49 protein-coding genes (1 of these 49 running past the window's edge) are annotated in these 57,281 nt (G+C 65.3%); 12 read left to right on the plus strand and 37 right to left on the minus strand.

Annotation, left to right across the window (positions count from 1 at the left end; genetic code table 11):
* Positions 1-242: 242 nt before the first annotated feature.
* Together M2375_RS12945 and M2375_RS12950 are read right to left on the minus strand one after the other, a co-directional pair.
* Positions 243-1,448: an MFS transporter gene (locus M2375_RS12945; protein ID WP_259167744.1), complete on the minus strand. Its 1,206-nt coding sequence runs from the start codon at positions 1,446-1,448 to the stop codon at positions 243-245.
* Positions 1,449-1,602: 154 nt separating this feature from the next.
* A complete protein-coding gene (locus M2375_RS12950) occupies positions 1,603-2,505 on the minus strand; it encodes a LysR family transcriptional regulator (protein ID WP_259167746.1) in 903 nt (300 codons plus the stop codon).
* 79 nt (positions 2,506-2,584) lie between these two features.
* Between M2375_RS12950 and M2375_RS12955 the strand changes: the two genes are divergently transcribed.
* Positions 2,585-3,424 carry an alpha/beta fold hydrolase gene (locus tag M2375_RS12955; protein ID WP_259167749.1) on the plus strand — a complete coding sequence of 280 codons (840 nt, stop codon included), beginning with the start codon at positions 2,585-2,587 and terminating at the stop codon, positions 3,422-3,424.
* 19 nt (positions 3,425-3,443) lie between these two features.
* Entirely contained in the window at positions 3,444-4,439 is a 996-nt protein-coding gene (locus M2375_RS12960; protein ID WP_259167750.1) for a tripartite tricarboxylate transporter substrate binding protein, read from the plus strand.
* A 20-nt stretch (positions 4,440-4,459) separates the two neighbouring features.
* Here the strand turns inward: M2375_RS12960 and M2375_RS12965 are convergent, their stop codons facing one another.
* From M2375_RS12965 to M2375_RS13000, 8 genes are all read right to left on the minus strand, one after another.
* A complete protein-coding gene (locus tag M2375_RS12965) occupies positions 4,460-5,209 on the minus strand; it encodes a 5'-methylthioadenosine/adenosylhomocysteine nucleosidase (protein WP_259167752.1) in 750 nt (249 codons plus the stop codon).
* 109 nt (positions 5,210-5,318) lie between these two features.
* Positions 5,319-7,007 carry an AMP-binding protein gene (locus M2375_RS12970; RefSeq protein WP_259167754.1) on the minus strand — a complete coding sequence of 563 codons (1,689 nt, stop codon included), beginning with the start codon at positions 7,005-7,007 and terminating at the stop codon, positions 5,319-5,321.
* Between the two features lie 186 nt (positions 7,008-7,193).
* On the minus strand, positions 7,194-8,036 hold the full coding sequence (locus M2375_RS12975) for a hypothetical protein (protein ID WP_259167756.1): 843 nt from the start codon (positions 8,034-8,036) through the stop codon (positions 7,194-7,196).
* A gap of 152 nt (positions 8,037-8,188) precedes the next feature.
* Positions 8,189-9,427, minus strand: coding sequence for a M48 family metallopeptidase (locus tag M2375_RS12980; RefSeq protein WP_259167758.1), 1,239 nt, complete (start codon positions 9,425-9,427; stop codon positions 8,189-8,191).
* A 103-nt stretch (positions 9,428-9,530) separates the two neighbouring features.
* Positions 9,531-10,931, minus strand: a complete 1,401-nt coding sequence (gorA, locus tag M2375_RS12985) for a glutathione-disulfide reductase (RefSeq protein ID WP_259167759.1) — start codon at positions 10,929-10,931, stop codon at positions 9,531-9,533.
* A 165-nt stretch (positions 10,932-11,096) separates the two neighbouring features.
* Complete coding sequence (gene fba, locus M2375_RS12990; protein WP_259167760.1) at positions 11,097-12,161, minus strand: class II fructose-bisphosphate aldolase; 1,065 nt, start codon at positions 12,159-12,161, stop codon at positions 11,097-11,099.
* A 112-nt stretch (positions 12,162-12,273) separates the two neighbouring features.
* Positions 12,274-13,626: a histidine kinase dimerization/phospho-acceptor domain-containing protein gene (locus tag M2375_RS12995; RefSeq protein WP_259167761.1), complete on the minus strand. Its 1,353-nt coding sequence runs from the start codon at positions 13,624-13,626 to the stop codon at positions 12,274-12,276.
* Positions 13,626-14,327 carry a response regulator transcription factor gene (locus M2375_RS13000; RefSeq protein WP_259167762.1) on the minus strand — a complete coding sequence of 234 codons (702 nt, stop codon included), beginning with the start codon at positions 14,325-14,327 and terminating at the stop codon, positions 13,626-13,628. The genes M2375_RS12995 and M2375_RS13000 overlap by 1 nt, the downstream gene beginning before the upstream one ends.
* A 99-nt stretch (positions 14,328-14,426) precedes the next feature.
* On the opposite strand from M2375_RS13000, the gene M2375_RS13005 reads away from it, so the two are divergent.
* On the plus strand, positions 14,427-15,140 hold the full coding sequence (locus M2375_RS13005; RefSeq protein ID WP_259167763.1) for a phosphatase PAP2 family protein: 714 nt from the start codon (positions 14,427-14,429) through the stop codon (positions 15,138-15,140).
* A 12-nt stretch (positions 15,141-15,152) separates the two neighbouring features.
* Here the strand turns inward: M2375_RS13005 and M2375_RS13010 are convergent, their stop codons facing one another.
* From M2375_RS13010 to M2375_RS13035, 6 genes are all read right to left on the minus strand, one after another.
* Positions 15,153-16,352 (minus strand): DUF1513 domain-containing protein, encoded by a 1,200-nt coding sequence (locus M2375_RS13010; RefSeq protein WP_259167764.1) that lies wholly within the window; start codon positions 16,350-16,352, stop codon positions 15,153-15,155.
* Positions 16,353-16,374: 22 nt separating this feature from the next.
* Positions 16,375-17,544, minus strand: coding sequence for an imelysin family protein (locus tag M2375_RS13015; RefSeq protein ID WP_259167765.1), 1,170 nt, complete (start codon positions 17,542-17,544; stop codon positions 16,375-16,377).
* Positions 17,541-19,091: a di-heme oxidoredictase family protein gene (locus tag M2375_RS13020; RefSeq protein ID WP_259167768.1), complete on the minus strand. Its 1,551-nt coding sequence runs from the start codon at positions 19,089-19,091 to the stop codon at positions 17,541-17,543. Before M2375_RS13020 ends, M2375_RS13015 begins: the two co-directional genes overlap by 4 nt.
* 20 nt (positions 19,092-19,111) lie before the next feature.
* A complete protein-coding gene (locus M2375_RS13025) occupies positions 19,112-20,242 on the minus strand; it encodes an imelysin family protein (protein WP_259168299.1) in 1,131 nt (376 codons plus the stop codon).
* Between the two features lie 420 nt (positions 20,243-20,662).
* Positions 20,663-22,108, minus strand: a complete 1,446-nt coding sequence (gene pyk / locus M2375_RS13030; RefSeq protein ID WP_259167770.1) for a pyruvate kinase — start codon at positions 22,106-22,108, stop codon at positions 20,663-20,665.
* Between the two features lie 217 nt (positions 22,109-22,325).
* Complete coding sequence (locus M2375_RS13035) at positions 22,326-23,768, minus strand: aminopeptidase P N-terminal domain-containing protein (protein WP_259168301.1); 1,443 nt, start codon at positions 23,766-23,768, stop codon at positions 22,326-22,328.
* A gap of 115 nt (positions 23,769-23,883) precedes the next feature.
* Here M2375_RS13035 and M2375_RS13040 point away from each other — a divergent pair, with 115 nt between their 5' ends.
* From M2375_RS13040 to mnmA, 3 genes are all read left to right on the plus strand, one after another.
* On the plus strand, positions 23,884-24,387 hold the full coding sequence (locus M2375_RS13040) for an NUDIX hydrolase (protein WP_259167773.1): 504 nt from the start codon (positions 23,884-23,886) through the stop codon (positions 24,385-24,387).
* A 188-nt stretch (positions 24,388-24,575) separates the two neighbouring features.
* Positions 24,576-27,044 (plus strand): penicillin acylase family protein, encoded by a 2,469-nt coding sequence (locus M2375_RS13045; RefSeq protein WP_259167776.1) that lies wholly within the window; start codon positions 24,576-24,578, stop codon positions 27,042-27,044.
* A gap of 84 nt (positions 27,045-27,128) precedes the next feature.
* On the plus strand, positions 27,129-28,256 hold the full coding sequence (gene mnmA / locus M2375_RS13050; RefSeq protein WP_259167778.1) for a tRNA 2-thiouridine(34) synthase MnmA: 1,128 nt from the start codon (positions 27,129-27,131) through the stop codon (positions 28,254-28,256).
* Between the two features lie 4 nt (positions 28,257-28,260).
* Here the strand turns inward: mnmA and M2375_RS13055 are convergent, their stop codons facing one another.
* From M2375_RS13055 to M2375_RS13080, 6 genes are all read right to left on the minus strand, one after another.
* On the minus strand, positions 28,261-29,601 hold the full coding sequence (locus M2375_RS13055; RefSeq protein WP_259167780.1) for a hypothetical protein: 1,341 nt from the start codon (positions 29,599-29,601) through the stop codon (positions 28,261-28,263).
* A gap of 136 nt (positions 29,602-29,737) precedes the next feature.
* The gene (locus M2375_RS13060; protein ID WP_259167781.1) at positions 29,738-31,252 is read right to left on the minus strand and encodes a rhomboid family intramembrane serine protease; all 1,515 of its coding nucleotides are present in this window, start codon (positions 31,250-31,252) and stop codon (positions 29,738-29,740) included.
* A gap of 42 nt (positions 31,253-31,294) precedes the next feature.
* The gene (locus tag M2375_RS13065; protein ID WP_259167783.1) at positions 31,295-31,774 is read right to left on the minus strand and encodes a YbaK/prolyl-tRNA synthetase associated domain-containing protein; all 480 of its coding nucleotides are present in this window, start codon (positions 31,772-31,774) and stop codon (positions 31,295-31,297) included.
* Positions 31,771-32,508 (minus strand): transporter substrate-binding domain-containing protein, encoded by a 738-nt coding sequence (locus tag M2375_RS13070; protein ID WP_259167785.1) that lies wholly within the window; start codon positions 32,506-32,508, stop codon positions 31,771-31,773. Before M2375_RS13070 ends, M2375_RS13065 begins: the two co-directional genes overlap by 4 nt.
* A gap of 122 nt (positions 32,509-32,630) precedes the next feature.
* On the minus strand, positions 32,631-33,236 hold the full coding sequence (gene ssb, locus M2375_RS13075) for a single-stranded DNA-binding protein (RefSeq protein ID WP_259167786.1): 606 nt from the start codon (positions 33,234-33,236) through the stop codon (positions 32,631-32,633).
* A gap of 191 nt (positions 33,237-33,427) precedes the next feature.
* Positions 33,428-34,627 (minus strand): MFS transporter, encoded by a 1,200-nt coding sequence (locus M2375_RS13080; protein WP_259168303.1) that lies wholly within the window; start codon positions 34,625-34,627, stop codon positions 33,428-33,430.
* Positions 34,628-34,979: 352 nt separating this feature from the next.
* Between M2375_RS13080 and uvrA the strand changes: the two genes are divergently transcribed.
* Together uvrA and M2375_RS13090 are read left to right on the plus strand one after the other, a co-directional pair.
* A complete protein-coding gene (uvrA, locus tag M2375_RS13085; protein WP_259167788.1) occupies positions 34,980-38,135 on the plus strand; it encodes an excinuclease ABC subunit UvrA in 3,156 nt (1,051 codons plus the stop codon).
* A gap of 44 nt (positions 38,136-38,179) precedes the next feature.
* On the plus strand, positions 38,180-38,641 hold the full coding sequence (locus M2375_RS13090) for a GNAT family N-acetyltransferase (protein ID WP_259167793.1): 462 nt from the start codon (positions 38,180-38,182) through the stop codon (positions 38,639-38,641).
* A 19-nt stretch (positions 38,642-38,660) separates the two neighbouring features.
* Here the strand turns inward: M2375_RS13090 and M2375_RS13095 are convergent, their stop codons facing one another.
* Positions 38,661-39,815, minus strand: coding sequence for a PQQ-dependent sugar dehydrogenase (locus tag M2375_RS13095; protein WP_259167795.1), 1,155 nt, complete (start codon positions 39,813-39,815; stop codon positions 38,661-38,663).
* Positions 39,816-39,857: 42 nt separating this feature from the next.
* On the opposite strand from M2375_RS13095, the gene M2375_RS13100 reads away from it, so the two are divergent.
* On the plus strand, positions 39,858-41,057 hold the full coding sequence (locus M2375_RS13100) for an FAD-binding oxidoreductase (RefSeq protein ID WP_259167799.1): 1,200 nt from the start codon (positions 39,858-39,860) through the stop codon (positions 41,055-41,057).
* Positions 41,058-41,150: 93 nt separating this feature from the next.
* A complete protein-coding gene (locus M2375_RS13105; protein WP_259167801.1) occupies positions 41,151-42,092 on the plus strand; it encodes an EamA family transporter in 942 nt (313 codons plus the stop codon).
* A gap of 39 nt (positions 42,093-42,131) precedes the next feature.
* On the opposite strand, the gene M2375_RS13110 is transcribed toward M2375_RS13105, so the two are convergent.
* The 11 genes from M2375_RS13110 to def form a co-directional block, all read right to left on the minus strand.
* Positions 42,132-43,127 carry a tripartite tricarboxylate transporter substrate binding protein gene (locus tag M2375_RS13110; protein WP_259167803.1) on the minus strand — a complete coding sequence of 332 codons (996 nt, stop codon included), beginning with the start codon at positions 43,125-43,127 and terminating at the stop codon, positions 42,132-42,134.
* 148 nt (positions 43,128-43,275) lie between these two features.
* On the minus strand, positions 43,276-44,097 hold the full coding sequence (gene pyrF / locus M2375_RS13115) for an orotidine-5'-phosphate decarboxylase (RefSeq protein WP_259167805.1): 822 nt from the start codon (positions 44,095-44,097) through the stop codon (positions 43,276-43,278).
* A gap of 265 nt (positions 44,098-44,362) precedes the next feature.
* Entirely contained in the window at positions 44,363-44,893 is a 531-nt protein-coding gene (locus M2375_RS13120) for a DUF2165 family protein (protein ID WP_259167808.1), read from the minus strand.
* A gap of 348 nt (positions 44,894-45,241) precedes the next feature.
* Positions 45,242-45,817: a FlgO family outer membrane protein gene (locus M2375_RS13125; protein ID WP_259168305.1), complete on the minus strand. Its 576-nt coding sequence runs from the start codon at positions 45,815-45,817 to the stop codon at positions 45,242-45,244.
* Entirely contained in the window at positions 45,817-46,455 is a 639-nt protein-coding gene (locus M2375_RS13130; protein WP_259167809.1) for a hypothetical protein, read from the minus strand. Before M2375_RS13130 ends, M2375_RS13125 begins: the two co-directional genes overlap by 1 nt.
* A 173-nt stretch (positions 46,456-46,628) precedes the next feature.
* On the minus strand, positions 46,629-47,822 hold the full coding sequence (locus M2375_RS13135; protein ID WP_259167810.1) for a phosphoglycerate kinase: 1,194 nt from the start codon (positions 47,820-47,822) through the stop codon (positions 46,629-46,631).
* A 136-nt stretch (positions 47,823-47,958) separates the two neighbouring features.
* On the minus strand, positions 47,959-48,303 hold the full coding sequence (locus tag M2375_RS13140; protein WP_259167813.1) for an AzlD domain-containing protein: 345 nt from the start codon (positions 48,301-48,303) through the stop codon (positions 47,959-47,961).
* Positions 48,300-49,124, minus strand: a complete 825-nt coding sequence (locus tag M2375_RS13145) for an AzlC family ABC transporter permease (RefSeq protein ID WP_259167814.1) — start codon at positions 49,122-49,124, stop codon at positions 48,300-48,302. The genes M2375_RS13140 and M2375_RS13145 overlap by 4 nt, the downstream gene beginning before the upstream one ends.
* Positions 49,121-50,104, minus strand: coding sequence for a methionyl-tRNA formyltransferase (gene fmt, locus M2375_RS13150; RefSeq protein ID WP_259167816.1), 984 nt, complete (start codon positions 50,102-50,104; stop codon positions 49,121-49,123). Before fmt ends, M2375_RS13145 begins: the two co-directional genes overlap by 4 nt.
* 53 nt (positions 50,105-50,157) lie before the next feature.
* Positions 50,158-50,682: a hypothetical protein gene (locus M2375_RS13155; RefSeq protein ID WP_259167817.1), complete on the minus strand. Its 525-nt coding sequence runs from the start codon at positions 50,680-50,682 to the stop codon at positions 50,158-50,160.
* A 1-nt stretch (position 50,683) separates the two neighbouring features.
* Positions 50,684-51,205 (minus strand): peptide deformylase, encoded by a 522-nt coding sequence (def, locus tag M2375_RS13160; RefSeq protein ID WP_259167818.1) that lies wholly within the window; start codon positions 51,203-51,205, stop codon positions 50,684-50,686.
* Between the two features lie 171 nt (positions 51,206-51,376).
* On the opposite strand from def, the gene M2375_RS13165 reads away from it, so the two are divergent.
* Positions 51,377-52,600 carry a LysM peptidoglycan-binding domain-containing protein gene (locus M2375_RS13165; protein ID WP_259167820.1) on the plus strand — a complete coding sequence of 408 codons (1,224 nt, stop codon included), beginning with the start codon at positions 51,377-51,379 and terminating at the stop codon, positions 52,598-52,600.
* A 29-nt stretch (positions 52,601-52,629) separates the two neighbouring features.
* Positions 52,630-53,796, plus strand: a complete 1,167-nt coding sequence (gene dprA / locus M2375_RS13170; protein WP_259167822.1) for a DNA-processing protein DprA — start codon at positions 52,630-52,632, stop codon at positions 53,794-53,796.
* Positions 53,797-53,808: 12 nt separating this feature from the next.
* Here the strand turns inward: dprA and M2375_RS13175 are convergent, their stop codons facing one another.
* The 3 genes in view from M2375_RS13175 to secD are tightly spaced (at most 29 nt apart) and all read right to left on the minus strand, a layout consistent with a single transcriptional unit that may run on beyond the window.
* A complete protein-coding gene (locus tag M2375_RS13175; RefSeq protein WP_259167824.1) occupies positions 53,809-56,172 on the minus strand; it encodes a DUF1631 domain-containing protein in 2,364 nt (787 codons plus the stop codon).
* A gap of 29 nt (positions 56,173-56,201) precedes the next feature.
* Positions 56,202-57,152, minus strand: a complete 951-nt coding sequence (secF, locus tag M2375_RS13180) for a protein translocase subunit SecF (RefSeq protein ID WP_259167826.1) — start codon at positions 57,150-57,152, stop codon at positions 56,202-56,204.
* Positions 57,153-57,163: 11 nt separating this feature from the next.
* Positions 57,164-57,281, minus strand: the 3' end of a protein-coding gene (gene secD, locus M2375_RS13185) for a protein translocase subunit SecD (RefSeq protein ID WP_259167829.1). The gene runs 1,778 nt beyond the window's last position; the window shows 118 of its 1,896 coding nt (coding positions 1,779-1,896); its start codon lies off the right edge, out of view; it ends in the stop codon at positions 57,164-57,166.

The following is a 57,281-nucleotide window of genomic DNA, read 5'->3' on the forward strand; positions in this document are numbered from 1 at the left end:
ATCCGGCAGGATTCCTCTGAGTTGCTGAAGCGTGGTAACTCCAGTTTCCCAGACCTGTCCGGTTGAACAACCTATTGAAACATCACACCTAGGGAATGCGACGGCGCGTCACCAAAAGCGCTGGAGGGGGCCAGGCGGGAGCGCAGGTATGGCCGCAGAAAAGCAGCTCCTCAACCTCGGGGCTTGGGAGTCTTCTGCTATCGAATCAGCTGCGAATCCGGGGCATTACCGCCGGTTACGAGTTAGACGGACCTTGGCCGCAGGCACCACAGGGCCGTGCCCGCGATGCTGGCGGCCAGCACCAGCACCCACAGTGCGCCCAGTTGCCAGCGCTCCAGCGCCAGGCCAAACAGAAAAGGTGCACTGGCCTGCGCCATGCGGGCCGGCACCATCAGCAGGCCCTGGCGCTGGCCATAGCCTTGTGCGCCAAACATGGCCAGCGGCAAGGTGCCGATGACCACGGTCATGATGCCGTTGCCCAGGCCAAAGGCCAGCGCATAGCCCCAGCCTGCCGAGGCACCGAACACCGCCAGGATCAAGGCCGCCAGCGGGTAGGCGATGACGGCAATGCGCGCCGACCACAGCGGATGCGCGCGGCGCAGAAAAGCGTAGTCCGCAATACGGCCCGCCACCTGTGCTGGCCCCACCAGCGCGGCGGCCGCCACCGCCGCAGCAGCCGTGGCGCCGCTGACGGCCAGCAGGCGCGGCAGGTGCGACATCATCGAGGTGCCGATGAACCAGACGGCTGCAAATGTCAGCGCCAGCAATGCCAGCGTGCCCATTTGTCCGCGCAAAGAAGCGGCCGGGGCTGGGGGCAAGTCGGCGCCCTGGGCGGGCAAGGGGGATGCAGGGGCCGTGCGGCTTGGCGCCTGCGGCAAGCTGGCATGCAGGGGCAGCAGCACCAGCAACTGCACGGCTGCCCAGACCAGGCAGGCCTCGCGCCAGCCCCAGCTGTGCAGCAGCCAGGTGGTCAGGGGCCAGCTCAAGGTGCTGGCAAAACCGCCAAACAAGGTGATGCCCACAATGCTGCCGCGCGCCGCCTTGCCATACAGGCGCACGGCAGTGGCAAAGGCTGCCTCGTACAGCCCCGCGCCCATCGCCAGCCCCAGCAGCAGCCAGACCGCAAACAGCTGGCCCTGCGTCTGCACGCGGGACAGCAGCACCAGGCCCAATGCAAACAGCAAGTTGGTGGCCATCAGCAGCGGGCGCCCGCCCCAGCGGTCAATGAGCCGCCCCGCGACGGGGCCGGTGAGCGCCATCACCAGCAAGGCCAGCGAAAATGCGGCAAAGATGCGCGATGACGGCAGGCCCAGGCTCTCGCCCATCGCGCCCGCCAAAATGGCCGGCAAGTAAAACGCCGATCCCCAGGACAGCATCTGCCCCAGGCCCAGTTTGCAGGTGGTCAGCACCTGCCTGGGAGCAAAGGCGTTGGGCGGGAAAAGGGGCATGGTCGGCATCGGGTCATCGCAGCAGCGCGCCATTGTGCCGGGTATGGCCGCCCCACACAGTCACTCTGGCGCCGCTCGCGCGACCCAGGCCGTCGGCAAAGCCGCGACGGGGCGGCCGATGCGGGGCGCGGTGAAAGGCTGGAGATGCGGCAACTTAACGGGGCGGCACTGCCTGCAGGGCCTGTGCATGGCGCAGCAGGCGCTCGCGCATATCCTGCGCGGCAGGGCTCAGCGATTGCCCGGCCAGCCGCAAAATACCCAGCCGGCGCATGCGCTGGGGCCCCACCAAGGGCACAAAGGCCAGGCGCTCTGCGAGCATGGCAGGCACCCCCAAGCGCGCCAGCACCGTCACCCCTACATTCGCCTCCAAAAGCGCCAGCATGGTCAGCATGGTGCTCACCTGCATCACCGGCTGCTGCAACCAGCGTGCTTGCTCAGGCCATGCGGCCAGCTGGTGGTGTGCGGTGGTACCTAGCAAGGGCAGGCCTTGCAGCGCCTCCCAGCGCAGGCGTTTGCGCGCCGCCAGCGGGTGGCTGCGGCTGCAGACCAGGCCGAACGGGTCATCCACCAGCGGATCGACAACGATTTCCGCCGTGCCCGAGACCGTGCTGCCCACACCAAAATCGACCTCGCCATCGAGCACCATGCGTTCGATGTTGCGCGAGTTGTCGTCCAGCAGCCGAACCGACACGCCCGGATAGTCCTGCTGGTAGCCCTGTACCAGCCGGGGCAGCCAGTTGCCAGCCACCGCTGCAATGGCCGCCACCGTCAGCGTGCCCCGGTCCTTGCGCACAAAGGCGGACACGGCGCTTGCCGTGCGGTCATGGTGCAGCACCAACTCGCGCAGATAGGGCAGGCACTGGCGGCCCAGCGGTGTCAGCAGTGAGCGCCGTCCCGGCTCCAGCAGCGCGCCACCCAGGCGCTCTTCCAGCGCCTGAATCGATTTGCTGATGGCCGGCTGGGTGCGAAACGCCTTGTCGGCAGCGGCATGAAAGCCGCCGTGTTCCGCCACCAACAGGAAGTGGCGCACCTGGGCAATGGGCAAATCGGTCAGCATGGCAGCTGATTCCTTTTACTTATCAAAAGATAAATATTATTCCCTATGTAGATCAGACCTGCCTGACTACGATGGCGCCATGCCTGAGACTGCCCTTTTGCCTGACGCCGACCCAGAGGCCTGGCCCCTGAGCCGCCCTGCGGCCCCGCTGGATTCCATCGACTGGGCCGCACTGCGCGGCCCGCTGGTGGTTGCCCTGCCTGGCGCTGGCTGCAGCCCTGCGGTGCTGGGCGCGGTGCGTGCACCGGGCTGGACGGTACAGCCGGTGGACTGGGCCCAGCCTCCGCACAGCCCCTACGCTTGCGATCCGCCTGCGGTGGCGCAGCGGCTGGCCGATGGTTTGCGCGCGCGCGTTCAGGACCGGCAGGCCGGCCCCGTGGTGCTGCTGGGCTACTCCGTCGGTGGCGTGCTGGCGCTGATGACGGCGCTGCAACCCCGCTTGCCGCTGGCAGGGGTGGTGACCGGCAATACCGGCGCCCACAGCCGCCGCCACGGAGACCCGGGCTTTCCCCAGCGCGTGCGGGAGGCATGGACCCCTGCCGCCCAGCAGGCGTTTCTGCAGGCCTGCTTCGCATCGCCGCCACCGCCAGCGCTGTGGCAGCAGCTGTGCGACTACCTCGCCAGCCTGCCGCCCGCCGCCCTGCTGCAAAGCCTTGAAGGGCTGCGCGCCGTGGATCTGAGCGCGCAGCTGCGGTCGCTGCCATGCCCCGTTCTGGTACTGCACGGCGAGCGCGACCAGCGCCGCAGCGTAGCCGATGCCAGGGAGCTGGCAGCCTGCATCGGGCATGCCCGCCTGCAGCTGCTGCCCGGCGGCCATACCCCGATGGTGGATTGCCCGCAGCAGTACCTGCAGGCCCTGCACCCTTTTCTGCACATGCTGCGCAGCACACCGCCCGCCCAGCCAGAACGCCCAGCTTAAAAACCCAGGAGACAAGACCATGCCTAGTTTCAACCCCTCCCGCCGCAGCCTGCTGCAAGGCATGGCCAGCCTGCCCTTGGCCTGCCTGCCGGTCGCCCGCGCCCTTGCCAGCACAGCCGCCTGGCCAGCGACCAAGCCCATCAGCATCATCGTGCCCTCCGCCTCCGGGGGCGCCGCCGATTTCATTGCCCGCACCTTCGCCCAGCATGTGCCGCGCACGCTGCCCGGGGCCACCGTGGTTGTGGACAACCGGCCCGGGGCGGCGGGCATCCTGGGCACACTGGCCGCCAAAAGCGCTGCCGCGGATGGCTACACCTTTCTGCTGACCAGCAATTCCACGCATGCCGCCAATGTCTCGCTCTACCGCAAGCTGCGCTATGACCCGCTCAAGGATTTTGTGCAAATCGGCATGTTTGGCCATTTCAGCTCCGTGCTGCTGGTGCGCGCCAACGCCCCCTTCAAAACCCTGCCCGAGCTGATAGCGGCTGCGCGCAGCCAACCTGGCAAGCTGAACTATGGCTACTACAGCTCATCGTCCCAGGTGCCCGCCGAGCTGCTGCGGGTGCTGGCCAAGCTGGACTTCCAGGGCGCCTCCTACAAGTCGGTCACCCAGATCCTGACCGATCTGATGGGGGGCCAGTTGGACTTTGTCTTTATCGATACCTTGTCTGCCGCGCCCGCGCTGCAAAATGACCGGCTGCGCCCCATCGCCGTATCCAGCCCACAACCACTGCCGGCACTGGCACAGGTGCCTGCGGCCCATACCGTGGTTCCGGGGCTCGAAGTGCAGGGTTGGTTTGGCCTGGCCGCCCCCGCAGGGACACCCGCCGTGGCCGTGGAGGGCATGGGCCGCGCCTTGCAGCAGGCCATGGCCGACAGCGCGGTTCAACAGGCATTTTCAGAACGCGGCTTTGAGAACCAGTGGCGCTCCGGGCCCGACCTGCAGCGCTTCATCCAGGACGACATCCGCCGCTGGGCCAAGTGGGTGGACATGGCCGGCATTGAGCGGCTGTAAAGCAGCTCGCGCGTGGGTGCCTAACGGGCTGCCAGCCAGTGCTGCACAATCGCCAGCGCATAACGGCTGGCCACCGTCTGGACAAAGGCCGGAAAGTCCAGATGCGCGCTGTCATCGGCCCGGTCCGAGATGCTGCGCATGGCGGCAAACGGCAGGCCGTGGTCAGCGCAGACCTGGGCGACGGCAGCACCTTCCATTTCCACCGCCAACGCATCCAGCCCGGCGGACTGCAAGCCGCTGCGCAAGGCCTGTACTTCGGCGGCACTGCTGACAAAGCGGTCGCCGCTGACGACCAGGCCCTGGTGCATCTGCGGCGCGGGCAAGCCCAGCTCAGCGGTCCAGGCCGCCGCGCCGCTGGCCAGGCACTGCTGCACGGCCTCGGCCAGTTGTGCGCTCAGGGCCACGTCGCAGTCAAAGCGTGCCCGGCCATAGCCCGGCACCTCGTAGCGCGGAAAAATCGGCGATGCATCCATGTCGTGCTGCGCATAGCTGCGGGCCACCACCACGTCGCCCACTTGTACGCCCTCGCCCAGGCCGCCGGCCACACCGGTAAAGACGATGGCCTCGGCGCCAAAGCGCTCGATCAAGCTCACCGCCGTGCTGGCTGCTGCCACCTTGCCAATGCCCGACAGCGCCAGCACCACCGCGTGGCCGTGCAGCTGGCCGCAGGTGTAGCGGCGGCCGGCATAGTCGGTGCTGCGGGCATCAGACAGCAAGCCGGCAATGCCGGCCTGCTCTTCGGGCAGGGCGCTGAGAATGGCGAGGGTCACGTCAGAATCCTAAACAAGAAAGCGGAGATTGTCGCTGCAATCTCCGCCCTCGGTGCTTTCGCTACGGTGTCGGCGGCAGCGCTGCTGCGGCGCAGTGCCGCTGCAGCGCTCAGGCTTTGGTCGTTTCGTCCCGCAGCTCGCGCCGCAGTATCTTGCCCACTGGTGTCTTGGGCAGGTTGTCGCGAAACTCGATGTACTTGGGCCGCTTGTAGCCGGTCAGGTGCTCGGCACAATGCGCGCGCAACTGCGCCTCGGTCACATCGGCCGACTTGCGCACCACCACCAGCTTGATGGCCTCGCCGGTCTTCTCGTCCGGCACCCCCACCACCGCGCATTCGGCCACGCCGGGGAAGGAGGCGGCCACGTCTTCCACCTCATTGGGATAGACGTTGAAGCCGCTGACCAGCACCATGTCCTTCTTGCGGTCGACGATGCGGAACATGCCATCGGGCTCCATGATGCCGATGTCGCCCGAGCGGAAGAACTGGTCCTCGGTCATGGACTTGGCGGTCTCGTCCGGGCGCTGCCAGTAGCCGGCCATCACCTGGGGCCCACGTATGCAGACTTCGCCGCGCTCGCCCTGCGCCACGGGCTCGCCGGCATCGTCCAAGATCGCCATGTCAGTGCCCGGCATCGGGTAGCCAATGGAGCCCGAGGCCTTCTGGCCTGTGCCCACAAAGTTGCAGCTGGCCACCGGGCTGGTCTCGGACAGGCCATAGCCTTCGACGATAGGCTGGCCGGTGCGCTGCAGCCAGCGCTCAGCCACCGAGGACTGCACGGCCGCGCCGCCCCCCACCACCACGCGCAGGTTTTTCCAGTTCACCTTGTCGAAATCGGGGTGGCTCATCAGCCCATTGAACAAGGTGTTGACCGCGGGCAAGGTGTGGAACTCGTACTTGCCCAGCTCGCCCAACACCGCCTTCATGTCGCGCGGATTGGGGATCAGCAGCACCTGGTGGCCCAGGCGCATGGACAGCAGAAAACAGACCGTGAACGCGAAGATATGGTAGAGCGGCAGCGCGCAGACGCACAGGGGCTGCTCGCCTTGCGGAATGGTTTTGAGCGCCGGCCCATACCAGGCCTGTACCTGCATCACATTGGCGCCCAGGTTGCGGTGCAGCAGCACGGCGCCCTTGGCCACGCCGGTGGTGCCGCCGGTGTATTGCAGCGCGGCCATGTCGTCTGGCCCGATCTCCACCGGCGAGAAGGCATGGCGCTCACCCTGGCGCAGCGCGTCCTGGTAGCGGATGCTGCGCTCCAGGCTGAAAGGCGGCACCAGCTTCTTGCTGTGGCGCACCACCCAGTTGACGATGCTGCCCTTGAGCAGGCCCAGGCAATCGCCCATGCTGCAGACGATGATCTTGTCGAGCTGGCGGTGCGCGGCGCAGTTCTGCACGGTGGCGCCAAAGTTCTCCAGCACGATCATCACCTTGGCACCACTGTCCTTGAGCTGGTGGTCCAGCTCCGAGGCGGTGTAGAGCGGGTTGACATTGACCACCACCAGCCCGGCGCGCAGCACGGCCGCCACGGCCACCGCATACTGCGGCACATTGGGCATCATCAGCGCCACGCGGTCGCCCTTGGTCAGCGGCAGGGTCTGCAGGTAGGCGGCCAGCGCCACGCTGTATTCATCGAGCTGGCGGTAGCTAAAGCGCGCGCCCATGTAGTGCAGCGCGGTGCGGTCGGCATACTGGATAAAGGCCTGGTTGAGCAGCTGCACCAAGGTGGGAATGCGCTCGGGGTCGATGTCCTCGGGAATCTCAGGGGGGTAGGCGGCCAGCCACGGGCGTTCGGTCATGCACAAGTCTCCTGTTGGCGCTTCTGCGGGTGCCAGCGCCCTCTGCGCCTGGCTCGCTGCTCGCCATGTTGTTAGATCGCGTTCTATTGTGCAAATTCTGCGCCGATTCCAAGTCTGGAAATACCCTTGCAAAAGACAAAAAAAGCCATGACCGAGGCCATGGCTGGGTATCAGCAGCAGAAACCGTCAGCGCCCTGCGGGCGCAGCCACAGCTGACGCCTTCTCTTCATCGGCCTTGGCGTTGGGTTTTTCCTTGCCAAACAGCACATCGGAATCGTCCTGCTTGGTCTCGTAATAGGGCTGCTGGTCAATCTCGTAGGGGAAGGGCGGCACCGTCAGCACCCCGTTGAAGTAGCCGGTGCTCTCGCGCATGGAGCGCGCCAGGTCTTGCGCCCAGCGATCCAGCGCGCGGCCGGCGGCCAGAAAATCAACGCTGCTGCGGATCGGCGGACGCACCAGGCGCTGGTCCACCAGCACCTGTGCTTCCACATAGCCGCCATTGCTGGTGGTGAACTGGTAGGACACATAGGCCACCGGGCGGGCAAAGTAGACGCCGGCTGCTTCCAGCCGGCCCGCCATCGCCGCATCGTTCTTGACCAGCCAATCGCTGCTGTTGGCCGTGCGCTTGATGCGCAGGCAGTCCACGCGGCCAATGTTGAGGCCCTGGGTGCGCTCGACGAGCACGCCCTTTTGCTTGGGGCAGTCCTGGGTCCAGACGGTGCTGCGGTTGTTCAGGTCATCTACGTTGGAGCGCAGCGACATCACGCCGACCAGCTCTCCCAGCTGGGTGCGCATCTGCCAGAGCTTGGCCTGCAGCGGCTTGTCCTGGGCCAGGTCCTGGGGCAGCACATCCAGCAGCTCGCTGTCCGTGCCCCAGTAGGTCCACTGCAGAGCGGCGTTTTGGTCCATGGACACCAGGGTGCGACCGACCGGCTCCACATGGGAGGGCAGCGGCGCGCAGGCGCTCAGTACCACGGCTGCGGCGGCACACCCCAGCCAGGACAGAGAACGGGCAGCAGAAAAAGACATAGACGGATCCTGAAAACAGTAGCGGCGGCCAACAGTACAGCGCGTGGCCTGTGCCACCGCCAAGCCCTGCATCATAGCAAGGCCCTTGCGGATTCTGTCTGAGGCCGCCGGGGCGAATCAGGAGACTTTGGCAGTGAATGTATCAAAATGCATCACTCGCTCTTGCAGCTCTCCGGCAGGTACTGTTGCGCAGCACCATCAGCGCTGCAATGCCAGAGCAGCTTGCCGCCCTCGCCCAGCATGGGCTGCATCTGCAGCTGGCCATGCACGGTGATCGCCGTCAGCGACATGTCTTCGCTGTCATACATCAGCGCAGCGGCCTGCTGCGGCGATACCCCCGCATCGGCCAGCGCGTCGGGTACTTCTTCATAGCTCTGGTAGTAGCGCGACAGCGCCTGGCGTACCGGCTCAGCCTGCGCCCACTCCTTTTGGAAGACTTCCTTGCCCTTTTGGGACTGCATGCCTTGCATCAGCATCTGGCTGAAAGCACCACCACCGGCACCACCTGCGCCTTTGAGCGCCGGCAAGGCAATGGCTGCCGCGATACCGATGATCGCGATCACCATCAGCAGGCCCACGGCCCCGCCCCCAGCCCGGCCGCCATAGGGCACAAACAGCGCAAACAGGTACGAGAAGGGGTTGCGGCCCGGCATCTTGATGCCGGGGCTGATCATGCGCGCCACACGCTTGGTGAGCCAGGGGTAGCCGTTCAGCAGCTCATGCAGATCAGGGAAGAAGCCCCGGTTGCTCATGGTCTGGCGCGCATACTGCACCAGGTTGATGGTCTTCCACTTCTGCGCGCCAGCGGCCAGCACCGACAGCGCGCGGCCGGCCGATTCCGAGCCTTCGCAGCAGGCGCGTCCGTGCAGGTCGCAGGTGTATTCCTGGGCGCGCGCATAGGCCGCGCCAATCAGCGGCAGCCACAGCACCGGCATGCGCCAAAAGTGGCCGGTCAAATGGCCTTGCTTGATATGGCCTAGCTCATGGCCAAAGTAGAAGTTCACGCCATCGGGCAGCGCGCGCATGGCGTCCACCGTGTCGCTGAGCACAATGACAAAGTTGCGGCCCAAAAAGCGGGTGGCAAAGGCATTCATCATGCCGTCGCCTTGCAGCAGATAGGCCTCGGGCGGGTCGACCAGCTCCAGCTTTTTGCAGCACTGCAGGTACTGCAGGTACAGCTCGGGGAACTGCTCGTCCGACAGGCGCACCCCGGTGCCACGCAGCCAGGCGATCAACGCCGACTGCGCAAACAGATAGAAAATGAAACCGATGAGCAAGTAGATCAGCACCGTGCCCAGGCTCAGTAACAAGATCAGCAGCCATGCCAACAAGCCCAAAACCAGGGTGATAGCGCCCAGGGTCCGCTCGCGCGGATAGACCCACTCCTTCATAGGTGTCTCCTTTGTAAAGAGCGCGTATCATGCCCGAGCCGCGCGGCCTTTATAGGGAGAATTTATAGGATGTTGCATAGCAGCAACTGCCTCGCCGCTAAGCTTACTTGCGGCTTACTTCGCGCAGGGTCACCAGCTCTTCAGCCATGGTCGGATGGATGCCAATCGTCTGGTCAAACACGGCCTTGGTCGCGCCGGCCTTGATCGCCACCGCAAAGCCCTGGGTGATCTCGGCCGCATCGGCGCCCACCACATGCAGACCGACGACCTTGTCGCTGGCATCATCGACGACCAGCTTGACCAGGCAGCGCTCGCTGCGGCCCGACAAGGTGTGGCGCAGCGGCTTGAAATCGCTGCGGTAAATGCGCACGGCCCCATGGCGCTCGCGGGCCTGCGCCTCGGTCAGGCCCACGGTGCCAATCTGCGGATGGGTGAAGACCGCCGTGGGGATGTTGTCGTAGTCCATCACCCGCGCGGCCTTGCCCGCCTCGGGGCCCCAGAGATGGTCCACCCAGGCCATGGCTTCGGCCAGGGCCACCGGTGTCAGCTCCATGCGCCCCACCACATCGCCCAGCGCATGCACGCTGGGCTGGGCGGTGGCCAGCTGCGCATCGACGACGATGGCGCCGCTCTTGTCCAGCGCAATGCCCAGCGCCTCCAGGCCCAGGCCGGCCACATTGGCCTTGCGGCCGGTGGCATACAGCACCTGGTCGGCATGCAGCAGCGTGCCATCGGCCAAGGTCAGCGTGCGCTCACCGCTGGCGGTATCGCAAGCAATCGATGTGACCTCGGTGTTCAGGCGCAGGTCCAGGCCGCTCTTGCGCATCTCCTCGGCCACAAAGCTGCGCACCTCGTCATCAAAGCCGCGCAAAATCTGCTCGCCCCGGTGCAGCAGGCTCACCTGCACCCCCAGGCCATGGAAGATGCTGGCCATCTCGCAGCCGATGTAGCCGCCGCCCACAACCACCAGCCGGCGCGGCAGCTGGGCCAGGTCAAACATCTCGTCCGAGACGATCACGTGCTCGCTACCCGGCAGCTTGGGGTGTACCGGTGTGCCACCCGTCGCGATCAAAATATGGGCTGCGCTGAGTGTGCGCACATCGGCGCCATCGGCCGACACCACGACGGTATGGGCATCGGCCAGCCGGCCCTGGCCCACAATGCGCTCCACCTTGGCATTGCGCATCAGGCCTTCGTAAATGCCATTGAGCCGGGAGATTTCCTGCGCGCGTGCTGCCTTCAAGGCCTGCCAGTCCAGTGCAATCGCCTCGGGCATTTGCCAGCCGTAGCCCCGCGCCTCTGCAAAGGCCTCGGCATAGCCGGCCGCATAGCTGTAGAGCTTTTTGGGGATGCAGCCCACATTCACACAGGTGCCGCCCATAGCTTTGGATTCCACCACCGCCACCTTGGCACCCCGCGCTGCCGCCATGCGGGCGGCCCGCACGCCCCCCGATCCGCCACCAATCACCACCAGATCCAGGTCCCAGGAATGGCTTGTCTGCATGCTCTGCGCTCCTTTGTTTGCTATGCCTTGCATTGTGCAAAAACACGGGCTGCAGCGCCCGCGTGCGGTTATCGACAGATGGCGTAGGCCAAAAGCAAAAGCCTGCAACGCACAGGCAGTTGCAGGCTTTGGCGGCCAGTGCCGGGCACTGGCTAAAGAGGCAATTTACTTGACCAGCTGGGCCAGATCGCCAGCGCTGTACTTCTTGGCCATCTGCTCCAGGCTGTAGCCCTTGATCTTGCCGCCCTGGCCTTCGCAGCCGAACTCGACGTAACGGGCCTTGCAGATGAGCTTGGCCGCTTCACGGGCGGGCTTGAGCCATTCGCGGGCGTCGAACTTGTCGGGGTTCTCGGCCAGGAACTTGCGCACTGCGCCGGTCATCGCCAAGCGGATGTCGGTGTCGATGTTGATCTTGCGCACGCCGAACTTGATGGCTTCCTGGATTTCCTCGACCGGCACGCCGTAGGTTTCCTTCATCTTGCCGCCGTACTGGTTGATGATGGCCAGCAAATCCTGGGGCACGGACGAGGAGCCATGCATCACCAGGTGGGTGTTGGGGATGCGGGCATGGATTTCCTTGACGCGCGAGATCGCCAGGATGTCGCCCGTGGGCTTGCGGCTGAACTTGTAGGCGCCGTGGCTGGTGCCGATGGCAATCGCCAGTGCATCGAGCTGGGTGGCCTTGACGAACACGGCCGCTTCTTCGGGGTCGGTCAGCATCTGGCTGTGGTCCAGCTTGCCCACGGCGCCAATGCCGTCTTCTTCGCCGGCTTCACCGGTTTCCAGGTTGCCCAGGCAGCCCAGCTCGCCTTCCACGGTGGCACCGATCTGGTGGGCCATGGCGACGACTTTTTGCGTCACATCGACGTTGTAGTCAAAGCTCGATGGGGTCTTGCCGTCGCTCATCAGCGAGCCGTCCATCATCACCGAGCCAAAGCCCAGGTTCAGCGCGCCCTGGCAGATCTCGGGGGTGGTGCCGTGGTCCTGGTGCATCACCAGCGGGATGTGGGGGTACATCTCGGCCGCTGCCTGGATCAGGTGCTTGATGAAGGGCTCACCGGCGTACTTGCGGGCGCCAGCGCTGGCCTGCAAGATCACGGGCGCGCCGACTTCGTCTGCCGCCGACATCACGGCCTGGACTTGTTCCAGGTTGTTGACGTTAAAGGCAGGGATGCCGTAGCCATTTTCGGCGGCATGGTCGAGCATTTCGCGCATCGAGATCAAAGGCATGGTGGTCGGGTCCGTTTAAATGCAAAGAAAAAGTGCTGCAGCGCCCGCCGCAACACCCTGGATTCATATTCGCGGCATGGTAACCGCTTGGTAACTGCCTATTTTAGCAAGCTCAGGCCATCTGGGCGAGCGCCATACTGAGGCGATAGCAAGTGGTATAGGGCGGCATGGCTGTCGGCTGCGCAAATTCCCCTCCGTGCAAGGCCATGATGCGGCGCACAATCTGGTGGCCCAGCTGCAGGCTGTCCACCGGCTCGGGCACGGGCTGCGCACTGTGGCGGCCGCCATCGTCACAGACCTGCAGCCAGCACTGGCCGCCATCCACGCCCGCCTGCACCTCGATCTGGGTGCCCTCGGGGGTGTGGCGCAGCGCGTTCTCGACCAGGTTGCGCAAGGCCGCCTCCAGCAAGACCGCATGGCCGCTGACCCACAGATGCTCGGGCATCTCCACCGCCACACTGCCCCCGCGCTGCCAGGCAGCCTGTGCATATTCGGCCCCCACCGTGCGCGCCAGTTGCGCCAGGTCCACCGGCGTGGCCTGCTCGGTCAGGGCTACGCGGCTGCTGCGGGCCAGGGCCAGGATCTGGTTGAGCACATGGCCGGCACGCAGCGCATCGGCATGCAGGCGCTGCACCGCCTGGGCCTGCTGCGCCGGCTCCAGCCCGCCTTGCAGCGATTGCGCATGCAAGCTGATGGAGGTCAGCGGGGTGCGCAATTCATGGGCCACCTGGTTGGCCAGCTGGCGCTCGCGCTCCATCGCCTCGTCATTGCGGTCCAGCAGGCGGTTGAAAGCATGGGTGACCGCCCGGAACTCCTGCCAGTTGTGGCCGGTGGACAGGCGCTGGCCCTGCTCGGGTTCGAGTCGCTCCACATCGTGCGAGAGCTGGTGCAAGGGCTTGAGGCCGGCGCGGATCGTGAGCCCCAGCACCAGGGTGACGACCGGCAGCAGCCACAGCCCGGGCAAAATCATCTGCCCGGCAATGTCATCGGCTAGGTCATCGCGCTCCTGCAGGTTCACCAGCACGGCCACCTTGCGCGTGTGCTCGGTATTCCATTGGGTGAAGGTGCGCCAGACCTCGTGCTTGGGCCCCAGCTGCGCATCGAAAAAACCACTGCGCCCATCGGCAAAATGCAGGCGTGGCGCACTGCCGACATTGAGCACCAGGTCGCCATCCGCACTCCAGACCTGCAGGCTCATCGACTGCTGGTAGTCATGTGCATGCAGGCCCGGCAGGGCCACGCGCTCGGTAGGCAGGCCCGGTGGGGTCTGCGGGTTGGAGGGGATATTGAGCACCAGGGCAGCGACGCCAGCCAGGTGGCCGTCGGTCAGCTCGTCGGCTTCTTCGATGCCGGTCTGGTAGGCCCAGTAGACAAAACTGGCCCAGACGACGACCAGCGCGCCCAGAATCCAGACCAGCAGCCGGGTCTGCAGCTGGGGCAGGCGCTGGGGCTTGGCTGCCGCCATCACAAAGCCTGGTCCTGGGGCATGAAGTAGCCCACGCCGCGCATGGTCAGGATGTAGTCGGCGCCGAGCTTTTTGCGCAGGTGGTGGATGTGCACCTCCACCGCATTGCTCTCGACCGAGGCATCAAAGCTGTAGAGCTTTTCTTCGAGCTGCTGGCGCGACAGCACCCGGCCATGGGCCTGCAGCAGGATCAAGAGGATGGTGTAGGCGCGGGGAGACAGTTCGACCCCTTCGCCGCCCAGCCGCACCTGGTGCTGTGCCGGGTCCAGCACCAGATCGCGGTAATGGATCAGCGGATTGGCGCGGCCAGCGGCGCGGCGCACCAGTGCGCGCAGGCGGGCCTGCAGCTCTTCGGCATCAAAGGGTTTGGAGAGGTAGTCGTCGGCGCCCAGATCCAGGCCCTCGATGCGGTCATGCACGCCGTCACGGGCGGTCAGGATGATGACGGGGGTTGCAGGGTCGGGCAGGCACTTGCGCAGGCCCGTGGGCGCGGGGGCGTTGCGCAACTGTTGCAACAGGCGCGAGCCATCGCCATCGGGCAGGCCCAGGTCCAGCAGCACGACATCAAAGCCCTCGGCGGTCAGCGCGCGCCAGGCCTCGGCCAAGCTGGGGCACCAGTCCACCGCATGGCCGCGCTGCTGCAAATTGGCCTTCAGGCCCTCTGCAATGCCGGCATCGTCTTCCACCATGAGTATGCGCATGGCTGGCATTGTGCATGACTTGGACCTGCGCGCCTATGGCCTGCACCATGCGCCTGGGCCATTAAGAAGCTTTTAAGCGGGGGGCGCTAACATGGCGCGATGCCCTCCCGCCCTTCCGCCTTGTCAGTCGATACGCACGCCCCTTTGTACAACCGCCGCTGGCTGCTGGCCACCGTGCTCAGCTTTGTGCTGATCGCGCTCTGGGATGCCTGGGGCCAGGACCTGGCAATGGCGCATCTCTGGGGCACGGCGCAGGGTTTTGCGCTGCGCGATGACCATTTCCTGGTCACCTACATGCACCAGGGCATGCGCAACCTGGGCTGGGTGGTCGTGCTGGCGCTGAGCCTGGGCGTCTGGCTGCCTTTTGGCCTGCTGCGCCAGCTGCCCACCGCCCGCAGGGTGCAGCTGCTGGTCAGCATTCTGGCCTCGCTGGCGGTGGTGGCCATCCTCAAGCGCAGCAGCGCCACCAGCTGCCCCTGGGATCTGTCAATGTTCGGTGGCGTGGCGGACTATGTATCGCACTGGCGCTGGGGCCTGCATGATGGCGGCGCCGGCCACTGCTTTCCGGCCGGCCATGCAGCGGCGGGTTTTTCCTTTGTCGGCGGCTACTTTGCGCTGGCGCGCAATGCGCCACGTGCCGCTCGCTGGTGGCTGGCCGTGTCCCTGGCCGTCGGTCTGCTGCTGGGCGTTGGCCAGCAGATGCGCGGCGCCCATTACATGAGCCACACCTTGTGGACCGCCTGGCTGTGCTGGACGGCGGGCCTGGCCATCGACATGGCCATGGCGCGCAGGCACCGCCAAGCAGCGGTGTAAGCGGCCGCTGGCTCAGCCGACCAGGCGCCAGTGGTTGTCAAACATCAGCCCGGTCACCGCATCGAGCGCCGCCACCGCTTGCTCGCTGCTGCGGCTGGTTCGCTCGGCCACCCCATGACCGCCGCCGGCCCATAGCCGCGCGCCATCGCGGGCCAGCGGGCAGACATCGCCTTGGGGGCTGGCGCCAAGAAAGCGCGCCTCGGCATCGAACCAGGCCATGCAGTCAGACTTGGGGCAGCTGACCACAAAACCACCTTGCGCCAGTGGCGCGCATTCCACACTGCCGCCGTAACCGGCCAGCGGCGGCTGGTCTTGCGCCAGCTGCAGGCGCTGGCCATCCCATACCGCAAAGATGGGCGCACTCTGGCGCCGTGCGTCGTCGTGCTCGGCCTGCAGAGCGATGCCCAGGCGCTGGCGCGCGGCATCCCAGGCCAGGTGGCGGATCGACAGGCGCGGGTCGGGCAGCTTCCACTGGCCCAGCAAACGGCCATCGGCGGGGTGCAAGGCCACCAGCGACGGATCCATGCTGTCCAGCCATTTTTTGCTGCGGCCAGTCTCGCTTTGCGTGGGGATGCCGCCGTTGGCGACGACCAAGGTGCCCGCTGGCAGGCCGCCCAGCGCGGCAGGCAGCACCAGCAGCTCATGCGGGTCCATGCCATGGCTGCGCCATTCGGCCAGCTTGGCCAGGCTGCGGGCATCGCGCAGGCCGATGCAGCCCTGGCTGTCTTCCAGATCGGTTTCGGTGGTGAACAAAATGCCGCTGCTGCCCGCGCCCTGCGGTGCCGGCCCCGCCAGCGCCACATGGCCGTTAAAGCAGCGGTCCTCCTGCATCCAGGCCCATTGCAGCGCCCCCGTTTTGGGCTGCCAGCGCAGCAGCCAATCTCCGGGCCGGCGGGCGGCAAACACCAGTTGGCCATCGGGCAGGGTTTGCACACCATGGCCGCGTGTGGGCAGCGGGGTGCGCGCTGCAATGCGCCAGGCATGGCCGCCGCCGGCTTGGGGCAGCACTTCGAGCACCCCCGCCCAGTCCTGCGCCATCGCACTGGGGCCATCGCGCCAGACCGCCGCCAGCCGGGTCACGCCCGGCGCGCTGCCTGCCTCTTGGGCAAAAGACAGCTCGGCCAAGCCCAGCGCGCCCATGGCCGAGGCACCCAGCCCGCGCAGCAGCGCGCGCCGGGGTATGGGTACGGATAACAGGGCGGTAGTGGTCACCGATGCGCTCCCGGGTGGCCGCTCAGTCGCCATCGCTGTCGCTAAAGCCCAGTGGAATATCGAGCGCCGGCGCGATCTCGGCCTGGTACAGCGCGGTGATGCCCTTGAGCTTGGTAGCCAACGCCAGAATCTCGGTATTGGCCTGCGCGCCTTCCTTGGCAGGCGTCTTGCCGGGGGCCGGCATGGCGGCATCCACCACACCCATCGCGTCGCGCCAGCGCTGGGCCAGTGCGATATGGCCCTTGCTGAGCAGCAGCGCTTCGATGGAAATCAGATCTTTGCCGGGCACAGGCGGTTGCTGGCGCTGTGCGGGGGTCAGCAAGGCCTGGGCATGCAGGGCCTGCCACTGGGTTTGCCACTCGCGCCAGTTGTCGGCCATTGCAATGCGCGCAAAGGCGGGGGCCTTGTTGCTGCCCTCAACCACCTTGACGGGCTTTTCCATCTGCGCCCAGCGCAGGCGCTCCAGGCCGCCCAGCCACTGGTTGATCCATTCCTCGATCGCCGCGCCGGTTTCCTTGGCGCCGGGACTGGCCACATCTTCGGGTTCGGTTTCGGAGCCTTCGACACTCCAGGTCTTGCTCTGCAACGGCGCCAGCGCGGTCTGCAGGCTTTGGGCTTCGGCGCTGATCGCCTTGGCCACCTGCAGCGCAAAGGCGCACTCGGGGCTTGCCGGCTGCAGGCCCTGGCTCAGCAGCCAGTCCAATGCGCCAAAACCCTTGGCGGGCGTGCCCACCAGCTCCATGTCAGCAGCGGTTTGCGGGCCTTTTTTGACGGCGCGGGCAATCAGCGCCGTGCGGATCGGCGTGAAATCGATCTGCCGCAAAGAGCGGCGCTCCACCAAGGGCCCCACGCTGGGCGTGGCCAGCTGCAGCCAGGCGGTATGGCTGCGCTGCCACTGGCTGCGCAACTCTGCCGCTTCGGTTTTGGCGGCAGCGGCCGGCCCCGCGCAAAAGCCGGCCAGCGCCTGGTCTTGCGCGCTGGCGGCCTGCACAAAGGCGGCAGCGCGTGCCGGCAGGTGCTGACCATACAGGCTTTGCAGCGCCTGGGCGGCGGTGTAGTAAGGCATGGGGGTGTCGGCAGCCTGCGCCAACGGGGCAGCGCTGCCCATGGCGGCCAGGGCCACCAGGGCGCAGGCCCTGCCTACGGATTGCGCGGCCTTGGCAGGCCACCGGTTCAGACCGACTTGCGTCATAGCGACTCCACAAATTTGACCAAGGCCTCGCGCTCGGCGGCGTCCATGTTCAGCACCTGCTGCTTGGCCTGCTCGGCCTCGCCGCCATGCCACAGAATCGCCTCGAGCACGCCCCGCGCGCGGCCATCGTGCAGCAGACGCTGGTGGCCGTTCACATCCTGGATCAGGCCAATGCCCCACAGCGGCGGGGTGCGCCACTGCTGGCCGCTGGCCAGAAAGTCCGGCCGGCCATCGGCCAGCTCCGGGCCCATGTCGTGCAGCAGCAGATCGGTATAAGGCCAGATCTTTTGGCCGGCAATGTTCTTGGCCGTCAGCGGCGGGAAAGGGCCGGGGCCGGTCACATAGCTGGGCTTGTGGCAGGCGGCACACTGCGCCTGGGCAAACAGGCGCTGGCCCAGCTTGACGGCCGAGTCGTTGATGTTGCGGCGCGCAGGCGGGGCCAAGGTGGCCTGGTAGAAGATCACATCGTCGAGCGTCTTGTCGTCAATCTCAGGCGCATCGGCACGGGCCTGGGCGGCTGTGCGGCCGGCGGTGGATTTGTCCAGACCGCCGCCATGGGGGGCGGCCAGGCAGTCCTTTTGCGCCGGGGTGCAGTTTTCGCTCGGGAAGATGCGCGAGGTGATGCCCATGTCGCCCGAGAAGGCATTGGCCGTCTGGTGCGCCACGCTGGGCGAGTTGGCCTTCCAGCCAAAGCGGCCAATCGCCTCGCGCTGGCCATAGGCATCCCAGACCCGGTTGACCTGGCCCTTGATAGGACCGTCCATCGCCGCCTGCGCCTGCACATTGGCCAGAATGTCGGCCTCGGCAATGGCCTCGATCAGGCCCACGCCCACCACCTGGGGCGCAATGCGCGGGCCCAGCATCACATCCTTGGCCATGGGCCCATAGCCCAGGTCGGTCAGCTCGTAGCGCGGCTTGATCAGCTCGTAGGCCGTGCCATCGGCAAAGCGGCCTTGGATGGAGGTGCCATGGATGCGCACAATGCCCTCGGGCTTGACGCCCTGCACGGCCGCATTGTTGAACTGGTCGCCATAGGTCGGCTCAGGCACCACGCCGGCATGTGGATTGGCCTTGCCCGGCACGGACAGGCGGATCAGCAGCGCCACCGTCGGCTCGGGATCGGGCCCCAGGGTGCGTTGGAAGGCCGGCGGCTCACCACGCCCATCCATGATGTGGCAGCCCGCGCAACTGCGGGCAATAAAGTGCGGGCCTAGCCCATCGCGCAGCCGGGTCGAGGCCGGTGCCTCCACCCAGTTGCGCTTGAAAAAGGAATTGCCGATGACAAAGCGCGTGCGCTCTGTATCGGACAGCGACGCAAACGGGAACGAGAACGCGTTCTTGCCGGTGGCGAACACGGTGGTCGTGCCGCCGGTCATCTCACTGGGGTCTTGCGCGGCAGCGGCTGCTGGAGCCGTTGCCGTCTGCGCCACGCTGGCCTGCGGGCGCAGGGCCACCGCCAAAGCGGCGGCAGCGCACAAAGCCGCTGCTGCCCATGCCAGGCGCCCTGTGCGGCCACCGGGCGACTTGTCATTCATCTTCGCAAACATAGTGCAGCAACGGTCCTTCGTCAGGGCTGGACCAAGGTCAGCATGGTGATGCCGATGGCATTGGCGGCCTGCACCAGCAGCTTGGACTGCTCGGTGGCACTGTCCACCGCCGCCTGGATGCGCTTGCGACCCGGTGCATCCGCGCCGCCAATGATTTCGCGGTCAAACGGTGCCTGGATGCCTTCGGTCGCCTTCACGGTGCTGGCGATCTGCGCGCTGGTCTTGCCCGACAGCTCGGCGTTTTTGGCCGCAACCAGCTCGGCCAGCGATGCCACTTTCAGGCCCGTGCCATCGCGGCGCTTGTACTGGCCCAGCCAGACATTCTGGATACCGGTGGCATTGGCGACCATGTCGCGGTGGGTGTTGTCCGAGAAGCAGGAATGCTCGTCTTCCTGGTCCTGCGAGTTCAGCGGCACTTCCATGCGCTCTCCGGCCAGTTCGCCACGCGACAGCGATCCCAGGCCGACGATGATCTTGCGCACCGATTCCACACCGCCCTTGTCGAACTGGGCGCGGTAGTTCTTCTGGCCTGGAGCCCAGGCCTTGGCCACACCCGCCAGGTCGTCGATCAGCAGCTCGGTCACCACCTTCAGGTACAGGCGGCGGCGGTCAGCGTTGGCGCGTTTGCCATCCACATAGTCTTCAAAGGAGCGGTCGCCCGGGCCGGTTTCGGACAGGTCCTGGCCCCAGAGCAGAAACTCGATCGCGTGCCAGCCGGTGGCGATGTTTTCTTCGCCACCGCGCTCGTTTTGCTTGGCCAGGTTGGCCTTGCTGATCTTGAACTTGGGATCGTTGATAAAGCCGGCGTTGGCCTTGCCTTCGACATAGTCCACATAGGACTCGTCCATGGGCCAGGCATTGATCTGGCCTTCGGGGCCGTTCTCGTCATCAATCGGGCCGCCGTAGAAGCGGAAGGCTTCCGTCTGACCGTAGAACTCACGGGCATCGAGCCAGCTTTTGCGCGCGGCTTCCAGGCTTTGTTTGGAGGGCGCCGCCAGGAAGGCGGCAATGGCGGTCTGCATGTCGCGCGCCGAGGCCAGGCTGTCGCTGTAGTTGGCATAGACCAATTGGCTGTAACCCTGGGCCACCGCGCGTGCGTCCAGCTTGCTGGCCTTGGCTGCAGCGGTCTGTGCCAATGCGGGGCTGGCCATACCGGCCACTGCGCCCAAACCCAGGCCCAAGGCCATACCCAACACCGAACGGCGTACTAGTCGTTGCGACATAGATTCCCTCTCCAATAAATATGCAGGCACAGCGGCGCTGTGCTGCTAACAACAAGGGTTTGGCTGGGCTGCTCTATGCGTGCGTGTTGTCGGTTTTTTTCGCAGCAGCTTGGCTAGGTGATCGAAGGCCAGGATTGTAAAGGCCGATGTGCCCCTGTCTCGGGCGCAAAACCGCCTGGCTTCGAATGGATTCAGCGCAGTCCCTTGATCCACACGGACGTGCGGGCAGGCTCGCTGAAGCGGCATAGTATGGCCGGAGTCGAAAATCCGCACAAAGTTGGACGGCTCTACAGGCGTAAAAAAGGGGCGCCTGCAAGCGCCCCTGTGTCGGTTGAAGGCCGGAGCGCGTTACACCACGCGGCTGATCTTCATCATGTTGGTGCCGCCGGGCGAGCCCATCGGTTCGCCACAGGTGATCGCATAGATATCGCCGCTTTGCACGATATCGCGGGCCTTCAAATGCACCTCGGCCTGGGCCAGCGCGGTATCGCGGTCGGCGCTGGTGTCCATCAGCAGGGGGCGCACATTGCGGTACAGCGCCATCTTGCGCTGCGTGGCCACCTTGGGCGTCAGTGCGTAGATGGGGATCTGGGTGCGGTGGCGGCTCATCCACAGCGCGGTCGAGCCGCTGTCCGTCATCGCAACCAGGGCCTTGGCGCCCAGGTGGGTGGCGGTGAACAAGGCGCCCAGCGCAATGCTCTGGTCAATGCGTTGGAAGGTCTTGCCAACAAAGTCGGTGTCGTTGTCCCAATCGGCCGAGGCCTCGGCCTGGGCACAGATGTCGACCATCTCCAGCACCGTCTCCAGTGGGAACTTGCCAGCAGCGGTCTCGGCGCTCAGCATCACCGCATCGGTTCCGTCCAGCACGGCATTGGCCACGTCGCTCACCTCGGCACGGGTGGGCACGGGGTTGGTGATCATGCTCTCCATCATCTGCGTGGCGGTGATGACGACCTTGTCCATCTCGCGCGCCATGCGGATCATCTTCTTTTGCAAGGCCGGCACTGCGGCGTGGCCCACTTCCACGGCCAGGTCACCGCGCGCCACCATGATGCCGTCGGACACGCGCAGGATGTCTTCCAGGTGCGGAATGGCTTCGGCGCGCTCGATCTTGGCAATCAGGCCCGGGCGGTGGCGGTACTCGGCCGCCGCCACCATGCAGAGCTGGCGCGCCATTTCCATGTCGGTGGCGGTCTTGGGAAAGCTGACGGCCACATAGTCGGCCTGGAAGCTCATCGCCGTCTTGATGTCGTCCATGTCCTTGGCCGTCAGCGCCGGGGCGGTCAGGCCGCCGCCCTTTTTGTTGATGCCCTTGTTATTGGACAGCTCGCCGCCCAGCTTGACGGTGGTGTGCACCGCATCGCCGCGCACGGCGTCCACGGTCAGCACAATCAGGCCGTCATTGAGCAGCAGCACATCGCCGGGCTTCACATCGCGCGGCAGTTCCTTGTAGTCCAGGCCCACGCCCAGCAGGTCACCGGGCTCCTTGCGGGAGGCATCAAGCACAAACTTGGCGCCCGGCTCCAGCATCACCTTGCCTTCGGCAAACTTGCCAACCCGGATCTTGGGGCCTTGCAGGTCGGCCATGATCGCCACCTCACGGCCGGCGCGCAGCGCCGCTTCGCGCACCATGCGGGCACGGTCCACATGGTCCTGCGCCTTGCCGTGGCTGAAGTTCAGCCGCACCACATTGACCCCCGCGCGGATCATCTCTTCGAGCAGGGCCGGCTCGCTGGAGGCGGGCCCCAGGGTGGCAACAATCTTGGTGGCGCGGCGGATCTTGGGCGAAATCATGGGCAGGTCCCCTGTGTCTTTGTCTCAAAAGTGGGGCCGGCTCCGTCACCAGAGGCCGACCCGATGTAATTCAGTTCCATTCTGACATGAGAAACGTGCACGGCGAGTTACAGCGCGGTTTCATTCGATGTGCGTTTGCACAATTGCACGGCCCAGAAAAAACACCTGCGCGGCACGGGGGCCGGGCAGGTGTACTGTCAGGAGGCAGTCGCTGGTATCAGGCCAGATCAGCGGGCCGGGCCGCGCCATCGCGCATCAAGGCCTCAATTTCATCGGCCTTCACCGGCACGCCCCGGGTCAGCAGTTCGCAACCGTCTTCGGTGATCAGGGCATCGTCTTCGATGCGGATGCCGATGTTGTGGAAGGCTTCGGGCACGCCATCAGCCGGCCGCACATAGATGCCCGGCTCGATGGTGGTCAGCATGCCGGGGCGCAGAATGCGGCTGGGGCGGTTGAGGATCAGCTCGCCCGAGAGCGGATCGCGCCGCTCGCTGGTCTGGCCCACTTCGCTGGGCTCGACATAGCTGCCGCAGTCATGCACGTCCATGCCCATCCAGTGGCCGGTGCGGTGCATGTAGAACTGGAAGTAGCTGCGCTTGTCGATGACATCCTGCACGCCGCCCACCTTGTTCTTGTCGAGCAGGCCCAGGTCAAGCATGCCCTCGGCCAGCACGGCGACGGTGGCGTCATGCATGTCGTTGAAGCGCTTGCCGGGCCGGGCCAGCGCAATGGCCGCGTCCTGGCTGGCGAGCACCAGGTCGTACAGATCGCGCTGCGGGCCGCTGAACTTGCCGTTGGCCGGAAATGTGCGGGTGATGTCGCTGGCATAGCCATCGAGCTCGCAGCCGGCATCGATCAGCACCAGATCGCCGCTGCGGATGGGCGCGGCATCGGCACGGTAGTGCAGCACACAGGCATTGGCACCGGCGGCGACGATGGAGCCGTAGGCCGGGTACTGCGAGCCATACTCGCGAAAGGCCTGGAGCAGCTCGGCATCCAGGTGGTATTCGCGCACGTCCTTGCCGGCGCGGATCATGCGGGCCGAGCGCTGCATCGCCAGGATATGGGCGCGGGCGCTGATGGCGCCGGCCCGGCGCAGGATGGGCGCCTCATGCGCATCCTTGAACAAACGCATCTCATCGAGCACGCTGCACAGGTCACGCTGCTGCTCGGGCACCAGGGCGCCATAGCGGCTGCGGGCGCGCACGCCGTTGAGCCATTGGGCCACCGTGCCCTCCAGCCCCGGGTGGATCGCAAACGGGTACCAGACCACGCTGCGGTTCTCCAGCATCTTGGCCATGCGCGCACCCAGCTCGGCCACCGAATAGGCCTCGCTCACGCCCAGCGCAGCCACTGCCGCATCCGGCCCCAGGCGGTAACCATCCCAGATCTCGCGCGCCAGGTCCTTGGGCGCACAGAACAGGGTGGTCTTGCCATCGGCCGTGATGACCAAGCTGGCATTGGGCTCGGTAAAACCCGTCAGGTAGTAGAAATAGCTGTCGTGGCGGTACAAAAAGTCACTGTCGCGGTTGCGCGGGTGCTCGGGCGCCGTCGGGATGATGGCGATCCCGCCCTCGCCCAGCTGGCGCGCGACCTGGGCGCGGCGCTCGGCATAGACGGACTGTGCAGGAATGGCTGGGGTGGTGGCGGGTGCTTGCATGCCGCTATCGTACTGCAGAGCTTTGCCCTCGCCGGGGATTGCAGCCACGGCAGCAAGCCTTTGTCGGTGCCTGGGGTTCTTTTTATGATTTCAGAGACTTGGCACATAATGCCGCATGCCCCACCGCTGGAAACCCAACGTCACCGTGGCCGCCGTCATTGAGCGAGACGGCCGATTTTTGCTGGTAGAGGAAGACACCTCGGACGGCATCCGCCTGAACAACCCGGCAGGCCATCTGGACCCTGGCGAATCCCCCATCCAGGCCTGCGTCCGCGAGGTTCTGGAGGAGACGGCCTTCGATTTCAAACCCTCGGCCTTGCTGGGCATCTACATGAACCGCTTTGTGCGCACCAAAAGCGGAACGGACACCACCTATATGCGCTTTGCCTTTACCGGCACCGTGGGCGCCTTCTACGAAAACCAGCCGCTCGATGAAGGCATACGCCGCACGGTGTGGATGACGGCCGAAGAGATGCGTGCCGAGGCCCACCAGATGCGCAGCCCGCTGGTGCTGCAGTCGCTGGACGACTACCTGGCCGGCCAGCGCTTTGCGCTGAACCTGATCTACACCGATGTCTCGGTGCTGGTGAAACCGGAAGGCATGAAGCCGCTGGAATAGCCCACAAGCCCATGGCCAACCCCATGGGCTTTGTTTTTGGTGGTTCGTCCGCCTGCTGCACTCTGGCGGCCCGCCGTGTACGCAGGGTCGCCGCGCTTGCACGGGTGACACGGCTTGGCGCCAACGCGATTGCGCGGGGCAGACAGGCATGGCATTGTCCGCCTCACACCATAACGAGGAGACATGCCATGCCCCACCGCGCCCCCTTCCGCCTTGCCACACGCCTGGCCTTGCCGCTGGCCGCTGCGCTGATCGCAGCGGGCTGCAGCTCGCTGGGCACACCGCCCAGCAGCCAAAGCAGCGCCAAGATTGCCGGGCTGGAAAAGCCCGCCGAGGTGCTGATCGACCAGTGGGGCGTGCCGCATATCTACGCCGGCACCACCTATGACGCCTTTGTGGTGCAAGGCTATATGGCCGCGCGCGACCGGCTCTGGCAGATGGATCTGTGGCGCAAGCGCGGTCTGGGCCAGATGGCCCAGGACTTTGGCCCGGCCTGGATCGAGAGCGACAAGGCGGCGCGCGCCGTGCTGTTCAGGGGTGACATGTACCGCGAGTGGCTGGCCTATGGCTCGGACTCCAAGCGCGTGGCCGAGGCCTTTGTCGCCGGAGTGAACGCCTTTGTGGCCCAGACCCAGGCCGACCCCCGCCTGCTGCCCGAAGAGTTCAAGCTGCTGGGCTACCAGCCCACGCCCTGGGCCGCAGAAGACACGGTGCGCATCCGCCACCATGGCCTGACCCTGAACTTTACCGGCGAGGTGGACCGCGCCCAGGCCTTTTGCGATGGCCAACACAACGGCGCCCGCGTGGACTGGCTGCGCCGCGAGCTGGTGCCCGATGTGAAGCCGCAGATCCCGCCAGGGCTGGAGGTGTGTGGCCTGCCCGGCAAGGAGCTGAAACGCGCCTATGCACTGGCCACCGCCAGCCCGCGCTTCACCAAGGAGAACGTCAAGGTGTCGTTGCAGGACATGGCGCCCGAGCAGCTGCTGGCGCTGTCCGAATCCACCTTGAACCAGCCCGATGCCAACACCCTGGCCAGCTACGGCAGCAACAACTGGACGATTGCGCCGGGCATGACCACCACGGGCCGGCCGATTCTGGCCAACGACCCGCACCGCGCGCATGGTGCGCCCAGCCTGCGCTACATCTCGCACATCTCCGCCCCCGGCATGGATGTGATCGGCGCCGGCGAGCCGTTTTTGCCCGGCATCTCCATCGGCCACAACGGCCGCATCGCCTTTGGCCTGACGCGCTTCTACATGGACCAGGAAGACCTGTATGTGTACGAAACCAACCCGCAAAACAGCAAAGAGTACCAATACCAGGGCCGCTGGGAGCCGATGACCCGGGTGACGGAAAGCATTGCCGTCAAGGGCGCTGCCCAGCCGGTCATCGTCGAGAACTGGTACACCCGCCACGGGCCGGTGCTGGCCGCTGAAGGCAACAAGGCCTATGCGCTGCGCGCCGCCTGGCTGGACCTGGGCATGGCGCCCTATTTCGGCTCGATGGACTATATGCGGGCGCAGGACTTTGACCAGTTCCGCGCGGCGATGAACCGCTGGGGTGCACCGGGCGAGAACCAGGTCTATGCCGACAGCAGCGGCAATATTGGCTGGATTCCCGGCGGGCTCACCCCCATCCGCCCCAATTGGGACGGGCTGACCCCCGTGCCCGGTGACGGCCGCTATGAATGGACCGGCTACCGCAACGGCGATGAGCTGCCCTGGGAGTTCAACCCCCAGCGCGGCTATGTGGTGACCGCCAACGAAAACAATGTACCGCCGGACCACCCGCTCTACCAAAAGGGCATTGGCTACGAATGGTCCGACGCGGCCCGCGCACAGCGCCTGCATGGCCTGTTTGAAAAGGCCGCCAAGGACGGCAAAAAGCTCAGCGTGGCCGATTCCGAAGCCTGGCAGACCGACATCGTGGCCGTGCCGGCCCAGCGCCTGCTCAAACTGCTGGCACCGCTCAAGAGCAGCGATGCCCAGACCGCCCAGGGCCTGGCCCTGCTGCAGGGCTGGGACGGCACCATGGCCAAGGACAGCGCAGCTGCTGCGCTCTATGAGGTTTGGAGCAATGCGACGCTGAAAAAAGCGCTGACCGACCAGGTGCTGGCCACCAACGAGCGACGCTTTGCCAAGGAGACCAGCGCCACCCGCATGATCACCGTGCTGGAGCAGCCCCAGGGCTGGATGAGCCCGGCCGAGCGCGACCAGGTGCTGCTGTCTTCCATCGCCCCGGCCATGCAGTGGCTGCAGGGCAAGCTGGGGGCCGATGCCAAGCGCTGGACCTGGGGGGACCTGCACCAGGCGATCTTTGTACACCCGCTGGCCGGCGTGGTGGACGGCGCCACGAAGCAAAAGCTCAATGTCGGCGTAGGCGGTATTGGCGGCTCCTGGGCCACGCCGATGGCCACCAGCTACAACGTGGACACCTACCAGCTGACCTCGGGCGCGTCCTTCCGCATGGTGGTCGATGTGGGCAACTGGGATGCCTCGCGCGTGGTCAACACCCCCGGCCAATCGGGCAACCCGGCCAGCCCGCACTACCGCGACCTGGCCAACACCTGGGCGGCGGGCCAGTACTTTCCGCTGACCTACTCGCGCAGCGCGGTGGAAAAGGCCACCCGTGAGCGCATTGCACTGACGCCCCAGTAAGACCTGCGCGTGGAGGCTATGCAGGCACCACGCCGCATAGCCCTAGCGCAGCAGCCGCCCTCAGCCAGGCGGATAATTGCGCCCATGGTTAAACAGCGCATCGTAGTGGGGCTGAGTGGCGGCGTGGATTCGGCCGTCACCGCGTATTTGCTCAAAAAGCAGGGGCACGAGGTCGTCGGCATCTTCATGAAGAACTGGGAAGATGACGACGACAGCGAGTACTGCTCGTCGAACATCGACTTTGTCGATGCCGCAGCCGTGGCCGACGTGCTGGGCGTCGAGATCGAACACGTCAACTTTGCGGCCGACTACAAGGACCGGGTGTTTGCCGAGTTTTTGCGCGAATACCAGGCCGGCCGCACGCCCAACCCCGATGTACTGTGCAATGCCGAGATCAAGTTCAAGGCCTTTTTGGACCATGCCATGCGCCTGGGTGCCGAAAAGATTGCCACCGGCCACTACGCCCGCGTGCGCCAGAACCCCGATACCCAGCTTTTTGAGCTGCTCAAGGGGCTGGACCCGGCCAAGGACCAAAGCTATTTTCTGCACCGGTTGAACCAGGCCCAGCTGTCCAAGGCCCTCTTCCCGGTGGGCGAGCTGCGGAAAACCGAGGTGCGCCGCATTGCCGAAGAGATCGGCCTGCCCAATGCCAAGAAAAAGGACTCGACCGGCATCTGCTTTATCGGCGAGCGGCCTTTCCGCGACTTTCTCAACCGCTACATCAGCAAGGAGCCGGGCCTGATGCTGGACGACCGCAACCGCAAGCTGGGCAAGCATGTGGGCCTGTCGTTCTACACCCTGGGCCAGCGCTCGGGCCTGGGCATTGGCGGTGTGAAGGAAAAAGGCGCGGCGCGCGGCGCAGGCGAGCATGCGCCCTGGTTTGTGGCCCGCAAGGAGCTGGACAAGAACATCCTGCGCGTGGTGCAAGGCCATGACCACCCCTGGCTGCTGTCGCAAGCGCTGGATGCCGACAACACCAGCTGGGTGACCGGCCACCCGCCCGCTGCTGGCACCTATGGCTCCAAAACCCGCTACCGCCAGCCCGATTCGCCCGCGATCATCGGCGCGGATGCGACGCCAGAACACTTCCACCTCGACTTCCCCGAGTCGCAATGGGCGGTGACACCAGGCCAATCGGCCGTGCTGTATGACGGTGATGTCTGCCTGGGCGGCGGCATCATTGCCAGTGTGGCGCCCTCAACAGTCGCTTAAATACTCAGGCGGGCGCGCCAGGTGCCTGGGACGCCCCCGGCAGCTCATCGCGCAAGATCCAGGCGGCCTCCTGGGTCGAGGCATGCGCGGGGTAGCGGATCTTCATGCGCATAAACACCCGCACCGCCTGGTCCGGCTTGTTGGCGCCTTGCTTGAGCACGCGCACCGTCAGCTCCAGCGCCTGCGGCACCAGCTCGCTGCCGGCATAGGTTTTTTCGAAGCCATGGAGCAAGGCCAGGGCGTGCGGCAGTTGCATGCGTTTCCAGGCCGTCTGCGCCAGCGCCAAGCTAGGGCTGGCTTCGTTCAGCCGAAAGCCCTTGTCGCGTTTGTAGCAACTGCCCCAGACTTCCAGCGCATCGCTGCTGCGCTGCTTTTGCAGCAGCAACGCAATATACGACTGGGCATGGCGTGCCAGCTCGTCGCCCTTGTCACTGAGCTTGAGCACGCGGTGGTAGCGGCGCTGGTCAGCCAGGCTATCGGGCTCGCTGCGCTGCCATTCGCGGGCTTCGGCCAGGGCGGCCTGCATGTCACCGTCTTGCACCAGCTTGGCCACCTGGGCATCGCGGCGCTGGGCCAGCGCGGTTTGCGGGTCCAACACCGGCGCGCCGGCCTCGGCCTGCGGCCCCTTGTCCGGGGTGATGCCGAGCGCCGCATGGTTCTGGTACATCACATAGCCGATCATCGCGGCGATCACGCCATTGAAGTAGATCACCACAAAGGCCAGCAAGGGTGCCAGCAGCGCCTGGGGCATCACCGTCACCAACAGCCCAAAGGCCATCGGCACGCCTTGCATCAGCAGGAACAAAAACAGGCACAGCAGGCCATAGGGCAGCCCGATCGCCGCCATGGTGCCCAGCAGCATGAAGGGGTTGATGGCCGCGCGCAGGCTGCCCGTGGTGATGAGCACCATCAAGGTGGCCGGAATCAAGAAGGACGAGAGCAAATCGCCCAAGGCCGCGAGCCCCGGGCTGACCCGGGCCAGCATGCCGATCAGAAAGCCATGCACCAGCAGCACGCCAAAGAACTTCCAGGGCAGCACCTTGAGGTCGGCATCACAGGGGTAGTCGTCGTAGTCGTTGCTGTCCAGCACGCCATGCGAGGCATAGGCCGCAATCTTGAACGCATGGCGGCTGATGGCCAGCAGCAGACCGATGGCGACCGCCACACCGATCAACAGGCCCCACAGCAGCATATAGGCGCACAGCGACAGCACGAGCGCATACAGCAAAGGCTTGCGCTGCAGCGGGAACAGAAAAAAGCTGTTGAGCTTGCGCCAGAAAGGCGGGATCACCCATTGGGCGCTATCGACGTCGTCGTCTTGCTGTTGTGAACGCAATGACCCCATGGCCAGCCTTTCTGTCTGCAGTCCTAGCGCCGCAGCTTGCGAGCGATCATAAGGCATAGCTTCACGAAAACTTTACACGGAGCTGACGCAGAAGGCGGCTACGCGCCCCCCGGCTGCGCGTCCCCAACGAGGGACTTCAGGCGCTCGCCTGGCTCAGCCAACGCGTCACTGGCTCTTGCGGCGCGGCACGCTGCAGCGCCGGCAGCCAGCGCCGGGCGTCGTCCAACCGCCCGGCCTTGGCCAGGCCATTGGCCACCAGCGCCAAGGTGGCGGGCCAGTGCGGATGGTCGGCAGCGCTCTCCAGCTGCTGGCAGATTTTTTGGGCATCGTCCCATTCGCCCAGGCGCACAAAGCTGCGCGCCAGCGCGTGCAAGCTGTTGTCGCTGATGCGCGGGCCGGGGCGTGCACGAGCCGTATAGGTTTGCCAGCTGTGGTGCTGCAGCTGGCGCTCGGCCTGGCCGTGCGCCGGCAGCTTGAAGATGGCCCGGGCCGCGCGGTGGAAATCTTCGCTGCCCGGCGCATGGCGGGCGCTCTCCAACCAGGCGCGCAGGATGCCGGCATCGGTCGGTGCCAGCTTGGCCGCCTGGCGCCAGGCGGGGGCCGCCAGCTCAAAGGCCAGCGCGTCGGTGTGCTTTTGCGCCCGCTGCATGGCAGCGGCCAGCGCATCGCTGTGCGCCTGGGCCTGCTGCTTGTCACGCGCTGCTACCTCGACCACCGATTCCTGGCGCCGCAGCTGCAGGTACAGCGCCATCAGCAGGCCACCGGCCAGCAAGCCCCCAAAGTGCGCCATATAGGCCACGCCCTGCTGCCCCAAAAAATGCTGGCCCAGCTCAAAGCCCATCCACACCGGCAGCACCACCAAGGCCGGCCAGGTGGCGTAGTTGAAGTAGAACGCAAACATGTAGAAAAAGCGGATGCGCCGCATGCGGTAGAGCACCACATACATGGCCATCAACCCGGCAATAGCACCCGATGCCCCTAGACCATAGCTGCCCGTGCCGGCATAGAACAGCCCCGCAAACAGCGAGGCGCAAATACCCGAGACCACATAGAAGCACAGGTACAACCCGGCACCCAAAGCCATCTCCAACGTAAAGCCGAACAAAAACAGAAACACCATATTGCCCAGCAGGTGGCCGGTGCTGCCGTGCAGAAAGGTCGAGGTAAAGGCCTGCACTGGCTGCAGGCCGGCACCCGCCTCGTAGCTCAGGGCCCAGCGCGCGGTAAAGGGCTTGGGCTCCAGCGGCGCAAAGCGCGCGCGGGCGGCCTGCCATTCGGCATGCAGGGCATCGCCCGGTTGGATCACCTCACCGGCCAGCAGCTGGCGGCGAAAACGCCCCTCCTGCTGCATCAGCAGGTAGAGCTGCGCGTAGTCCTGGTTTTTTTGCAGGGCCCGCACCATGCGCAGCATCGGCGGCTTGATGCGGCTGTCCGGCTTGCGGCTTTGCGCCTCCAGGTAGGTCACAAAGGCCGGTACCTCGATCGCCGGCAGCGCCGTATGCGCATAGGCTTTGGCTGCACGCTCTGCGCCCCGCTCCTCACCGCCTTGCCAGACCCAGAACACCAGGCAGTTGATCACGATCAACAGCACGGTCATCCAGGGCGGCGACTGCCAGGAGGGCTTGTTTTCCAGAGGGATGGCGATGAACATGGCGCCTATTGTGCAGTGGCCCTGCTGGCGCGGTGTTGGTTTTTAAGCGGCTGCCGCAGAGATACGGTGCAGCGCCGGCTGGGCAATGCGCACATAGTCCTGCGCGTTGAGCACCATCGAGCGGTCCAGCCGCCCGGCATTGAACGCTATCTCGGCATGGCGCTCCACCAGGTCGGGGTCCACCACCAAGGCCACCTGCGTGCCGGGGCTGAACGGCGGGATGGCGCCGATCACACAACCGGTCAGTTCGCTGGCCTCTTGCGCGCTGGCCATCGTCATCTTGGGCAGGCCCAGCGCGGCCGCCAGCAGGCGAAAGTCCAGCTTCTGGTCGCCCGGCAACACGGCCAGCACCCAGTGCTCGGCATTGCGGGTTTTGCACAGCATGGCCTTGGCGCCCTGGCTCGGCGTGGTGCCGCGTATGCGCGCCACCTCGTCTGATTTGCCCTCGGCTGGATGCTCCAGCACCCGAAAGCGTGCACCTTCGCTATCCAGCAGCTGCTGCAGATGCGCAAACACGCTCATCGCTGCGACCCGGGTGCCACCACCGCGCCTTGCACCTGGTGTTGCGCCAGCGCCTGGGCCACAAAGCCGCTGGCCTTGGCGTCTTCGACAAAGCCCGCCAGCCATTGGATAGCGGCATCGCCCCGGCTCTTGGGCAGGCCCATGGCCTGCTGGATCAGCATGAAATGCCCTGGCAGCAGGCGCAGACCAGGCAGGCTGGCGACCGCCGCCTGCAGCTGCACCTTGACGCCCGCAGCCACATCGCCGCTGGGCTGCAAGAACACATCCACCACCGCCGGCGAGGTCGGCGCGCGCAAGATACGGGCGTGCTGCAGCGCCCGGCTCAGGTACAAGTCATAGGCACTGCCCTGGCCCACCACCACCTCATGCGCGGCCACATCCACCTGGGCGTTGTCGGTCAGCGCTGAATCGCTGCGCACCATGTAGGCGCCCTCGATCAGCACATAGGGCGCAGAAAAACCAATGCCCGCCCCCCGCACCGGGTCCACGGCAAAAAAGCCGACATCGGCCTGGCCCTGGGTGACGGCATCGACCGAATGCGCGGCCGCCTCAAACAGCTGCAGATCCAGCGGCAGCCCCAGCTGGGCCGCCATACGCTCCGCCAAGTCGATGGAGACGCCAGCAGCCGAGCCATCGGCCAGCCTGTGCGCCAGCACGGGGTTGCCCACATTGATGGCCGCGCGCAGGCGTCCGGTAGGGGCGATGAGGGAGGCGATAGCGCTGAGGTCGGTCATGTCTGAGCTTTCACAAGGGAGGGAAGCGAGGCAGCGAGCCAGCCCGCGCCCACAAAAAAGGCCCGACACTTCGGAGAAGCGCGGGCCTGGTTCCAGCAAAGAGCCTGTGGCCCTTGTGCGGATTAGAACGGAATATCGTCGTCCATGTCATCAAAGCCCGAGGCAGCGCGCGGTGCGGGCGCTGGCATGGGTGCCGGTGCTGGACGGGGGGGCGGTGCCTGGCGTGGTGCGGCTGCTGGGGCCATGGCCGGTGCCGGGGCACGGCGCTGGAAGTTACTGGCGGGTGCCCCGCCACCACCACCTGCAGCGCCACCGCCCTGGTCACCATAGCCGCTGTCGCCATAGCCGTAGTCATCACCACCGCCTTGGCCGCCTGGGCCACCCTGGCCTTGGCGGCTGCCGAGCATCTGCATGGAGTCGGCACGGATTTCGGTGGCATAGCGCTCCTGGCCGGTGGCCTGGTCGGTCCACTTGCGGGTGCGCAGGCTGCCTTCTACATAGACCTGGCTGCCCTTGCGCAGGTACTGGCCGACGATTTCAGCCAGACGGCCATTGAACACGACGCGATGCCATTCAGTGGCTTCCTTGTTCTCGCCACTGTTCTTGTCGCGCCAGCGGTCGGTGGTGGCGATGGTGACGTTGGCCACCTGGTCGCCCGAGGGGAAGGTGCGGATTTCAGGGTCGCGGCCGAGATTGCCGACGATGATGACTTTGTTGACGGATGCCATGGTTCAGGTATTTCCTTTGAAAAATGGGCGCCTACTATGCGTTGGCAGTGTTGCAGGCATTGCAGCCTTCAAAGCGCCCATCACTGTGATTCAGGGGCGTATCCTACCCCAAAGCGGCCAAGAGTTTCTCGGCAGGTGAGCGCAGAGCGTCCAGCAAGGGGGGACACCGGCCGGCCCGCCCCAGCCAGCGCTTACTTTTGTGCAGCGCCAGCACCAGCAACGGTGCGGCCCAGCGGTTGCAGCGGCCAGGTCAGCACCAGCCACAGCAGCGCCAGGGCGCTGGTGGCGATGAACAAATCCGCCACGCTGCCCCAGCGGATCAAGGCACCGCCCAGCGCGCCACCGGCAAACAGGCCCAGCGACTGCAAGGTGTTGTAGCTGCCCAAGGCCGCACCGCGCAGTGACGCGGGCGCCATGCGCGAGACCAGGCTGGGCTGGGTCGCCTCCAGCGCATTGAAGCCGCAGAAAAACACAAACAGCAGCACGCCCATCAGCCACAGCGTGGGCGCATGGCCCGAGGTGGCGACCAGGCCCAGCGCGATTTGCACCAGGGCCACCAGCGCAATCGAGCCCAGCAAGGCGCCGCGCAGGTAACCGCGCCGCTCCAGCGCAAACAGCCCGCCCATCAGCACAAAGGACAGCAGCACCGCCGGCAGGTAGACCTGCCAGTGCCCATCCTTGGGCAGACCGGCAGCGACCAGCATGGCCGGCACCGCGACCCACATCGACATCTGCACGGTATGCAGCACAAAGACGCCGGCATTCAGCCGCACCAGGTCCGCATGGCGGAACACCTCGCGCAGGCCGCCGCGCGCGCCGCCCCGGTGCTGCAGGGGCTCGGGTGGTACCACCCACAGCACCACGGCGATACCGCCCAGGGCCAGGCCACAGGTCATCAAAAACAGGCCGCTCAGGCCGATGTGCACCACCAGCAGAGGGCTGAGCACCAGCGCCAGCGCAAACATCAGGCCAATGCTGGCACCGACCAGCGCCATGGCCTTGGTACGTACCTCGTCGCGGGTTTGGTCGGCCAGCAGCGCGGTAACCGCCGCCGAGACGGCCCCCGCGCCTTGCAGCGCCCGGCCCAGCAACAGGGTGTGCAGGTTGCCGGCCATCCCCGCTACCAGGCTGCCAGCCGCAAACACCAGCAGGCCCAGCACAATGACCTTTTTGCGGCCAAAGCGGTCCGATGCCATGCCCAGCGGCAGCTGAAACAGGGCCTGGGTGAGGCCATAGACGCCCATGGCCAGCCCCACCAGCGCCGGGTCATCGCCGCCCGGGTACTTGTGGGCCTCCAGCGCAAACACCGGTAGCACCAGAAACAGGCCCAGCATGCGCAAGGCAAAGATCAGCGCCAGGCTGAAGCTGGAGCGGCGCTCTGCCGGCGACATGGCCGTGGAGGAGGAAGAGGCGGAGGTGAGAGACAAGGGCGATACGCAGGCAAGCAGGAAACAGGCAGCCGCATCTGCGGCCCGGAGGCGATGATCGCCAGCGGCAAGTGTAGGGCGCTGCCGCAAGCCCTGCTGGCAGACGGAATCTCCGCATGGGGGCTTGCTCTTAAAAACAATAGCTAAGCCTCTAGCGCCAGCGGCCGCTGTTAGGCAATTTTGTGGCGGGACTGCAACCCAGATGCCCGGGGATTGCGCCGCTTTATCCGCAAACCACGTGCAGCGATAGCCAGGGTATTGCACAGTCCGCAGACAGGCTGGCTATCATGAGGGGTTTTGGACCTCGCCGCCGCACATGCCCCCACGCACACCCCCTGCCCCCTCCGCTGCCATCGATCTGCACCATGAACTCGGCGTGTCCGAGGCACGACAGGACGACAGCCGCTACCTGGGCGCGCGGCTGGCGCACAGCCGCATAGCGATTCGCGGCGCGCGCACCCACAACCTCAAGAACATCGACCTGGACATTCCGCGCCACCAGCTGGTGGTGATCACCGGGCTGTCAGGCTCGGGCAAATCCAGCCTGGCCTTTGACACCTTGTATGCCGAGGGGCAGCGCCGCTATGTCGAGAGCCTCTCGGCCTATGCGCGCCAGTTTCTGGGCCGGCTGGACAAACCCGATGTCGACCTGATCGAGGGCCTGTCGCCAGCCATCTCGATCGAGCAAAAGGCGACCAGCCACAACCCGCGCTCCACCGTGGGCACGGTCACCGAAATCCATGACTATCTGCGCCTCTTGTATGCCCGCGCAGGCACACCGTTCTGCCCCGACCACAACCTGCCACTGACCGCACAGACCGTCAGCCAGATGGTCGACGCCGTGCTGGCCTTGCCCGAAGACACCAAGCTGATGATTCTGGCGCCAGTGGCACGCGGCAAGAAGGGCGAATTTGTCGAGCTCTTCGCCCAGATGCAGGCCATGGGCTATGTGCGCTTTCGGGTCGATGGCCAGATGTACGAGCACGAGACCTTGCCCGCGCTGGCCAAGAACGAGAAGCACGATGTCGATGTGGTCATCGACCGGGTCAAGGTGCGCGCCGGGCTGCAGCAGCGCCTGGCCGAGAGCATCGAAGCGGCCCTGCGTGTGGGCGGCAACGAAGGCAATGGCCGGGTGCTGGCGCTGGAGATGGACACGGGCCAGGAGCATTTGTTCAGCAGCAAGTTCTCTTGCCCGGTCTGCAGCTATGCGCTGGCCGAGCTGGAGCCGCGCCTGTTCTCCTTCAACTCGCCCCAGGGCGCTTGCCCGTCCTGCGATGGCCTGGGCCTGCATGAGGTGTTCGACGTCGAGCGCGTGGTGGCCTTCCCCACGCTCAGCCTGGCCAGCGGCGCCATCAAGGGCTGGGATCGGCGCAATGGCTACTACTTTGCGATGCTCGAAAGCCTGGGCCGCCATTACAAGTTCAACATCGAGCAGCCTTTCGAGGATCTGCCCGAGGCCGTGCGCCAGGTGGTGCTTTACGGCTCGGGTGACGAAGAGATTGCCTTCAAATACGAGCTGGCCAGTGGCGAGAACGCCGGCAAGATGGTCACCAAGAAGCATCCGTTTGAAGGCATTCTTCCGAACATGACGCGGCGCTACCGCGAGACCGATTCCAGCATCGTGCGCGACGAACTGGCCCGCTACCAAAGCGTGCAGCCCTGCCCCGACTGCCACGGCGCGCGCCTGCGCCGCGAGGCGCGCTTTGTGCGCGTGGGCGATGGCGACCAGGCCCGTGCGATCCAGGACATCAGCCATGTCACCTTGAGCGAGGCCTATGCCTGGTTCAGCAGCGTGCAGCTGAGCGGCGCCAAGGCCGACATTGCCGCGCGCGTGATCCATGAAATCCGCACCCGGCTGCAGTTCCTCAACGATGTGGGCCTGACCTACCTGAGCCTGGCGCGCAGCGCCGAGACCCTCTCGGGCGGCGAGGCGCAGCGCATTCGCCTGGCCTCGCAAATCGGCTCCGGCCTGACGGGCGTGATGTATGTGCTCGACGAGCCCTCGATCGGCCTGCACCAGCGCGACAACGACCGCCTGATTGCCACCTTGCAGCACCTGCGCGATATCGGCAACAGCGTGATCGTCGTCGAGCATGACGAGGACATGATGCGCGCGGCCGATCAGATCATCGACATGGGCCCGGGCGCCGGCGTGCATGGCGGCCAGATCATGGCCCAGGGCCGCTACGCCGACATCTGCGCCAACCCGCAGTCGCTCACCGGCCAGTACCTGAGCGGCCATAAATCCATTGCCGTGCCCACGCGCCGCACGCCCTGGCTGCCGGTGCTGGCCAGCACCGTGGGTGCGCCCGTGGGCAAGCCCGTGGCAGACAAAGCCAGCTCGCAGTTCCCCACCGTGCGCGCCTCGCTGGAGAAAAGGCCCAGCGGCAAAGCCACGCTGGAGCAGCGCAGCAGCGCCAAAAGCCGCAGCCCGCTGGAGCCCGTGCCGCTGACCAGCGTGGATCCGCACGCCGTGCAAAGCCTGCGCCTCATCGGCGCCAGCGGCCACAACCTGCAGCATGTGACGGTGGATTTCCCCGTTGGCCTGTTCACCTGCGTCACCGGCGTCTCGGGCTCGGGCAAATCGACCCTGGTGAACGACACCTTGTATGCGGCAGCAGCCCACAAGATCAACCGCGCCCAGGGCGATGTCGCGCCCTACCAGGAGATCGAAGGCCTGGACTATTTCGACAAGGTCATCAATGTGGACCAAAGCCCGATTGGCCGCACACCGCGCAGCAACCCGGCCACCTACACGGGCCTGTTCACCCCCATCCGCGAGCTGATGGCCGAGACCAACACCGCCAAGGAACGCGGCTATGGCCCGGGGCGCTTTAGCTTTAACGTGGCCGGCGGCCGCTGCGAGGCCTGCCAGGGCGATGGCATGGTCAAGGTGGAGATGCATTTTCTGCCCGACGTCTATGTGCCCTGCGACATCTGCCACGGCCAGCGCTACAACCGCGAAACCCTGCAGGTGCAGTGGAAGGGCCGCAATATTGCGCAGATCCTGGAGATGACGGTGGAGGACGCGCACGACTTCTTCCGCGATGTGCCCACCATTGCCCGCAAGCTGCAAACCCTGCTGGATGTGGGCCTGAGCTATATCCGCCTGGGCCAGAGCGCCACCACCTTGTCGGGCGGCGAGGCCCAGCGCGTCAAGCTGGCGCAGGAGCTGTCCAAGCGCGACACCGGGCGCACGCTCTACATCTTGGATGAGCCGACCACCGGCCTGCACTTTGCCGATATCGACCTGCTGCTCAAGGTGCTGCACCAGCTGCGCGATGCCGGCAACACGATTGTGGTGATCGAGCACAACCTCGACGTCATCAAGACCGCTGACTGGGTCATCGACATGGGGCCCGAAGGTGGCGCTGGCGGTGGGCAGCTGGTAGCCCAGGGCACGCCCGAGCAATTGGCCGCCAACCCGGCCAGCCATACCGGGCGCTACCTGGCGCCTTACCTCAAGCGCTGAGGGCGTTTGGCGATGCAACGACCACCACCTTCAACACCGCAGCGATGCCGCCGAGCCTGACTTTCCGCACGGCAGCCCTGGCCGATCTGCCCGCCATCATTGCGCTGCTCGCCGATGATGCACTGGGCCGCGAACGCGAGGTGCTGGCCGACCCGCCCGATGCGCGCTATACCGCGGCCTTTGAAGCCATCTGCGCCGATGCCAACCAGCGCTTGGTGGTAGCAGAGTTGGACGGGCAAGTGGTAGGCACGCTGCAGCTGTCCTTTGTGCCCGGCCTGTCGCACACGGGCGCCTGGCGCGGCCAAATCGAGTCAGTGCGCATTGCAGCTGAACTGCGCGGCGCCGGTGCAGGCCAGCAGATGATGGAATGGGCGGTGGCGCAGTGCCGGGAGCGGGGCTGCACCGTGGTGCAGCTGACCACCGACAAAAGCCGGGCAGATGCCCACCGCTTTTACGAGAAGCTGGGCTTTGCGCCCAGCCACCTGGGTTTCAAGCGCAAGCTTTAAGCCCCTTCTCTCAAGTTCTTCAAGGCACCAGGCGAATCAGCTTGCCATTGGGCCCATCGGTCAGCAGGTATACCAGGCCATCGGCGCCCTGGCGCACATCGCGGATGCGCTCGCCCAAGGATTCGTAGAGGCGCTTTTCGCCCGTCACCTTGCCGTCCTTGACCGTCAGCTGGGCGACGCTGCGCGACTTGAGGCCGCCCACCAGCAGGCTGCCTTTCCAGGCGGGGCCATAGCGGTCGCTGCTGACAAAGGCCATGCCCGAGGGCGCAATGCTGGGTACCCAGTAGTGCAGGGGCTGCTCCAGGCCGGCCTTTTGCGTGCCTTCGCCAATCTTGCCCCCGCCGTATTCCTCGCCATAGGTAATCACAGGCCAGCCGTAGTTCTTGCCGGGTTGGGGCCGGTTGATCTCGTCGCCGCCCTGGGGGCCGTGCTCGTGCTGCCACAGGCTGCCATCCGCCGCCACGGCCAGGCCTTGGCTGTTGCGGTGGCCGTAGCTGTAGATTTCCGGCAGTGCGTCTTTGCGCGTGGCATAGGGGTTGTCTTGGGGCACGCTGCCATCCTTGGCGATGCGCACCAGCTTGCCGTGGTGGTTGTTCAAGGTTTGTGCATCGTCGCGCTGGGAGAAGCGGTCGCCCAGGCTGAGGAACAGATTGCCGTCCGGCGTCTCGGCAATACGGCAACCAAAGTGGGCATTGCTCTTGGCCTTGGGGCGCTGGCTGAACAGCACTTTGACGTCTTCCAACTGGCGCTCATTGGCTGCCATGCGCGCGGTGGCCAGCGCGGTGCTGTTGGTGCCGGCCTGGGGGCCCGCTTCGCTGTAGCAAAAGTAGATGCGGCGATTGCTGGCGAACTGGCTGTCGGCCACCACATCGAGCAGGCCGCCCTGCCCGGCATCCACCACCTTGGGCACGCCTTGCAGCTCGGACTGCTTGCGGCCCTCGGCATCGAGCAGCCAGAGCTTGCCGCCGCGCTCGGTCAATAAAAAACGCTTGTCTGGCAAGGGCGCAATGGCCCAGGGGTTGAGGTAGCCGCTGCCCAGCACCGTGGGCTTGGGCAGCGCGGGCGCTGCCGTGGGTGTTTGCGCTTGCGCGGTGCCGGCAGCCACCGCAGCCAGCAGCCAGTTGGCACCCAGCGCCCATAAATGAAAACCCTTGCGTGCCTGTTTCTGTCTCATGTTTACCCTTCACGAAGTGCCACTGACCTTACCATGCTGTCCATGGAAACCCCCAACAGTTCCCCTTCGGCCACCCCCTCTGTCAGCCCTTCCACCAGCGCCAGCCCGGCCGTCTGGGATTTTGTCGTCATCGGCGCCGGCATGGCCGGCAGCGCCACCGCCTGGCACCTGGCCGATAGCGCCCAGGTGCTCGTGCTGGAGCAGGAATCCCAGCCCGGCTACCACACCACCGGCCGCTCGGCCGCGCTGTTTGAAGAGCACTATGGCCCGCCCCAGGTGCAAGCGCTCACGCGGGCCAGCCGCCAGTTCTACGAGCAGCCGCCGGCCGATTTTGCCGCGCATGCGCTGGTCAGCCCCCGGGGCGTGCTGTATGTCGCCACCCCCGAACAATTACCGCAGCTGCAAACCGCCTACGACGAGGCGCGCCAGCATTCGCCCGGCGCCCGCTGGCTGGACAAGGCCGCGCTACAGGCCTTTTTGCCAGCGTTGAACACCGAGGTGCTCGAAGCCGGATTCAGCGACGACGGCGCCCGCGATATCGATGTGCATGCGCTGCACCAGGGTTTTTTGAAAGGCATGCGCCGGCGCGGCGGCCAGCTGTGGACGGATGCGCAAGTGCAAAGCCTGCACTGGGATGCCAGCGCCAGCCACTGGCAAATAGCGCTGGCCGATGGCCGCCAGTTGCAGGCCCGCCATTGCGTCAACGCCGCCGGTGCCTGGGCCGATGAACTGGGCCAGATGGCTGGAGCCACAGCCATTGGGCTTACGCCCAAGCGCCGCAGCGCCTTCACCTTTGCCATGCCCGCCGGCATGGACGGCCAGCACTGGCCGGCTGTGATCGATATCGGCGAGCAGTGGTACTTCAAGCCCGATGCCGGCCAGCTGCTGGGCTCACCCGCCAATGCCGATGCCACCCATCCCCATGATGTGCAGCCCGAGATGCTGGACATTGCCGAGGGCATTGACCGCATCATGCAGGCCAGCCACTTCGATATTCGCCGCCCCAGCCACAGCTGGGCGGGCCTGCGCTCCTTTGTCGCCGATGGCGAGATGGTGATTGGCTGGGATGGCCAGGCGCCGCAGTTTTTGTGGGTGGCCGCGCAAGGCGGCTATGGCATCCAAAGCGCCTACGGCTACGGCCTGCTGGCGCGCAACCTGGCCTTGCATGAACCGCTGGACCCGGCCCTGGCCAGCCAAGGCGTGCAGCCCCAGGCGCTGTCGCCCAAGCGCCATTTGCGTTGAATAGCGCAGTGCCAGCACGCAGCAGCGCTTGCTGGCACACTGCTGGAAAACTTTGAATAACATCCGGCGCTGCGCACACCAGCGCCTCCAGCCATGTCTGCTTCCAGCTCGCCCGTCCCCTTTCGCCCCACTGACCTCGCATTGGCGTTGGTGGTGGTCGTCGTCTGGGGCATCAACTTTGTCATCATGAAATGGGGCCTGCAGAGCCTGACCCCGTTCGAGCTGGGCGCCCTGCGCTACCTCTGCGCGGCCTTTCCGCTGGTGCTGTTCATCAAGCCGCCGCGCGTGCACTGGCGCTGGGTGGTGCTGTTTGGCTTGTTGCAAGGCGTGGGCCAGTTTGGCTTTTTGTTCACCGCGCTCAAGGTGGGCATGACGGCGTCGCTGGCCAGTGTGGTGCTGCAGACCCAGGTGTTTCTCACCGCCGTGTGGACCTGGGTGCTGCTGCGCGAGCGGCCCGGCCGCCCACTGGTGGCCGGCATGGGCATTGCGGCACTGGGCCTGGCTTGCCTGCTGATCAACGAGCTGCACAGCAATGGCGCTGGTGGCACCACTTTGGCCGGCCTGCTGCTGGTGCTGTGTGCGGCCACCTCCTGGGCCTGCTCCAACGTGGTGGTGCGCCTGGCGCAGAAAGAGAACGCCCGCTACGACCCGGTGGGCTTTATCGCCTGGAGCAGCCTGATGCCGATTCTGCCCTTTATCGGGCTGAGCGCCTGGTTGGACGACGGCAGCGTGGGCAAGTGGCTGCATGCAGAGACTTGGCAGCAGATCCCCGGGCTGGCCTGGGCATCCATCGCCTACCTGGGCTGGGTGGCCACCATCGTCGGCTACGGCCTGTGGACGCGGCTGATCCAGCGCTATTCCGCCAACCGGGTGGCGCCTTTCAGCCTCTGCGTGCCCGTCATCGGGCTCAGCACCGGCATGCTGGTGCTGGGCGAGACGGTGACGGTCTGGCAGTGGGCTGGCGCCGTGTTTGTTGTGCTGGCGCTGGTCGTCGTGGTCTGGGGCGGGCGCTGGCTGCAGGCGGCGCGGCGCTAAGCCCTCGCCAGGGGCTAACCCCTGCCGGATCAGGCCCGCTCAGCGGTCCTCGATCTTGGCAGTCTCGACGATCTGCTGGTACTTGGACACCTGGGCCTTCAAAAAAGCGCCCATGTCCTGACCGGGTACGGCCACGACATTGCCACTGGCTTCGAGCTTGGCGCGAAAGCTGGGTGACTGCAGGGTGTCATTCAGCGCCGCGCTCAGCGTCGTCAGCACCTGCGGGGGCAGCTGGGCCGGCCCCATCAGCGCAAACCAGCTGTTGATATCCACCTTGGCAAACGCGGGGTTCTCGGCCAAGGCAGGAATATCGGGCGTGACCGTGGAGCGTTTGGCCTCGGTCGTACCCAAGGCCACCACCTTGCCGGCGCGGATATGCGGCAGGCCCGAGGACAGCACAAACACCCCAAAATCCAGACTGCCTCCTAAAAGATCATTGGTCAGCGGTGCCACACCCTTGTAGGGCACATGGGTCATCGTCACCTGGCCGGCCTGCTGCACCATCTCACCGGCTATATGCAAGGCCGTGCCCACGCCCGAGCTGCCATAGCTGTACTTGCCCGGGTTCTGGCGCAGCCGGTTGAGGAAATCCTGGGTGTTCTTGACGCCGCTGGCCTGCGAGGCGACCAGCACCATGGGCTGGGTGGCCACCAAACCTATGGGCGTGAAATCCTGGAACACCCGGTATTTGATGGCCTTGTTGATCAACGGCGCAATCGCCATCTCGTTGTTGGCCGACAGCAGCAAGGTGTAGCCATCGGCCGGCGCCCTGGCCACCTTTTGCGCGCCGATGGCGCCGCCTGCGCCCCCCAGGTTCTCGATCACCACCGGTTGCTTGAGCCGCTGCGCCAGCTCGGTGCCCACCATGCGCCCGACTGCATCGGTGCTGCCGCCGGGCGGGTAGGCAATCACCAGGGTGATGGCCTTATTGGGGTAAGCCGATGCCGCTTGCACCCCTGCCGCCATGCTGGCCCCCAGTGCCAGCAAGGCGATGGCTGCCGTCCGGCGGGGCGGAGGAAAGAAAGCAGGGTGCATGGGGAATCCTTGTGGCGGTAGGAGCGGCGTCAAACGGAGGGCGGCAGGCCGCATGCTGTTTGGGCCCAAGCCCTGCAGACGGCTATGACCACCGAAGCAGGGACCGTGCCAGCCGCACGAGCCCATGCCTGTTTTTTGCGTGGATCGCTCAGTCCACCGCGTTGAGCAGATCGCGGGTCTTCAATGCCACGGCACGCGCGGCGCTGGCAAAGTCTTCTCCCCCGCTCGCATACAAAATGGCGCGCGAGGAGTTGATGATGATGGGGCCGCCGCCGATACGCGCCGCCTTGACCGTTGCCACCGCATCACCGCCCTGCGCACCGACGCCAGGGATCAGCAGCGGCAAATGGGGTGCCACCGCGCGCACGCGCTCGATCTCTTGCGGGCGGGTGGCCCCCACAACCAGGCCGAGCTGGCCATTGGTGTTCCAGGGGCCCTGGGCAAGTTTGGCTACATGCTCAAACATCTGCGGGTGGCCGGGGATATCTGCCAGGGTGCGCGCCTGCAGATCATCGCCACCGGGGTTGGAGGTGCGGCACAGCAGGAAGGCGCCTTTGCCCTCGTACTGCAGGTAAGGGGTGATGGAGTCAAAGCCCATGAAGGGCGACAAGGTCACCGCGTCCGCGCCATAGCGCTCGAAGGCCTCCTTGGCGTACTGCTCGGCGGTCGAGCCAATGTCGCCGCGCTTGGCGTCAAGAATCACCGGCACATGGGGCGCCACGCGGCGCATATGGGCCATCAGTTGCTCGAGCTGATCCTCGGCACGGTGCGCCGCAAAATAGGCAATCTGCGGCTTGAAGCTGTTGACCAGGTCATGGGTGGCATCGACGATGGCTGCGCAAAATTCATAGATCTTGCTGGCATCGCCCCGCATCGCGGCGGGAAAACGGCTGGGTTCCGGATCCAGGCCCACGCACAGCATGGAGTTATTTTGGGTGGCTGCAGCGCGCAGCTGGTCGATAAAAGGCATGGGCGCTATTGTAAAAGCTAGCAAGGCCCATGCCCTTCGCAGGGCTGACTGCGTCGCACGGGGATTGCAGGCCTAATCGCCCCCCGCCCACCTTGTCGAGACAAGCCCGGGCGATCCTGTGCCTGCTGACCCTGGTCGGGGGCTTGGGCTGGCCGGTGATGAAGGCGGGGTGCCGCACTTCCCGCCGCTAAGCGTTCATGCGGCGATCCCGTTTGCCGCCTGCCCGATCCCGAGCGTGGCCCATGGCTCGGGCTCGGGCAGCGCCTCAGCGGCCGGCTGCCTGCGCGGGCGCAGACTCAGGTGCCGCCAGGCTGTCGTTGTCCATCGTCAGGTAGATCAGCACCAGCAGCAAGGTGACAAAGAAGCGGAAGGCATCGGGCACGCCATTCCACTCCTTGGACATCCACATGCCAAACCACTCGCCACCCACTGACATAAAGCCCACCTGCCAGGTGAGAAAGCCCAGGGTCAGCCCCGCAATGGCCCATTTTTTGGCGGCGCGAAAGCCTGCTGCATCGGCATGGCGCGCCCGCAAGAGCTTGCTGCCGCCGATCCAGCACAGCACGGCCGTGACCGCCTCCAGCGCGATGATGCAGGCATAGCCCAGGTGGTGCAGCCATTCGGCCTCGATGGCGCGGTACATGAGGCCGTTGCCCGGGAAGGTGGTGTCCATCAGGAACACATGGTGCACAAAGCCAAAGTTGGTGGCGTAGTCGGTGATATTGCCAAAGGCCACCAAGGTGGCGAAGAAAGCCATGGCCAGCACCATGGCGGACTTGGACAGACGAATAACCATTCGAAGCTCCAGACGTGAGAGATAAAGAAAGGGATAAAAAGACAGACGGATGCCGTGGCGCCGAACGACAAGGTTCGGCACCTGATCCACCAGGAAGATACCAAGCGAAGTTGGAGGGGATGTGTGCAAAAGCACGGAGGCGCGCAGATCGGGACTGGAAAACCTGAAGCCGGCAGCGGGTCTGGGAAACACGCAGGCCAACCGGATCGAATGTCGCGCCAGGAGGGAGGCTGGATTCTGCCAGCCCGCATTGGCGGCTGTCAATGCCCGCCATTGGGGCCATAAAAAAACGCACTGCCCAAGGGGAGTGCGTTCTGCGTTGCTGCCGGGCGTAGGCCCGGGCGGGGATCAGCGCGGAGCGTTCAGCAAACGGGTCACATCGCGGTCATTGGGCAATGCGTAGTCGTAGCCCGAGAGGATGCGGCTGTCTTCGGTGCGTACCAGCTTGAGGCTGACATAGGTGAAGTTGGCCGCAGGCGAGAAGGTGCCGACCAGCACCATGGAGGCGTTCTGGCTGCGGGCAATGTCGCGCATCTCGCGCGACAGCAGCAGCTCGCCGGTGCCTTCACGCACATACAGATCGGTGCGCAGCTTGACTTCCTTGACGTGGAAGCCACGGGCAGCCATCTGGTTGGCATAGATCTCGGACAAGGTGCGGCCCAGGGGCGACGAGGCGCCCATGTTGTTCACGTTGACGACGGTGGCCACCAGCACCGGGCCGGTGCCCGAGGACTGCGGAGCGACCGAGGCGGTCAGCTTGTTGATCGCATCCTGGCTATTGGCCAGGAACACGCTGGCGTCGGCGGCTTGGTACGTGGGCTCGCTGCGCACCGTGCTCACGGGCTGGGCGGGACCACTCCAGTTGGCGCAACCGGCCAGCACGGCGACCGAGGCCACCGCAGCAAGGGAGGTCAAACGCCGCATCATTTGTTCACCACCTTCATGTTGACCGCACGGTAGGCTTCATTCTTGGCGAACTGGCCAACGGTGGCATTGTCAACATAGTAGACATTGGACTTGCGTGCCACGTACTGGCCCTGGCGCAGCACCGTGGTGGTCAGCAGCACTTCGGAGTACGCCGGGGCGCCCGCGATGGTGGCGGCCTGGTAGTCGGTGCCGATGGTCGGGCTCACGCCGGCGATGACCTGGCCGTTGTCGCCTTCATAGGCCCAGTTGCCCGCCTGCTGCAGGTTGTGGTGCACAACCTTGGCGTCGTAGCTCACTTCGAGCTGCTGGCCGGGGGTGTTGTAGACCGATGCGCCATGCTGCACCAGCTTGGTCACGACCAGGTCGTGGAACACGCTGTCAAAGGCACTGGCGTTTTGTGGCAGGGCCACATACAACGGCGTCTTGGCGTTCAGACCATTGCGCTCCAAGGTGGCCAAGGTGTCAGCCACCACTTCGCTGGCCATCAGATCCCAGTGGCCCGCTGCGCGTACCTTCATCTGGGTTGGTTGCGCATAGTTGGCGCCGTATGGAACAGGCGCCTCTACCGCGCAACCCGTCAACGCGAGTACGGCGCTTGCCAGCGCCGCAGCTCCGATGGTCTTTTTCAAAGCCATGTTTCCCTCCTCGGAATTAGATAGCCAACGGGCCAACACCCGCCCAGGCTTGCATCCATTGTTGTAGATGTGGTGGTGCCAAGACAAGAGAAACGATCCAAAGTGCGAGCACAGCCCTGCATTTTGTTGTTTTTGCTCACACTTTAGAACGATCACCTGTCCGCTGAAGAAACTCAGGCTGCAGCGCGTTTTTGCAGAATTTCAAAGGCGGGCAAGGTCTTGCCTTCCAATACTTCCAAAAAGGCACCGCCGCCGGTGGAGATATAACCAATCTTGTCTTCGATGCCGTACTTGGCAATGGCGGCCAAGGTATCACCGCCACCGGCAATGCTGAAGGCGGGCGACTGGGCAATGGCCTGGGCCAGGGTTTCGGTGCCATGCGCAAACGCATCGAACTCGAACACGCCCACGGGGCCGTTCCAGACAATCGTGCCGGCCTTCTTGAGCTGCTCGGCCAGGCGGGCGGCCGTCTCGGGGCCAATGTCCAGGATCAGGTCGTCATCGGCCACCTCGGTGGCCCGCTTGACGGTGGCTACGGCATCGGCTGCAAAGGTCTTGGCGACCACCACATCGGTGGGGATAGGCACGCCCGCGCCACGTGCCGCCATGGCATCGATCACGGCCTTGGCCTGGTCCACCAGATCGGCCTCGGCCAGCGATTTGCCGATGTTCAGGCCCGCCGCCAGCATGAAGGTGTTGGCAATGCCGCCACCCACAATCAGCTGGTCCACGTTGCTGGACAGCGACTGCAGAATAGTCAGCTTGGTCGACACCTTGGAGCCCGCCACGATGGCCACCAGCGGGCGCGCCGGCGCGGCCAGCGCCTTGGTGATGGCATCGATCTCGGCCGACAGCAGCGGGCCGGCGCAGGCGATCTTGGCGTACTCGGCAATGCCGTAGGTGGTGCCTTCGGCGCGGTGGGCCGTGCCAAAGGCGTCGTTCACATAGATGTCGCACAACTGGGCGAGCTTTTGCGCCAAGGCGGGCAGGTTTTTCTTCTCGCCGATATTGCTGCGGCAGTTCTCCAGCATCACGACCTGGCCGGGGGCCACGTTGACGCCATCGACCCAGTTGGCGATCAGCGGAACCTCGCGGCCCAGCAACTGGGCCAGGCGCTGCGCCACCGGGGCGAGCGAGTCTTCGGGCTTGAACGCGCCTTCAGTCGGGCGGCCCAGGTGGCTGGTCACCATCACCGCGGCACCGGCCTTGAGCGCCATCTCGATCGCCGGCACCGAGGCACGCACGCGCGTGTCTTCAGTGATCTCGCCCGCGTCGTTGAGCGGCACATTCAGGTCAGAGCGGATAAAAACGCGTTGGCCTTGCACCTTGCCTTGGGCACACAGGTCGGAGAAACGAAGGATGTTCATGGGAATGGCTACCAAAGAGTCTAGAAACTGGGGCGAAGGCCGGACAAGCGGCCGAGCATGGCCGCCATTGTAGAGGCCCGCCCGGCCCCTCCCAAGCTGCCAGCGGCGCCCTGGTCCCGCAAGGCACAGGCCTTGCTTACCAGCCCAGGCCGATATGCAAAGGCAGGTAGACCGCCATGCCGACCACAATCGTGCCCAGAATGCCGCGCTTCTTGAAGTAATAGACGGTGGCGCAGATCACAGCCGGAATGCGGGCATCGAGCAAGGTGTCGGTCAGCTGGCCCTTGACCATCAAGAGCTCCGGCGCAATGACCGCCATCAGCGCCGCCAGCGGTGCGTACTTGAGGCCGCGCTTGAGCCAGTCGGGCAAAGGCAGCTCGTTCTTCGGAATCATGAAGAAGGCGCGGGTGACCACGGTGATGATGGTCAGGCCCACGATGGCCGTCAGCTGGTAGAGCAGATCCCAGTCGTCCTGGCTCATCGCACATGCTCCTCACGCACGGGCACGGCCGTGGTGCCATCGTCGGGCTGCTCGGGCCCGGGCGATGGCAGGGGTTTGTTCTTGGCTACGACCACAATCCTGGGCTTGCGGCCGCGCTGGTCCACCGCTTCGACCAGCAGGCCGATGGTCACTGCGCAGGCAATGGCCACCAGGATGTTGAGCTTGAGCGGAATGCCATAGGCCGCAATGGCGGCGGTAGCGGCCACCAGGGCGGCGACCTTGGTGGCGCGGTCGATCAGCATCGAGTACAGCACGCCCAAAAGCGCCAGCACGCCGGCAAAACCCAGGCCCCACTCCAGCGGCACCACATTGGCCAGCAAGATGCCGGCAATCGAAAAACCCTGCCAGGTGATGAAGTTGAGCGACGACGCGCCCCAGAAGTAATACACCTGCTGGGGCTTGGCCACCGGTGCGGTGTAGCGGCGCATAAAGGCCACAAAGATCACATCGCCACTGAAGTAGCCAATGCACAGCCGGTGCCACAGCGGCAGGTGCGCAAAATAGCTGCGCCACATGCTCGACAGAATCACAAAGCGCAGGTTCACGCAGGCAGCGGTGAACCAGACCACCCACATCGGCGAGCCCATCGCCATCAGCGGCAACACCGCCAACTGGGCGCTGCCCGCATACACCACCAGCGACATAAAGATGGCCATGGGCGCAGAGATGCCCGCCTTGACCATCGCCACGCCGGTGACCAGGGCCCAGGCCGCAATGCCCACGGCCGTGCCCGACATGTCGATCACGCCGGCACGGAAACTGGGGTGGTCGATGGCGCGGCGCCGGTGGTGCAGGCTCATGGCGCCGCCACGGGCTGCCTGTCGTCACCCAGGATCTGGCCGGGCTGCAACGCATGGCCACGCAAAAAATCTGCGGCCTGCAAACGCTTGCCACCCGGCCGCTGCAGCGCGGTGATGCGCAAGGCCCCCTCGCCGCAGGCGACCACAATGCCCTGGCCATCGGCGGCCAGAATCTGGCCAGGGACGGTATCCGCTGGCGCTTGCCGCTCAGGCTGCGCAGCCCAAATCTTGACCACTTCATCGCCGACCAAGGTAGAGGCCGCCGGAAAGGGGTTGAAAGCACGCACGCGGCGGTCAATCTGCTCGGCGTTGAGGGCCCAGTCGATCGCGCTTTCTGCCTTTTCGATCTTGTGGGCGTAGGTGATGCCATCGGCCGGCTGCGGCACGCGCTGCAAGCGGTCCTCGGCACTCAAGGCCAGCGCCTGCACCAGCATGCGGCCACCCAGGTCGGCCAGCTTGTCGTGCAGGCTGGCGGTGGTGTCATCGGCCGCAATAGTCAGTGCTTCGACCAGGCACATGTCGCCGGTATCCAGGCCCGCATCCATCTGCATGATGGTGACGCCGGTCTGGGCATCGCCCGCCTCAATCGCGCGGTGAATGGGCGCGGCCCCGCGCCAGCGCGGCAGCAGGCTGGCATGGATGTTGAGGCAGCCCTTGGCAGGCAGATCCAGCACCCATTGCGGCAGGATCAAACCGTAGGCGGCGACGACCATCACATCGGGCTGGGCCGCCAGCAGGGCATCGCGGGCGGCGGCGGCTTCTTCCGGGTATTTGCCATCCAGGCGCAGGCTGCGCGGCTGGCTGACGGCGATGCCGTGCGCCAGCGCGCATTGCTTGACGGGTGAGGCCTGCAGCTTCATGCCACGGCCGGCGGGCCGGTCCGGCTGGGTGAGCACCAGCGGCACCTCGTGGCCGGCGGCCAGCAACTGCTCCAGGGCCACACGGGCAAATTCCGGCGTGCCGGCGAAAACTACTTTCATGTCTTTTTTTTGGGGTAAGGGGCACGCTGCGATCAGGCAGCGCAGACCAGCCGTCAATCGCGCTGGCGGGGCTCGGGCAAAGGCTCGTCCATGAACATCAGCTTTTGCACCAGACCTTGCGGATCGACGTGCACATGCGCGAATCGCTTAATGCCATTGTCCCAGAACCGGTAGGTCCAAACCTGTCCCTTGAAGCTCCAGACGCTGGTGATTTCCATCGGCGGGCCAAAATCCTGCATCAGCTGCTGCACGCTGAACTGCCCCAGCGGGATGGCGCCAAAGTTCTCGGCCGTCAGCACCTGGGTGGTGGTCTGCAATTGGCCATCGGCGCCAAAGCGCAGCTGGTAGGCCTCGCGCCCCATCGGCTGGGTGGAGTACAGCCAGCGCTCAGCGCCGCCATCGAGCTTGGTCACCGCATAGGCGGGGCCCAGCTTGGCCTGCACTTCCTGCTGGCTGCTGCCGGGTTTGAATTGGGTGGGATAGGCACAGCCCGCCAAGGCCGCACACAGCACGAACAGCACCAGCGCGCCCCACGCGCGGCCCGGCAGCCAGCTCCGTGAAGATCGCGTGGTGTGCATATCAGTCCTTGGCGTCGGCCAGTTCGCGCTTTTGCTGCTTGACCAGCTTGGACTTGATGCGGTTGCGCTTGAGGGGCGAGAGGTATTCGACAAACACCTTGCCCAGCAGGTGGTCCATTTCGTGCTGGATGCAGATGGCCAGCAGGCCTTCGGCGTCGATCTCGCGGCTGTTGCCGTTCTCGTCGAGCGCCTTGATCTTGACCGCCACCGAGCGCTCCACACCGTCATAAATGCCGGGCACCGACAGGCAGCCTTCATCGCCGAGCTGCTTTTCATCGCTGGCCCAAAGGATTTCCGGGTTGATGATGGTCAGGGGCTGGTCGCGCTCTTCAGAAACATCGATGACCACCACGCGCTCATGCACGTCGATCTGCGTGGCTGCCAGGCCAATACCGCTGGCGTCGTACATGGTGGCCAGCATGTCCTGGACCAGCGCACGGATGCGGTCATCGACAACGGCCACAGGCTTGGCGACCTTGTGCAGGCGGGGATCGGGGTAGCAGAGAATCGGGAGGATAGACATAGTTTTCACTGGTGAATGTCGTTATTTTCGCCACTTTTGCCCATCAATGCCCAGATGGCTTGCAATAATCATTGATCGATCAAGGGCTTGGCCCGAGAATCAGAGGCAATTACAAACATTGACAGCAGGCCCACTGTGGCCTGCGAGCGACTGAGAGGGAGTCACCCGGCCATGCGAGCAACCACTACGCCCCTGTTCCACCATTTGCGCAACAGCGCCGTTGCAGCCGCCTGCTTGGCCTGCGTCGGCACCAGCGCCTGGGCCGCAACCCCGGCCGCGCAGTTGCCGGTAACCGCACAGCAGCGCAGCACCGCCCAGCAAGTGGCCGCACAGGGCATCCCCGAGGCTGACCTGGTCGCCAACGCTCCCGATACCTATGTCGTCAAGCGTGGTGACACGCTCTGGGACATCTCCCGCGTCTACCTGCAGCAGCCCTGGCGCTGGCCCGCACTGTGGGGCATGAACCTGCAGTCCATTGCCAATCCGCACCTGATCTACCCCGGCCAGACCTTGTACCTGGAGCGCCGCAACGGCATGGCGCGCCTGGTCACTTCGCGCTCGGGCGAGGACGAAGTCATCCGCATTTCGCCGCGCGTGCGCAGCCAAAGCCTGTCGGGTACCGCCCTGCCGGCCGTCAACCAGCGCCTGATCGAGGCCTTCCTGGTCGAGCCCGAGGTGCTGGCCGAGGGCGAGAACGACAAAGCGCCCCGCCTGGTCGGTGCCGCCCAGGAGCGCGCCCTGCTGTCGCCCGGCGACCGCGTCTATGGCCGCTCGGGCGACCAGTCGCTGGAGATGGGACAAGAGCGCCAGTACTACCGCGTGTTCCGGAATGCCGTGCCGATGGTCGACCCGGAAACGAAGGCCATCCTGGGCTATGAGGCCCAGTACCTGGGCAAGGTACAGCTGGTGGCCAGCGAGCGCCAGGAGACGACCCTGGATGCCAAGGGCCGTGCGCACACCGATCCCGTGCCCGCCTCGCTCGATATCACTGCTGTCAAGGAAGAGATCCGCATTGGCGACAAGCTGCTGCCGATGCCGCGCGTCAATGTCACCAGCTATGTGCCGCATGCGCCCGACGAGCACCTGCAAGGCAGTGTGCTGTCCATCTACGGCAGCAACAGCGTGGCCTATGCGTCGCGCAACAGCGTGATTGCGATCAATCGCGGCCAGGCTGACGGCGTGGAGCTGGGCCATGTGTTCCGCTTGATGACACGCGGCGCACGCATCAAGGACAAGACCGACAGCGACCAGACCGTCATCAAGCTGCCCAACGAGGCCAATGGCCTGGCCATGGTCTTCCGCACTTTTGACAAAGTGTCCTATGCGCTGATCCTGGAAGCCAAGGAAGGGGTGAAAGTGGGCGATGCCCTCATCTCCCCGGACTACCGCCAATAACCCGGCACCCGGAAGAGCGGCTCTTGCCCATGACTGAACAAGAGCTGCATGACTGGATTCGACTGACCGCCACGCCCGGACTGGGCAATACCGCCATTCGGCGGCTGCTGGCGCGCTTTGGTTTGCCCAGTGCAGTACTGGCCCAAACCAGCGCCCAGCTCGAAAGCTGCATCAGCGCCGCGCAGGCCCAGGCCTTGCTCCACCCCGGCGAGGCCTTGCGCAGCCTGCAAACGGCCACCTGGGCCTGGCTAAACTCCGCACCGGCGCCGCTCAAGCGGCAGGTGCTGGTGTTGGGCGACCCGGATTACCCGCCCGCCTTGCTGGAAACCGCCGATCCGCCGGCCCTCCTCTACATCACCGGCCACGCCCGCTGGCTGGACAACCCCCAGCAGCGCCTGGCCTGGCCCAGCAAGGCACTGGCCATGGTCGGCAGCCGCAACCCCACACCCCAGGGCGCACAAAATGCCCGGGCCTTTGCGCAAACCCTGGTACGCCAGGGCGTGACCGTTGTCTCGGGCCTGGCCCTGGGCATCGATGCCGCCGCCCATGCCGGCGCGCTGGAGGCGGCGACAGGCCAACAGCCCGCCACCATTGCCGTGATCGGCACCGGCATCGACCGGGTCTACCCCCGGGCCAACCACGCGCTGGCCGCACAGATCGCCGAGCAGGGCTGGATCGTCAGCGAATACCACCTGGGCACGCCCCCGCTGGCGCAGAACTTCCCCAAACGCAACCGCTTGATCGCCGGCCTGGCCAGCGGCACCTTGGTGGTCGAAGCCGCTACCGCCTCCGGCTCGCTGGTGACCGCACGTCTGGCCAGCGAACAGGGGCGCGAGGTGTTTGCGATTCCTGGCTCCATCCACGCGCCGCAAAGCAAAGGCTGCCACGCGCTGATCCGCCAAGGCGCCAAGCTGGTGGAATCGGTGGAAGATATTCTGGAAGAGCTACCAGCACTGGGGCTTGCCACACCCCCACAGCCAGCAGTGACGACAGCGGAGACACCGCCCGGCAGCACCGAAAAAGAAGACGCGGGCCTGCTGCAGGCGCTGGGTTTTGATCCCGTTGATCTGGATACGTTGTGCAACCGCACCGGCATCGATATCGCCAGTCTGCAAATCCAGCTACTGGAACTGGAGCTTACAGGCCAGGTAGCGCGCCTGCCCGGTGGGCTGTTTCAGCGCTTGGCGGCCAGCTAAATCCGGCAGCCCTTACTGCAAAAGCCGCTCGGGGTTGGCCTCGATCTTGGCCAGCGCATCGCGCGCGGCGCGGGCCGTGATGCCTTCGGCATCGCGCGGCAGCAGCAGGCCGGCCTGCAGGTAGTGGCCCATGCGCCGCATCTGGAACAAAAAGCAAGAGCCGCTGAGTGCCGCAAACAAATGCAGCTGCCTGTGTTGGCTGTGCCAGACATACTGCACCTGCAGCGGGCTGGCATTGTGGTCCAGCAGGAACCAGTTGCCCAGCGACAGGTTCTTGGCCCACTCCAACACCTCGGGCTGCACCAGCGCACCATCATCGGCGATGACCTGGATATGGCTGGTGTCGATGCCCAGCATCAGCTCGATGCTCTCGGCGCTGAGCGGGTATTCCTCGGTCACCACCTCGTCGAGGGCATCTTCCAGATGTGCCAGACGCTCGGCCAGTGCGACGATGTGCTCTTGCGGAATCTCGTTGGTCTTGGCCAGAAAGGCCTCGGCCACGATGTCCATCAGGCTCTTGATCATCTCGTCCTGGCGCTCGCCCACGGTGTTGGACAAGGTCAGGCCCTGGCGCAAAACGGTTTGCAGCAGTGGCAGCTGGCGGATCACCTTGGCGCGCTCTTCCTTGCTGGGCTTGGCAGACGCGGACCAGACCAGGTCGAGCGCTGCCTTTTTGAATTTTTGCGTGTTCTCGTGCTCGGCACCAAAGCGGATGGCCGACATGGCCAGCACATCGGACCACTGCTTGAACAGGAACTCCCGAACATCGCTATCCACCGGCATCTCCAGCAGCATGTCGCGCAGCTGGATGGTGTATTGGATAGCCAGCGTTTCCTTTTGCTCGATCTGCTGGGCCAGGCTCACCAGCTCGCGCGCGGTGGCGGTCTGGCCGGTCAGGTTTTTCTCCAGGAATTTCTGGAACTCCTTGAGCACCAGCTGGAACACGCGGCTGCCCGTATCCGGGTACTGTTCGATGACCTGCACCACGCGCTTGACCTCGGACTCCAAGGTCGTGCCATTCAGTGCGGCAGACTCAAAACCCAGCACGCAGGCGCCCATGCGGTCAATCAACTGGCGCGCCGGGTGCTCGGTGTCGTTGAAGAAGGCCGGCTCAGCCAGCGCAACGCGCAGCACCGGCACCTGCAGGCGCGCAAACCAGATGCGGATACCGGCGGGAATGCGGTCTTCATTCAGAATGCTCTGGAACATCAAGGCGATGATCTCGATGATCGCCTTTTCCTCATCGGACGAGGCCACACTCTTGAGCGCCGAGGACTGCTGGCGCACTGCCAGCGCCACGGGTGCCACGATCTGCCCGGGGTCGAAATCATCATCGGCCGGCGCGGTATGGAACCAGGCCGACTGGATCGCCGTGGGCGGTGATACCAAGGCATGCTGCAGGGCCGGCGATATCACATAACCGCCACCTTCACCCAAGGAGGCGCGCACGGAGGTCGGTCCCCCATTGGAGCGCCCGCCCGCAACGCCATGCAAAAAGCCGCGCAGCTGGGCCAGCACACCATGGCTTTTTTGCCGGGTGGCGCCCATCGCCACCCAACCGGGCGCGCCAGCGCCGCCTGCGGGCATCAAGCCCGAAGGCATGCTGGCGGCACCCGAGGCTGCGCCCGCTGCGGGCATGCCGCCCATCTGATGGGCAGCACCGGCGGCAGCAGCCATAGCGGCGGCTGCGGGCGCATGGCGCTCACTCTCAGTGCGTTTGATGCGGTAGCTGCGCAGCTCGTCTTCCGTGGCGGCACCTTGCTCGTCGTAGAAGCGCCGCACTGCGGTGTAGCCGCTGATGCCCAGCTGCGCCAAGGCCTCCAGCAGCGGAGCCCACAACAGGTCCAATGTTTTGCGGCTGAGCCCGGCGCCTTCCCAGCCCTCAATCAGCTTGAGGCACCAGGTCTCCGGGCGAATGGCATCGGCGGGGCCCAGCTCCTGGTCTTCCAGAAACTGGGTCACACGGCGGACGCTGTCCAGCTCCAGCGCGACCAGCTCCAGCAGTTGCGCCGCCAGGCGCGATGCGATGATACGGCCCTCGATGGCCTCATTGCTGACCAGCTCAAAACTGGTGATCGTGGTCGTCGCGACCGGTTCGGGAATGGCCTCGCCGGCCAACAAACTCTGGCGCAGCAGCTTGTTGGTAGCGTCCAGCCAGGCCTGCTGCCGGCTGTCAAATTCGGCAACCGCAGCCGACAGCGCCACGTGCGAGCGCGCGGGATCGGTACTGGGCCTGGCCATGATCTGGAGCAGCTCGGCACGCAAGCGTGTTGCCACCCCAGGCAACCCCACACACAAGCCCCCGACAAATCTCAGCCGTGCTTCACGAGCCAGCTTTTTTTGCCAGGTGCGATGGTGCGAGGGTGCAACAGCCACAGAAATCCCATCCCTTTTATCGGTCTGCTTTATACCGAGGCCCCGGCATTGGGGTCATTCGGGTCCAGATCCTTCTGGGTCACCTTGACCAGGTCTTCCCGCTTGACACCCAGCCACATGGCAATGGCCGCGGCCACGAACACGGACGAGTAGATACCAAAAAGAATACCAATGGTCAGCGCCAACGCAAAGTAATGCAAGCTGGCACCGCCAAACAGGAACATCGACAGCACCATCGCCTCGGTGGAGGCATGGGTGATGATGGTCCGGCTCATCGTCGAGGTGATGGCGTGGTCGATCACTTCTGGCGTATCGAGCTTGCGGAACTTGCGGAAAGCCTCGCGGATCCGGTCAAAGATCACCACTGACTCGTTGACGGAGTACCCCAGCACGGCCAGCACCCCGGCCAGCACGGCCAGCGAGAACTCCCACTGGAAGAAGGCAAAAAAGCCCAGGATGATCACCACGTCATGCAAGTTGGCAACCGCTGCGGCCACGCCGAACTTCCATTCGAAGCGCACGGCCAGGTAGAGCACGATGCCCAGCACCACAGCGCCCAGCGCCATCAGGCCGCCGTGCACCAGCTCTTCACCCACCGACGGGCCGACGAACTCGCTGCGCAGCAAGCTGACCCCAGGGTCGGCAGCCTTGAGCGCACCCATGACCTTTTCACCCTGTTGGGCGGTGGTCACGCCTTTTTCCAGCGGCAGGCGGATCATCACGCGGTCGGCACTGCCAACGTTCTGCACAAGGATGTCCTGGTAGCCCAGCGATGCCACCTGCTCGCGGATCTTGCCCACGTCAGCGGGCTGCTCATAAGCCACCTGCATGACGGTACCGCCCGTGAACTCCACCGACAGGTGCAAACCACGTGTGGTCAGGAAAAAGACAGCCAGGACGAAGGTGATGACCGAAATCGCGTTGAGCACCAACGCGTATTTCATGAAGGGGATGTCTTTTTTGATACGGAAGAATTCCATGGTCTTCCTCCTTAACGTTTAGCGGATGCAACGGAGCGGTGGTCATCGCCCTCGGGCTTCCAGACCTGACCGATGGACACGCTCTTGAGCTTCTTGCGGCGGCCATACCAGAGGTTGACCAGGCCACGT

Origin of the sequence: Comamonas sp. BIGb0152, from assembly GCF_024809975.1 — a bacterium.
Classification (GTDB): Bacteria; Pseudomonadota; Gammaproteobacteria; order Burkholderiales; family Burkholderiaceae_C; genus Comamonas.

What these genes read in the sequence shown, in the direction of transcription:
- M2375_RS13065 (WP_259167783.1), bottom strand. Translation starts at nt 31,774, where the DNA reads ATGAGCGTGTTTGCGCATCTGCAGCAGCTGCTGGATAGCGAAGGTGCA.
- M2375_RS12975 (WP_259167756.1), bottom strand. Translation starts at nt 8,036, where the DNA reads ATGTCTTTTTCTGCTGCCCGTTCTCTGTCCTGGCTGGGGTGTGCCGCC.
- ssb (WP_259167786.1), bottom strand. Translation starts at nt 33,236, where the DNA reads ATGGCATCCGTCAACAAAGTCATCATCGTCGGCAATCTCGGCCGCGAC.
- M2375_RS13165 (WP_259167820.1), top strand. Translation starts at nt 51,377, where the DNA reads ATGCGAGCAACCACTACGCCCCTGTTCCACCATTTGCGCAACAGCGCC.
- dprA (WP_259167822.1), top strand. Translation starts at nt 52,630, where the DNA reads ATGACTGAACAAGAGCTGCATGACTGGATTCGACTGACCGCCACGCCC.
- M2375_RS12950 (WP_259167746.1), bottom strand. Translation starts at nt 2,505, where the DNA reads ATGCTGACCGATTTGCCCATTGCCCAGGTGCGCCACTTCCTGTTGGTG.
- M2375_RS13020 (WP_259167768.1), bottom strand. Translation starts at nt 19,091, where the DNA reads ATGTTTGCGAAGATGAATGACAAGTCGCCCGGTGGCCGCACAGGGCGC.
- mnmA (WP_259167778.1), top strand. Translation starts at nt 27,129, where the DNA reads ATGGTTAAACAGCGCATCGTAGTGGGGCTGAGTGGCGGCGTGGATTCG.
- pyrF (WP_259167805.1), bottom strand. Translation starts at nt 44,097, where the DNA reads ATGCCTTTTATCGACCAGCTGCGCGCTGCAGCCACCCAAAATAACTCC.
- M2375_RS13090 (WP_259167793.1), top strand. Translation starts at nt 38,180, where the DNA reads ATGCCGCCGAGCCTGACTTTCCGCACGGCAGCCCTGGCCGATCTGCCC.
- M2375_RS13100 (WP_259167799.1), top strand. Translation starts at nt 39,858, where the DNA reads ATGGAAACCCCCAACAGTTCCCCTTCGGCCACCCCCTCTGTCAGCCCT.
- pyk (WP_259167770.1), bottom strand. Translation starts at nt 22,108, where the DNA reads ATGATTTCGCCCAAGATCCGCCGCGCCACCAAGATTGTTGCCACCCTG.
- M2375_RS13140 (WP_259167813.1), bottom strand. Translation starts at nt 48,303, where the DNA reads ATGAGCCAGGACGACTGGGATCTGCTCTACCAGCTGACGGCCATCGTG.
- M2375_RS13045 (WP_259167776.1), top strand. Translation starts at nt 24,576, where the DNA reads ATGCCCCACCGCGCCCCCTTCCGCCTTGCCACACGCCTGGCCTTGCCG.
- def (WP_259167818.1), bottom strand. Translation starts at nt 51,205, where the DNA reads ATGTCTATCCTCCCGATTCTCTGCTACCCCGATCCCCGCCTGCACAAG.
- M2375_RS13040 (WP_259167773.1), top strand. Translation starts at nt 23,884, where the DNA reads ATGCCCCACCGCTGGAAACCCAACGTCACCGTGGCCGCCGTCATTGAG.
- fmt (WP_259167816.1), bottom strand. Translation starts at nt 50,104, where the DNA reads ATGAAAGTAGTTTTCGCCGGCACGCCGGAATTTGCCCGTGTGGCCCTG.
- secF (WP_259167826.1), bottom strand. Translation starts at nt 57,152, where the DNA reads ATGGAATTCTTCCGTATCAAAAAAGACATCCCCTTCATGAAATACGCG.
- M2375_RS13130 (WP_259167809.1), bottom strand. Translation starts at nt 46,455, where the DNA reads ATGGCTTTGAAAAAGACCATCGGAGCTGCGGCGCTGGCAAGCGCCGTA.
- M2375_RS13015 (WP_259167765.1), bottom strand. Translation starts at nt 17,544, where the DNA reads ATGACGCAAGTCGGTCTGAACCGGTGGCCTGCCAAGGCCGCGCAATCC.
- M2375_RS13120 (WP_259167808.1), bottom strand. Translation starts at nt 44,893, where the DNA reads ATGGTTATTCGTCTGTCCAAGTCCGCCATGGTGCTGGCCATGGCTTTC.
- fba (WP_259167760.1), bottom strand. Translation starts at nt 12,161, where the DNA reads ATGCCTTTGATCTCGATGCGCGAAATGCTCGACCATGCCGCCGAAAAT.
- gorA (WP_259167759.1), bottom strand. Translation starts at nt 10,931, where the DNA reads ATGCAGACAAGCCATTCCTGGGACCTGGATCTGGTGGTGATTGGTGGC.
- M2375_RS12945 (WP_259167744.1), bottom strand. Translation starts at nt 1,448, where the DNA reads ATGCCCCTTTTCCCGCCCAACGCCTTTGCTCCCAGGCAGGTGCTGACC.
- M2375_RS12980 (WP_259167758.1), bottom strand. Translation starts at nt 9,427, where the DNA reads ATGAAGGAGTGGGTCTATCCGCGCGAGCGGACCCTGGGCGCTATCACC.
- M2375_RS13000 (WP_259167762.1), bottom strand. Translation starts at nt 14,327, where the DNA reads ATGCGCATACTCATGGTGGAAGACGATGCCGGCATTGCAGAGGGCCTG.
- M2375_RS13105 (WP_259167801.1), top strand. Translation starts at nt 41,151, where the DNA reads ATGTCTGCTTCCAGCTCGCCCGTCCCCTTTCGCCCCACTGACCTCGCA.
- M2375_RS13110 (WP_259167803.1), bottom strand. Translation starts at nt 43,127, where the DNA reads ATGCACCCTGCTTTCTTTCCTCCGCCCCGCCGGACGGCAGCCATCGCC.
- M2375_RS13080 (WP_259168303.1), bottom strand. Translation starts at nt 34,627, where the DNA reads ATGTCGCCGGCAGAGCGCCGCTCCAGCTTCAGCCTGGCGCTGATCTTT.
- M2375_RS13145 (WP_259167814.1), bottom strand. Translation starts at nt 49,124, where the DNA reads ATGAGCCTGCACCACCGGCGCCGCGCCATCGACCACCCCAGTTTCCGT.
- M2375_RS13155 (WP_259167817.1), bottom strand. Translation starts at nt 50,682, where the DNA reads ATGCACACCACGCGATCTTCACGGAGCTGGCTGCCGGGCCGCGCGTGG.
- M2375_RS13055 (WP_259167780.1), bottom strand. Translation starts at nt 29,601, where the DNA reads ATGGGGTCATTGCGTTCACAACAGCAAGACGACGACGTCGATAGCGCC.
- M2375_RS13070 (WP_259167785.1), bottom strand. Translation starts at nt 32,508, where the DNA reads ATGACCGACCTCAGCGCTATCGCCTCCCTCATCGCCCCTACCGGACGC.
- M2375_RS13095 (WP_259167795.1), bottom strand. Translation starts at nt 39,815, where the DNA reads ATGAGACAGAAACAGGCACGCAAGGGTTTTCATTTATGGGCGCTGGGT.
- M2375_RS12960 (WP_259167750.1), top strand. Translation starts at nt 3,444, where the DNA reads ATGCCTAGTTTCAACCCCTCCCGCCGCAGCCTGCTGCAAGGCATGGCC.
- M2375_RS13035 (WP_259168301.1), bottom strand. Translation starts at nt 23,768, where the DNA reads ATGCAAGCACCCGCCACCACCCCAGCCATTCCTGCACAGTCCGTCTAT.
- M2375_RS12995 (WP_259167761.1), bottom strand. Translation starts at nt 13,626, where the DNA reads ATGGCGGCAGCCAAGCCCCAGCGCCTGCCCCAGCTGCAGACCCGGCTG.
- uvrA (WP_259167788.1), top strand. Translation starts at nt 34,980, where the DNA reads ATGCCCCCACGCACACCCCCTGCCCCCTCCGCTGCCATCGATCTGCAC.
- M2375_RS13025 (WP_259168299.1), bottom strand. Translation starts at nt 20,242, where the DNA reads ATGGCCAGCCCCGCATTGGCACAGACCGCTGCAGCCAAGGCCAGCAAG.
- M2375_RS12970 (WP_259167754.1), bottom strand. Translation starts at nt 7,007, where the DNA reads ATGACCGAACGCCCGTGGCTGGCCGCCTACCCCCCTGAGATTCCCGAG.
- M2375_RS13060 (WP_259167781.1), bottom strand. Translation starts at nt 31,252, where the DNA reads ATGTTCATCGCCATCCCTCTGGAAAACAAGCCCTCCTGGCAGTCGCCG.
- M2375_RS13125 (WP_259168305.1), bottom strand. Translation starts at nt 45,817, where the DNA reads ATGCGGCGTTTGACCTCCCTTGCTGCGGTGGCCTCGGTCGCCGTGCTG.
- M2375_RS13005 (WP_259167763.1), top strand. Translation starts at nt 14,427, where the DNA reads ATGCCCTCCCGCCCTTCCGCCTTGTCAGTCGATACGCACGCCCCTTTG.
- M2375_RS13135 (WP_259167810.1), bottom strand. Translation starts at nt 47,822, where the DNA reads ATGAACATCCTTCGTTTCTCCGACCTGTGTGCCCAAGGCAAGGTGCAA.
- M2375_RS12955 (WP_259167749.1), top strand. Translation starts at nt 2,585, where the DNA reads ATGCCTGAGACTGCCCTTTTGCCTGACGCCGACCCAGAGGCCTGGCCC.